This window comes from Nonomuraea sp. NPDC001684 (genome assembly GCF_053596515.1).
In genome coordinates this window covers 1-44,033 of record NZ_JBSFGJ010000031.1, presented here as the reverse complement: position 1 = coordinate 44,033, position 44,033 = coordinate 1, and the positions used below count along the sequence as shown (strand labels likewise).

The window sequence follows — 44,033 nt, the reverse complement described above, 5'->3', positions numbered from 1 at the left end:
GGTGCGCGGCCGGGCCGCGCCCAAGGGGGTGGTCAGGCCGCGGGCGTTCTGGCGGGAGCTCGGGGAGACCGTCGAGGTGCCGCCCGCCCGGTACGACTTCCGCGTCGGCGTGCCGGACGCGCGGCTGTTCCCGATGGAGACCTGGCGCAGGCTGGTGGCCAGGGAACTGCGGGTAGGGCTGGCGACGTACGAGCCTTCGTCCGGCTATAAGCCTCTACGTGAGGCTATTTCGCGTCATATCGGGATCAGTCGGTCGGTGCACGCGGGGCCCGACGACGTCCTGATCACCAACGGCGCTCAGCAGGCCCTCGATCTCATCGGCCGCGTCCTCATCGAGCCCGGCACGACCGTCGCCGTCGAGGAGCCCGGCTACCCGCCCGCCCGCCGGCTGTTCAGCTCGCTCGGCGCCCGCGTGATCGGCGTGCCCGTGGACGCCGAGGGCCTGGACGTGGCGGCCATCCCCCGCTCGGCGAGCCTGGTCTATGTCACGCCCTCACACCAGTTCCCGCTGGGCACGCCCATGTCGCTGGCCCGCCGCGCCGCCCTGCTCGCGTGGGCCGAACGCCGCGCCGCCGTGGTGATCGAGGACGACTACGACAGCGAGTTCCGCTTCGGCGAACGCCCGCTCGAACCCCTGCAGAGCCTCGACCGGTCGGGCCGGGTGATCTACGTGGGCTCGTTCTCGAAGACCCTGCTGCCCATGCTCAGGCTCGGCTTCCTCGTCGCCCCCGCCTCGCTCGGCCCGGCCCTGTGCGCCGCGCGGCAGCTGTCCGACTGGCACGGCGACATGCCCACGCAGGCCGCCCTGGCCCGTTTCATCGACGAGGGCCTGCTGGCCAGGCACATCAGGAAGGCGACCCGCGAGTACGCCGCCCGGCACGAGCTGGTCACCGCGGCGCTGGCCGGGGACGAGCGGCTGCGCCTGATCCCGTCCGCCGCGGGCCTGCACGTGTGCGCCCGCCTGGCCCCCGGCGTGTCCCTGGGCCCTGTGCCGGACCTGGCCGTCGAGCAGCTCGACGCCTACTGCGGCGAGACCCCGGCACAGCCGGGCCTGGTGCTCGGCTACGGCGCGATCGGGCCGCGCGACATCGGGCCCGGCCTGCGCCTGCTCACCGACAACCTCAGGACGGCCACGCCCGGTCAGTAGTTGCGCCGGCTCCAGAACCGCCGCGCCCGGTCCCCCGTCAGCTCCGGATCGTCCGGCGGCGAGGGCTGCTGCACGATGACGACGGTCGTCTTGGCGTGCCGGGCGCAGTACATGCTGGTGGAGGGCAGCAGGATCCTGCTCAGCAGCCGCCGCCGCCCCCGGCCGAGCACCAGCAGGTCGCCCTCGCGGGCCAGATCGACGAGGTGGTAGCCGGGGTCGCCGACCTTGCTGAGCGTCGCTACGCGCAGGTCGTCGGGCACGCCCCCGGCGACGTCCTCGAACACGCCCGCGATCACCTCCGCGCAGCGGGACTCCTCGCCCTGCCGGATCGCGTGCTGCACGGGCAGCGCCTCGGGAAAGGGATGGACGGGCGCACGACTGACGTGAACGGCCACCAGAGCCATCCGGTGCAGCCTGGCCGCGCCGATGGCCCAGGCGAGTGCCCAACGCGAGGCCGGGGACTCGTCCACCCCCACGATCAGCCTCACACCGCCAGGCAGATCCTGTTCCACGGTGCCTCCTGGAAATGAAGTACGACCATAGTGCGCCAACCGGCCAGTTACCGGGAGGTGGCACTTTGCGAACTCTGGAGTCCCCCGCGAGCCCGGGCGTAGCATGCGGGGGTGGAACGAGGGTGGGTGCAACCCCGTCCCGCCCTCGACCGGCGGCTCGACGGGGCGCTTACGCACAGGCTCACCACGCTCGTGGCCTCTACAGGCTACGGGAAGTCGATCGCGCTCGCCGGTTGGAGCCACGCCGTGGGCGGCGTCCTGCACCTGCTCGGGCCCGCCGACCGCGACCTGCCGACGCTGGCGGGCTCGGTGGCGTCGGCGCTGGCCGAGGCCGTCCCGGGGTTGCCCGCCGACCTGCTGGCCGCGGCCGGGGCGCCGCTCGGGCCCGACGCCGACGAGCTGTCCAGGGCCGCCGCGCTGGCGGGCGCGCTGGCCGAGGCGCTGGCCCGGCGGCTGACGAGGGGGCTGGCGCTGGTCTTCGACGGCGTCGACGCGATCATCGGCGCGCCCGGCTCGGTGCGTTACGTCGAGACGCTGGTCCGCGCCGCGCCCCGGCACCTGCACCTGGTCACCGCCTCGCGGGCGCCGCTGTCGTTCCCGACGGCCCGGCTGCGCCAGGACCACGAGGTGCTCGACCTCGACGCCACCGACCTCGCGCTCACCGCGTCCGAGACCGGCGCCTGGGCCAGGGAACGGCTGGGCGAGCAGGGGGCGGGCATCGCCGCCAGGTTGCACGAGGCGTGCGCGGGCTGGCCGGCCGCCGTCCAGGCCGCCCTCGACGCGCTGGCCCGCGAGGAGCCGGCGAGCTGGCCGCGTACCGCGGCGAGCCTGGCCGCCAACTCGGCCACGCTCGAACACCTGACGCTCGCCGCGTTCAAGGACCTGCCGGCGGGCATGCGGGAGCTGCTGCGCGCGGCGACCGTCCTGCCGGTGCTGACGTCCGGCCTGGCCGCCACGCTCGGCGCGCCGCCCGACACGCTCGCGGCGCTGACCAGCCGCGGCCTGTTCATCGAGGCCGACCAGGACGGCCACCGGCTGACCTCGACCAGCAGGCACGTCCTGGCCAGGCACGCCCCGCTCGACCGGCACGAGGCCCACGACGTGGCCGCCGTCGCCGCCCGCTGGTACGTCGAGCACGACCAGCCCGAGCTGGCCCTGCGCGCCGCCGTCGCGACCGCCCACCCCGACCTCGCCGCGTCGCTGCTCAACTCCCACGGCCCCCGCCTGGCCGAGCGCGGCGACGTGATCGCGGCCCTCGACCTGCTGCCCGAGCAGGCCAGAGGGTCGCCGCCGATGCTCAGGCTGGCCGGCATCGCCGAGCAGAACCGCGGCCACTGGACCCGCGCCCGCGACCTGCTGGCCCGCGTCGCCGACGGCCCCGCCTTCGACGCGTTCGTGGCCAGGCGCCTCGGCTTCATCGACCACCTGCGCGGCGACCTCGACGCCGCCATGACCATGTACGCCAAGGGCCACGCCTACGGCTCGCCGCCCGCCGACGCCGCCATGTGCGCCGCCTCCATGGCCTCGGTGCTGTGGCTGAAGGGCGACCGGGCGGGCTGCGCCGAGCTGGCCGACCGGGCGCTGGAGCAGGCCGGCGGTCTCGGCGACCCCGGCGCGCTGGCGATGGCCAACACAGTGCTGGCCATGCTCGCCGCCCTCGACGGCGACCGCCGCGCCAACGACGCCTACTACCTGCGCGCCCTGGAGTACGCCGAACGCGCCGGCGACGTCGTCCAGCTCATCAGGATCCGGGCCAACCGGGCCTCCCGTCATCTGGACGAGGGCGCCTACGCCGAGGCGCTGGCCGAGACGGAGGCCGCGAGCAGGCTGTGCGACCTGGTGTCGTTCGCGCCGTACGCCGCGCTCAACGTGGCCAACCGGGCCAAGGCGCTGGTCGGGCTCGGCCGGCTGGAGGAGTCGGCGATCGACGCCGCCGACGCGGTGGCCAGGTGGGAGGCGATGGGGTCGCGGCTGGTCAGCGTCGGGCTGGTCCGGCTGGGCGAGATCCACGCGCTGCGCGGCGACCGCGGGCAGGCGGCCGCCGTCTACCGCCGGGTGATCGCCGAGACCGAGCCGCTGGGCGAGGTGCAGACCCGCTCCAACGCGCTCAACGCGCTGGCCGAGCTGCTGGCCGAGGACGATCCCGAGGAGGCGGCCCAGGTGGCCCAGCAGGCGCTGGCGTACGCCGGCGGCATCGCCGGGGTCTCCGCGCGGGTGGCCGCGGCGCACGTGGCCCTGGCCGCCGGCCGTCGTGACGAGGCAGCCCGGCTGGTCGGCGAGACCGAGCCGATCGCCGTGGAACGCAGGGACCACGCGGCCCAGGCCGTGCTGCACGAGCTGCGCGCCCGGCTCGACGGCGATCCCGCGCAGGCCGACGAGGCGGTGCGCGGGTGGGCGGCGCTCGGCGACCCGATCGGACGGGCCAGGGCCGAGCTGGTGCGGGCGGCCCTGTCCGACCCGGTGAGCGGGGGCGAGGTGGCCGTACGGGTGCGCGAGCGGATGCACGCGATCGGCTGCCGGGCGCTGGACGACCGGATCGACGAGCTGATCGCCCGCGCGGCGCCCGCGCCGGGGGCGGCGGTGGTGATCGAGACCATGGGAACGTTCCGGGTGCTGCGCGGCGCGGCGCCGGTACCGCGTACGGCCTGGCAGTCGCGCAAGGCCCGCGACCTGCTGAAGATCCTGGTCAGCCGCCGGGGCGGCGCGATCAGCAGGGAACGGCTGGTGGAGATCCTGTGGCCCGAGCAGCGCGACGACGCGGTCGGGCTGCGGCGGCTCAACGTCATGGTCTCCACGCTGCGCGCGGTGCTCGACCCGGCCCACGAACGGCCCGCCGACGACGTCGTGGTCTCCGAGGAGGGCGCGCTGCGCCTGGATCTGGCGCACGCCGACGTCGACGTCGAGCGCTTCCTCGACCTGACCGCCGGAGCCGTACGGCTGGAGCAGGCCGGCCGCGCCGCCGAGGCGCTGGAGCGGTGGACGGCGGCCGAGAGCGCGTACGGCGGCGAGTTCTGCGAGGAGGACCCCTACGCCGACTGGGCGGTGGGCCTGCGCGAACAGGCACGGCTGGCCTACGTGCAGGCGGCCGCCCGGCTGGCCGCGGCGCGCACCCGCGAGCGGCGCTACGACGAGGCCGCCCGCTACTGGCTGCGCCTGCTGGAGCGCGACGGCTACGACGAACGCGCCCACCTGGGCCTGGTGCGCGTGCTCGACCTGGCGGGCCGGCGCGGCGACGCCCGCAGGCGCTACCACCTCTACGCCGAGCGCATGCGGGAGCTGGAGGTCGAGCCCGCGCCCTACCCCACCTGAACCAGACCTGAACCGTCCGGGGCGATGGTGATCAGATGAGGACGGTCATCGTACGGCTGGTCGAGCCCGAGCAATCCGGCGGCCAGCTCCGCGGGCTGCTCGAAGAGGTGGGGGGCGAGCCGGTGCCGTTCAGCGGCGCCGACGCCGTGATCACCCTGTTGCTGAACGCGGCCGGCCTGAACCGCGATCCCGCCTGAACCTCGCGCGAACCTCGGCTCGCCACCATCTGTGGTGAGAGGAGGCACGATGAGCGAGCAACTGGGGAGTGGATGGCCGTTCGTCGGGCGAGGGGGATCGATCGCGACCGTGCGCGCGGCGCTGCGGTCGGGAGCGGGCGCGATGATCGCCGGTGAGGCGGGCGTCGGCAAGAGCAGGCTGGCCGCGCAGGCGCTGGCCGGTCTCGACGGGTACGAGGTCGTGCGCGTGCTGGGCACGGAGACCGCGTCGATGATCCCGTTCGGGGCGTTCGCCCATGTGTTGACGGGGCCGCCGCGGGGCGGCGAGAACCTGCTGCGCTGGGCCGCGCGTCACCTGCGCAGGGGAGAGGGAGAACTGCTGGTGAGCGTGGACGACGCCCACCGGCTGGACGCGGCGTCGGCGGCGCTGGTGCACTACCTGGCCGCGGGTGGGGAGGCCAGGGTGCTGGTCACGGTGCGTACGGGCGGCCCGCTGCCCGCGCCGGTGGCCGCGCTGTGGAAGGACGAGCTGCTGACCAGGGTCGAGCTGCCGCCGCTCGGCCGCGACGAGGTCGGCCAGGTGCTGGCGGGCGCGCTCGGCGGCGAGGTGGCGGAGGGGACCGTCCGGCATCTGGCGGCCGTCACCGGCGGGAACGTGCTCTACCTGCGCGAGGTCGTCCATGCCGGGCGCACGTCCGGCTGCCTGGCCGAGAGCGGCGGCGAGTGGCGCTGGCGGGGCGAGCTGTCGATGACCACCCGGCTGCGCGAGCTGGTCGGCGCCCGGATCGGCCACCTGGACCAGGACGAGCGGGAGGTGCTGGAGCTGGTGGCGTACGGCGAGCCGGTGGGCGCGGAGCTGCTGGTCGCGCTGACCTCGCCGCGCGCGGTGGAGCGGGTCGAGGCCCGCGGCCTGGTCACGGTCGCCGGCGACGGCAGGCGCGAGCAGGTACGCCTCGGCCACCCCCTGTACGGCGAGGTGGTCCGCGGCGACTGCGGCACCCTGCGGGCCAGGCGGCGGCTGCGGACGCTGGCCGAGGCCCTGGAGGCCGGCGGCCTGCGACGGCGCGAGGACGAGCTGCGCGCGGCCGTCTGGCGGCTGGACAGCGGGTCGGCCGCCGCGCCGGAGCTGTTGTTGTCGGCCGCGGGCCTGGCCTGGGCCAGGCGTGACCCCAGGCTGGCCGCCCGGCTGGCCAGGGCCGCGATCGAGGCGGGCGCGGGCGTGGCGGCGGTCGCGCTGCTCGGCCAGGTGCTGATGGTGCTGGGCGACCAGGACGCGGCGCTGGCGGCGCTGCGGCAGGCGGCCAGGAACGCCGTCACCGAGGGCGAGCGCGCCCAGCACGCCTTCAGCCTGGGCATGAACCTCGCCTGGGCGGGCGCGGACGCCGAGGCGTGCCGGGTGCTCGACCTGGCCGCCGGGTCGCTGACCGAGCCGGCCTGGCGGCAGGAGGCGCACGTCTACCGGGGCGTCGCCGACTTCTTCGCCGGCCGGCTGGCCGGGGCCGCGGACGCCCTGGCGCGGGCGCGCGCGTGCGGGCCGGCGACCGTGCGCGGCGCGGCGCACGCGGCCGCGCTGGAGTCCTGGACCGACGCCTACTCCGGGCGTACGGAGAGCGCGCTCGCCGTGGCCGGACGGGCCCTCGCGGGCCGGGACGACTGGGACGACGACGCCCCGCACGCACTGCCGGCGCTGCTGGACGCGCGCTGCGCCGCCCAGGTGTTCTCCGGCCGCCTGGACGCGGCGGCGCGGACGGCCGCGGAGGCCATGGAACCGGCGGCGGCCGAGCTGTCGGTGTCGGGGTTCGGGGCGTACCGGGCGATGGTCGGCAGGCTGCGCGGCGACGCGGCCGGCGCGGCCCGCTGGGCCAGGCAGGACGCGGCCCGGCTGCCGCCCGGGACGCCGTACCGGGGGCGCTGCCTGGCCGAGCTGGCCCACGCGCGGGCGCTGCTGGGGGAGACGGCGGCGGCGCGGTCCGCGCTGGCCGAGGCCGAGGGGCCGGCCTCGCGGTGGGCGTTCACCCGGCAGCCGCTGTTGCAGGCCGCGGTCTGGGTGACGGCCTCGGCGGGCGACCTGGACCAGGCGGTGAGCCTGTGCCTGACGGCCGCCGGGCTGGCCGAGCGGCACGAGCAGTCCGGGTACCTGATGTTCGCGCTGCACGACCTGGTGCGGCTGGGCGCGCCCGCCCTGGCGGCCCGGCGGCTGGCCGCGCTCGCCGAACGGGTGGACGGGCCGCTGGCCGGACTGTTCGCCCGGCACGCGCGGGCCGCGGGCGACCCCGCCGAGCTGCGGGACGTCGCCGCCGAGTTCGAACGGCTCGGCCTGATCCTGTACGCCGCCGAGGCCCTCGCCCAGGAGTCGGCGGCCCACCGCCGGGACGGCCGCGGCACGCTGGCCAGAGGGGCGCAGACCAGGGCGTGGGCGCTGGCCAGGCGGTGCCCGGGGGTCTCGACGCCGGCGCTGGTCGAGCTGGCCACGCCGGAGCTCACGCCGCGCCAGCGGGAGATCGTCAAGCTGGCGGCGGCCGGGCTGACGAACCGGCAGATCGCCGACCGGCTGACGCTGTCCACCCGTACGGCGGCCAACCATCTCCAGGCGGCCTACGAGAAGCTGGGGGTCAACGACCGCACGCAGGTGGGCCGCCTGCTCGCGGCGCTCTAGACAAGGCTCAAGAGGCCCGAGTACAGGGTCTGGCGGTCGTCGTCCGTCATGGCCCGGTACGGGTCGGCGGCCCGCCGGTTCGTCTCGGCCTCGATCGCGGCCCGGACGGGACCGTCCTTCAGCGCGACGATCCCGTCTGCGGTCAGCCCGGCCGCCCGCCAGGACTCGGCGTGCGCGTCGGCCCGGTGGTAGCGCAGCGCGGCGAGCCGGTTGAACAGCAGCAGGCCGTCGGGGGCGGCGTCCGGCTCGTACGGCGGCGCCATCACCTCCAGGGCGCCGCCCGGCACGCGTACGGCCCGGTCGAGCACCCCGCCCACCGCCACGGCGAGACCGGCCACGTCGTGGCCCGCCCAGACGCGGCCGGCCGCCTCGGCGTGCGCGGCGTACAGGCCGTCCACGAACGCCCGTCCCTCGGAGGTGAGCCGCAACGCCCCGGCGGCGTCCCGTTCGAGCGCGCCCTCGCGCAGATGGACGCCGACGCCTTCGGCGACGTCGCCGTACCGGTGGACGGCGGCGAGCGCGGCCGCGGTCACCGGGCGCAGGGGGAGCACGAAGCGCAGGTCGTTGAGGAGGCCGCTGGTCAGGCCGGAGCGCTCGGTCAGGTCCAGGACGGCTCTGCGGGCGGCGGCGTGCACGTCGACGTGGGCCGCGTCGATGACGGGGGCGATCGCTGCGGCAAACTCCCCCAACCCCTGAAATTTCGGCATTGAGCGTCATTATGGCGCTCAATCCGTAGCTCATCAGCAGGAAACCGTAATCGCCTGGCTCCAGGGTGAGGTCAACCGTCCGGCGTCCGCCGGTGTTCTTCCACCGCCCGGTTCCTCCCTCCCCTGGAGTCCCTGATGTCCCTCCGTCCTCGCTGGGCGGCCCTGCCCGTGGTGCTGGTCGCGGTGTTCATGACCACGCTCGACTTCTTCGTCGCGAACGTGGCCGTGCCCTCGATCCGCGCCGACCTGGGAGCGGGCGACGCGGCGAGCCAGTTCGTGGTCGCCGGGTACGGGCTGGCGTACGCGGCGGGCCTGATCGTCTCGGGGCGGCTCGGCGACCTGTACGGGCCGCGCCGGCTCTTCGCCGCCGGGCTGGCCCTGTTCACGCTCGCCTCGGCGGCCTGCGGCGGCGCGCCGGACGCCGCCGCGCTGGTGCTCGCCCGGGTGGCGCAGGGCGTCGCGGCGGCGCTGCTCGCGCCGCAGGTCCTGACGCTGATCGGGACGCTGTTCCCGGGCGCGGGCCGGGCCAGGGCGTTCGGCTGGTACGGCACGGTGGTGGGCCTGGCCGGGATGAGCGGCCAGGTCGTGGGCGGGCTGGTGGTGGCGGCCGATCCCCTCGGGCTCGGCTGGCGGGCGTGCTTCCTGGTCAACGTGCCGATCGGACTGGCCGCGCTGGCGCTGACCGGGCGGCTGGTCCCCCGCGTCGCCGGGGCCGGGTCGCGTGCGGGGCTCGACCTGCCGGGGGCGGCGCTGGTCGCGGCGGGGCTGGCAGGCGTCGTGCTGCCGCTGGTCCAGGGCCGCGAGGAGGGCTGGCCGCAGTGGACGTGGCCGTGCCTGGGCGGCGCGGCGCTCATGCTGGCGGCGTTCGTCCGGCGGCAGCGGCGGCTGGCGGCGACCGGCCGGGAACCGCTGCTGGACCTGGCGGTGTTCGGCGAGAAGGGGTTCACGTCCGGGCTGGCGGCGGTCGCGCTGCTGTTCGGCACGTCCGCGGGCCTGTCGTTCGTGCTCGCCCTCCACCTCCAGGACGGCCTCGGCCTCGGTCCCCTGGCCGCCGGGGCGGTGTGCACGGCGCTGAACGCGGGCTTCTTCCTGGCCTCGCCGCGCGCGGCCCGGGTGCCGCGCCCGGCCGGCCCGCTGGCGCTGCTGCTCGGGCTCGGGCTGCTCCTCCAGGCGGGGGAGTCGCCGTACCTGGTGGCGGGCGCGCTGCTGGTGGTGGGCGCGGGGATGGGGCTGGTCATGTCGCCGCTGCTGTCGTCGGTCCTCGCGTCCGTACGCCGGGAGCGGGCGGGCGCGGCGGCCGGGGTGCTGGGGACCGTCCAGGAGACCGGCGGCGTGCTCGGCGGCACGATCACCGGCGCGGTCTTCTTCGGCTCCCTGGACGCCGGCTGGCCCGCGGCCACCAGGGCGGCCCTGCTCGTGCTCATCGTGGGCGCGCTGGGCGTGCTGGCCCACTCGGTACGCCGCCCGCGCCGCCCCCGCCGCCCCGAGCCGTGCCCGGCGATGTCCCTGGAGCCGAACCGCTGATCGCGGGGCCCGTCCAGGCCGTCAGCCGTACCGGCCGGCCGTGGGCGGGCGCAGGGCGGCGGCCAGGTCGCCGGCCAGGCGCGGCAGCTCGTCGGGCCGCAGCGTGGAGACCGTCAGCCGCAGCGCGGGCGGCGTGCGGACGCGGTTGCGGGCGCCGGGCGCGGCCGCCCAGCCGAGGGCCAGCAGCCGGGTGACGGCGGTGGTCTCGTCGGCGACCGGGACCCAGACGTTGAGCCCGCTGCGGCCGTGCGCCCGCAGGCCACGCGCGGCCAGCGCGTCGATCAGGCCGTCCCGCCGCCCGGCGTACGCGGCGGCCACGGCCGCGGTGTCCACAGCCTGTGCACGCCACAGGTGGGCGACCGCGCGCTGCAGCAGATGGCTGACCCAGCCGGCGGCCAGCCGCTGCCGCCCGCGCAGCCGGTCGAGCGTGACGGGATCGCCGGTGACCAGCGCCAGCCGCAGGTCGGGGCCGAACGCCTTGGCCGTCGAGCGGGTGAGCAGCCAGCGGGTGGTCACGCCGGCCAGGGGATGGAGGGGGAGGTCCACCAGGCTCGCGCCGTGGTCGTCCTCGATCAGCACCACGTCGGGACGGGTGGCGAGCAGGGCACGCAGGTCCGCGGCCCGCCGGGCGGTGACGGCCGCGCCGGTGGGGTTCTGGGCGCGGGCGGTGATCACCACCGCTCGTACGCCCGCCCGCAACGCCCGGTCGAGCTCGTCCGGCAGCGGGCCCTCGTCGTCCAGCCGCATCGGGACCGGCCGCAGGCCCAGGGCGGCGACCAGGTCGAGCAGGGCAGTCCAGCCGGGGTCCTCGACGCCGATCGCGTCGCCGGGACGAAGGTGGGCGTTCAGGACGCGTTCCACCGCGTCGAGGGTGCCGGAGGTGATCGCCAGCGGCGCGGCGGGCACGCCGTCCGCGCGCAGACGGGCGGCGGCCAGCGAGAGCAGCTCCTCGTCGTCGCCCGTGCCGTACATGGCCGGACGCTGCTCGTGCGCCCTGGCGGCGGCGGCGAGCGCCTCGTGCAGCGGCGGCAGCAGGGCCGGATCGGGGTTGCCGTGCGACAGGTCGCGCACGCCCGGCGGCACCTCGATGCGGATCTCCTCGCGGGTCGTGGTGGCCGGGCGCGGCCGGACCCGCGTGCCGCGCCGGCCCGCCGTCTCGACGATCCCGCGCTCCCGCAGCAGCCGGTACGCGGCCGCGGCGGTGTTCGGGCTGACCTCGGCCGTGGCGGCCACCTCGCGCACGGGCGGCAGGTGCGTCCCGGGAGGCAGCAGGCCCGCGGACACGGCAGCCTCGACGCCCGCCGCGATCTCGCTGGCCGTCCCACCGACGATCCTGTATGTTTCTGACACAAAGTACATTATGTACTAATACAAAGCTGGGCGGGAGGGTTTCACGTGCTCATTCATCCCTGGGACGCGGCACGGGACGACGACGAGTGGCACACCTGGCTGGCCACCCGCGACTTCGGCCAGCTGGCCGCGAACGCCCCCGACGGCGGCCCGCCCGTCGTCGTCCCCACCCACTTCCTCTTCGACGCCGCCGCCGGGGAGGTGCTGCTCCACCTGGCCAGGCCCAACCCGGTGTGGGCGGCGATCGAACGTGATCCGGCGGTCCTGCTGAGCGTGCACGACGACTACGCCTACATCCCCGGCGGGTGGCGGACAGGCGACCCCGAGACCGGCGTGCCCACCAGCTATTACGCCTCCGTCCAGCTCACCTGCCGGGCCGAGGTGGTGGACGACCCCGAGGGCAAGGCCGAGATCCTGCGCCGCCAGCTCGCCCACTTCCAGCCCGACGGCGCGCACGGCGTCGTGGCGGCCGGCGAGGGGCCCTACCACCGGCAGCTGCCCGGCCTGCGCGGGCTGCGGCTGGCGGTGGTGGAGGCGCGCGCCAAGTTCAAGTACGACGGCCGCCATCCCGTCGAGGTCCGCGAGCGCGTCGCCGGGCTGCTGGCCGAGCGCGGCCTGCCGGGCGACGCCGGGGCCAGGGAGCAGCAGCTCAGGCGGATGGCCGACCGCTGAGGCAGGTGCGCAACATGCGGATGAGGGCCCGTTTCTCCCGGTGGGTGACGGTCAGCCCGTAGTGGTGTTTCACCGTGATCCAGGCCCGCGCGTACGTGCACCAGTACGACCTGCGCGGTGGCCGCCACGTCGCCGGGCTGCCGCCGGCCTTGTCCAGGTTGACCGACTCGCTGACGGCGATGAGCTCGGGCCTGGTGAGATCGTTGGCGAACGCCTGCCGCTGCTCGTCGGTCCAGGCGTTCGCGCCGGAGACCCAGGCGTTGGCCAGCGGCACGAGGTGGTCGACGTCGATCTGCTCCTCGCTGTGCAGGGTCAGGCCGTCGTACTCGCTGAACCAGGTGCCGTGGACGGCCTCGCAGTCGAGGTCCGTCGTCACGGACACGGCGTCACGCCGCAGGACGACCTCCCGCGTGTCGCACGCACCCTCCGCCTCGGTCCAGGACGGCATGAACCGCTCGTGCGAATACCCCCTCAGCGAACGCGCCTCGGCGACGACCAGCTCCCGCAACTCGCTCCGGGCCCGGACGACCGAGGTCGGCTCGGGCAGGACCAGGGGGAGCAGCAGCAGCGGCCACATGACGACGATCATGGATCCAGCATTAGCAGCCCACCCCTCGTTGCTCCTAGTATTTGACGACTCACACAGAGCGATGTCGATGGAGAGGGTCCCACATGCAGTCGCCGGACGGTCCGGGCCGGGAGCAGGTGCTCGACTGGGTCGAGCGGGTGGCGGACTTCGTCTCCGAGGAGTGGGGGCTGGCCCCGATCACCGGCCGCGTCCTGGGCTGGCTGATGGTCTGCGACCCACCCGCGCAGACGGCCTCCGACATCGCCGACGCCATCGGCGCGAGCCGCGCGTCCCTGACGACGACCATGCAGCTGCTGACGTCGATCAGGCTCGTCCACAAGCTGCGCAGGCCGGGGGAGCGCAACGTCTACTACCGCATCGAGGACGACGCCTGGTCGAAGGTCCTGCGCCAGAAACTGGCCGCGTTCACGGCCTTCGACGCGCTGGCCGAGGAGGGCCTGCGGCTCGGCTGGACGGACGAGACCCAGACCGCCCGCATCCGCTCCGCGCACGACTCCATCGCGGCCGTCGCCACCGCTCTCGACAGCCTGTGGAAAACCGACGCGCCTGTGGATAACTAGCCGTCGGCGTCCGGATACTGGAAGACGTCGTCCAGGGGCACCCGGAACACCCGGGCGATCTGAAAGGCCACCTCAAGAGAGGGTGAATAGCGGCCCTGCTCGATGGCGATGACGGTCTGCCGCGTGACGCCGACCCGCTGGGCCAGCTCGGCCTGCGTCATCTCCCCGTGCGCGAACCGCAGGGCCCTGATGGAGTTGGTCACCTTGGTCGGTTTGCCCATGCCTACAGGCCCCTCCGGTAGGCGAGCAGCCGCAGCGGGGTGGCCACCAGAGTGGACAGGACGAGCGCGGCGTAAATGGCGTTGGCGATCCAGAAATGGTCGGCTTCCGCCATGGTCAGGCCAAGGGGGACCACCATGGAGGCGGCGAGCACGACGCCTCCGACATGTTGGCCGGAACGGTTGATTTCCCTGTCTCGCACGTCGCTCTTGTGACTCTCGCTGGGCTTCACGATCTCGACCACGATACGGCCCACGATCGACAGGACGATGCTGATCCCGATCGCCCACACCATCGGCGCGACATAGGGGACGGCGCTGACCGGGCCGTCGCCGGCCCGGCTCAGGATGACGATGACGTAGGCCACGTAGGCGCCGGCCGTCGCCACGAGATAGACCCAGGCGCCCTTTTCCTCGTACGACATCACAAGCACGGAAGGTAAAACAATCCAGACATCATGTCAATGATTTCCGACTTGTCCACTACTGTGGACAACCATCCCCAACCTGTGGATAACTTCGCGCCCTCTGCGCGGGGAAACAGCCTGCACCGGGCGGGCCCGTCCACCATGCTTGCACCTGTCCCAGGACAGGAGGCAACCGTGCGCTACTTCCTTGAGGTGCCCCTCGACGACGGCGGCACCGTGCTCGTGGAGGTCAACGAGCGGCCCGGCGACGAGCCGCTTCCCGCCGGACGGACCCGCGCGGCCGTCGAACGCATGCCGGAGGCGCTGGGCGCGGGCCTCCAGCGCGTCCAGACCTTCGCCACCGACGTCCTGCGCCGCATGCGGTCATGCCCCGAGCCGCCGGATGTGGTCGCGGTCGAGTTCGGGATGAAGCTGACCGCCAAGGCCGGCGTGGTCGTCGCCGAATCGACGGGGGAGGCCCACCTCAAGGTCACCGTGGAATGGCGGAAACCGGAAGGCGGCTGACCCGGCTTTCCGCCAAGGCGTGACCAGGTCACGCCTTGATGGCCGTGCCCTGCGCCGAGACCAGCCGCCAGCCTGCGTCGGGGCCGACGGCGTACACGTGCGTGTACCGGCTGCCGGCGCTGAACGTGCTGCCATCGGGGTTCGTGAAGTTCATCCCCGTACGCCCCACGACGATCCCGACGTCCCCGATCACCCGCACGATGGCCTCGTCGGGGAACGAGTCGATCTTCGGGAACCGCAGGCTGCCCGACGTCACCAGGTCGAGCAGGACGTCCTTGCCGGCGACCGCGCCGTCCTCGACCCCCACCAGGACGAAGTCGTCCGCCAGCAGGTCCTTCAGGCGGTCGTGGTCGTTGGCCACCAGGGCGTCGAAGAAGCTCTGGTCCAGCTCGACCAGGGTGGTGCGGTGGGTGCTCACGGGGTCGTCCGTTCTCGTCGACGTGCGGGCAACGAGGGTAGACGTTGACGCCGGTGACAAGGTCAAACCGTCAGGCCGCGAACCGCTTCAGCAGCAGCTCCAGCCTGCGTTCGTGCTGCTCGGCCGGCAGTCGCTTGCCGCGCATGAGCGTGACCAGCCCGTGCAGGGCGGCCCAGTAGGTCTCGGTGAGCAGGCCCAGGTCCTCCCCCTCGCCGGCGTGCGGGCGCAGCCCCTCGACCAGCTCGCCGAAGGCCGCGTGCAGGGCCGCCGGAGCCTCCGGCGTGGCGAACGGCAGGTCGACGTTCTGGCTGAAGATGACGTCGTAGAGCGCCGGACGCCGCTCGGCGAACGCCGTGTAGGCCGCGCCGACGGCCGCGAGGGCGCTGCCGGCGTCCGGAGCCGCGGTACGGGCCGCGCGCAGCTCGTCCGCGAGGATCACGCACCCCTCCACGGCCACGGCCGCCATGATCGCGCCCTTGCCCTTGAAGTGGCTGTAGAGCACCGGCTGGCTGTACTCGATGCGCTCGGCCAGCCGCCGCGTCGTCACCGCCTCCCAGCCCTCGGCCTCGGCCAGCTCGCAGGCGGCCGTGATGATCAGCTTCTCGCGTTCCGCACGTTCGCGCTCCCGGCGCGCCTGTATCGACATGCTTGCGATCCTAGCACCGCTAGCGCTTCTGTCATCGTTCTGCTAGCGTCGTCCTCGTTCCTAGCAACGCTAGCTCCTGGAGACGGACATGCTCACTACCCTTGCCTACGGCCTCGCCATCGCCCTCAACCTGCTGGTCGTGTTCATCGGCGCGCGCTTCCTGTTCGTCCCGGTCGCCGCGGCCGCCGGTTACGGCGTCCCCGCCAAGCAGGACGGCGACCGCGCCTACCTGACCATCAAGGGGCTGCGCGACGGCACGTACGGGCTGCTCGGCCTGGCCCTGCTGGCCTTCGTCGGCGCCCAGGCCGAAGCCTGGTTCATGCTGATCGTCGCGCTGCTGCCTCTCGGCGACACCCTGATCGTGCTCCGCAACGGCGGCACCAAGGCGGTCGCCTTCGGCGTGCACTTCGCGACCGCCGTCGCCCTCCTCGTCAACGCCGCCCTGCTCTTCGCCGTGTGACCCGGCGATCCCGGAGCTACCCCGCCGTCGCCGTACGTACGTCCCGCTCGATCTCCCACCGGGACGTGCGCAGCGGCGAGCACCACATGACCACCGGACCGGCCAGCATCCCGGCCGAGAACACGACAAGCGTGCCGCGCATGCCGATCCCGCCGGCCAGCGCCCCGGCGAGGACCGCGCCGACCGGCGTGGCGGCCCAGGTGAGCCAGCGGGACGTGGCCGCCAGCCGCCCCTGCATCTCCTTGGGCGTCAGAAGCTGCCGCAGACTGCGCTGGGTGCTCTGGAAGACGAGCGTGACGATGATCATCAACGTCCACGAGACGCCCACCACCAGCTGCCCGGCCAGTCCCGGCCCCACCAGCCCGATCGACCCGCTGCACAACGGGTACGCGAAGGCGGCCCCGAGCAGCACGCGCGGCATGCCGTACCGCTCGGTGAGCGGCCCCGCGATCGCCCCGGCCGCCAGCCCGCCGGCCATGCTCACCCCGAACACCAGGCCGGTCGCCAGGCCCGACCAGCCGAGCTCCCGTACGACGTAGTTGACCTCCAGCGCGCTCAGCCCGGCGATGCAGAAGCTGACCGTGGCCATGTAGAGCACCAGCGGCCCGATCACACGATGGCGGACGACGTACCGCAGCCCCTCCGCGATCTGCTCGCGCAGCCGAGGGGCCCGCTCCTTCCGCTCCGGCCTGGCCTCCGGCGACCAGATCAACGCCAGCGCGAGCGCGCCCACCAGATAGGACAGCGCGTCGGCGAGCACCGCCTTGGCCGGCCCGAACAGCGAGATCAACACCCCGCCGATCGGCTGCCCCGCCATCCCCGCCACCGTGACCGTGCTGGTGAGCTTGGCATTCCCTTCCATCAACCGCTCAGGCCCGAGCAACGTCAGCGGGTACGTCTGGTAGGCGGGCGTGAAGAACACCTCACACGTCGCGACCACCAGCGCCACGGCGTAGAGCTGCCCGAGCGTGAGCCCTCCGGCCGCGGCCGCCAGGGGCACCGTCCCCATCGCGCACCCGGACACCAGGAACGCGACGATCATCACCGGCCGCTTGCGCCACCGATCGCTCAGGGCCCCCGCCGGCAACGACGCGAACAGCACCGGCAACCGCCGCGCCGCCGTCAGCAGCCCGAGCTCCACCGGCGAGGCGTCCAAGACGAGCCCCGCGACCAGGGGTAATGCCAGATAGGAGATCTCGTTCCCGAGCGAACTGGTGGTCTGGCTGCCCCACAGGAGCACGAAATCCCGCTGCCGCCACAACGACCCCGCCCTCGACATCCGCGACATTCTGCCACCGCGTGCCGGTGGTGAAGGCCGGTTCCGGTACTAGCTCGCCAACCACCCGAAGTCCGGCGCCGGGACGTCGAGGACCACCCCTTCACGGACGTGCCAGCATCGCGCCCGGCCGCGCTCGTCGGTGACCACGAAGATCCCCCGCGGACGGTCTCCGTCCTCGTCCACCGGCGGCAGGGCGGCCAGTCGCTCGACCTTGGCCCGGATCTCGTGCAGCGCGCCCTCTCTGACGTCGCCCCCGTAGAACAGGTAGAGCGTCCAGTTGAAGGACTTCGTCGGCCACGCCCAGCCGCCGGAGTAGGGGTCGTCGTCCGCGATGACGCGCTCGGCGTCCGGCTTCTGGGCGAATCCCAGCTCAAGCCACCCTCTGACCGAGACGAACATCCCCATGCACCCGATCCTACGAACGCCCTGCGGACCGCCCCAGCCTCATCGACCCGAATCTGGGGCCTTTCCTCATCAGCGCGATCACTGATCACCAGCGCGGCTTGCCAACTCTGGCGGCAGCTGCCAAATGAGAATCGCCCATTGGGCACCCTCGGGCGCCTCGACCTTGACGCTCCGGACAGCCGCGTCGTCGGGGATCATGCTGACGCGCACACCGCCAGGCTCGATGGAGCACTGATGAGGGAGCTGAGTTCTGCCTACGCGGACGATTATCGTCCCGCTCGCTCCAACGCAGTCCACCTCAAGGCGAAACGATGCTCTCATCTTGAGCTTCGTGGTCCAGCGGTCAGTCCGCCCCTGCTCATCGACATGATGAAGCAACACCTTGCCTTTGGCGCTTTTCGTAAGATCCGCGAGCGCGCGATTGACAGGGGGCGGATCGATCGAGAAGCGAGGCGGCGACTCCCCTTCCTGCCCTGAAAACGAAATTGCACAACCGGCCAGGAGCGACGAGACGACGGCAATGGCCGCAACGTATCTGCTCATATCACCCTCAGTTGATCAAGTCGCGCCAATGCTACGGCAGGTCCGCTCCGTAGCCTGCTGGGCGGTAATCAGGAATCCAACGTATTGCTATCGCCGACGGTTGCAATGCGTACGCGGACGGGGTGCCGTACACCTCAATCGACGGAACGAGGGGAAGCGATCATGGCCACCTCATATGGAGCGGCCGCGGCCATCCTGAACAGCGACAGCAGATGGATCGCCTACATCGACGCGGCCAACCTCTACTACGGGATCTGCGAGAGTGCGGGCCCCGACTACTGGCGTGTGGACGTCGTCAGAATGTGCAACCAGGTACTGAAGGCGTACAACGGCAAGCTGATCAGGGTGAAGTACTTCACCACCGCGCTGAGCGGCCAGGCCGGAGTGGATCAGAAGCAGTTCGAACAGGACACCATCCGCGTCTACGGCAAGCAGTTCCAGCCGTTCATGGGGAAGACCAAGTACGACGACAAGACCGGCAGCTTCAAGGAGAAGCAGGTCGACGTGCGGCTGGCGGCGCACTTGGTCGGTGACCTGTGCACCAAGGCGTGCGAGGCGGCGCTGGTGGTGAGCTCGGACTCCGACCTGGCCGCGGCGATCGGTGAGGCCAGGTACTACGCGCCGGGCAGGACCATTGTGGCGGCTCATCCCGACGGCGTGCCTTCCGGCGCCTACACAGACGTCGTCGACGAGGCCATCCCGATCGACGCCGGCATGTACAGGAACGCCGCACGCCTGGACGTGACGCTCACGAAGTACCGCAAGTAGGAGGCGAGCCCGCGCGCTCCCGCCGTTCCGCCCGAGACGAGCAGGCCCTCAGCCGGGTCAGTGGTCGTAGGGGATCGAGTGATGGGCCCGCCGGCGGATCGTTCGACCCGCCCATCATTCGACCTCGCCCAGCGCCGCCGCGCCCCCAGCCGATGTCAATGCGAATCGATCACTGGCACCTGGAGACTGACACTCGTGGCGGCACATTGATGGCAAACACTCAAAAGGCCGTCCCCCGATCTCCGGGAAACGGCCTCTGCATTGAGAAACTGTGGGGCTACCAGGACTTGAACCTGGGACCTCTTCCTTATCAGGGAAGCGCTCTAACCGTCTGAGCTATAGCCCCGCACACCGAACGGTATCGCATTCGCCTCTTGGAGGCGAACCAGTTGTTCGGACGAGAAAAGCTTACCGTGTCCGACGGGCTGCTCGTGCCGTACCAGCCACCCCGGTACGGCACGAGCCCCCGCCCGAACCTGCTATTCGGCCTCGCTGAACGTCACCTCAACGCCCCCGACCAGGTCGGAGGCGATGTTGTAGATGACCGCGCCCAGCGTGGACAGAGCGGTGATCAGCACCACGTTCACGGCGCCGATCAGCGCGGTGTACCCGAGGATGCGCACCGGCTCGAACCACGAGGCGATGTTGATCGGGATCGAGCTCTGTCCCTGCTCACCCTTGCCGAGCTGGTTGACCAGGTCGACGAGTGAGTCGAACACCCCCAGGGCCGACAGCACGCCGTACAGGACGGCCACTGCCACGAAGAGCACCACGAAGCAGACCAGGGACACCACGAAGCTGAACTTCATGGCCGACCACGGCTCGATGCGGCGCAACACCAGGTGTGCCTTGCGGGGCAGCCTGGACCCCGCGTTGTTCGACGACTTCTTCTTGGGCATCTCGACGGGCGGAGGTGCCTCACTGGTGAGCGACGGACGGAGGCGCACCGTCTCGTTGCCCTCCGCCTGCGGCTCGTCCTTGGAGCGGGGCTGAGCGGCGGCGCCCTTCGCGGGCGTCCTGTCCTGCTCGCCGTCGACCGAATTGAAGATTTCCGGCTCAGTGGACTTCTTCGGCTGCTGTCCGTTACCCGACGCCGCCTGGGCTCTGGCGGTGCCACCCTGGGCGCTCATGATTTACTCTCCTCCCCCGTCTTCCTCATTCTCCACCGGAGTCTCCATCGACTCCGCGTTCCGGGCGAGGGCAACCACGCTGTCGCCTTCGGCGAGGTTCATCAATCGCACTCCCATGGTCTGGCGGCCGGACTGCTTGATCTCGCCGGCACTCGTCCGGATCACCCCGCCGGCGGACGTGATCGCGAAGACCTCGTCCTCTGGGTTGACCATGACGGCTCCGACCAGCTTGCCACGGGAACTCACGATTTTCGCAGTCAGCACGCCCCTACCGCCACGTCCTTGAACTGGATACTGCTCCACTGGCGTCCGTTTTGCGTACCCAGCCTTCGTGGCGATAAGCACATCTTGACCGTCGGCGATCCGATTCATGGCGAGAAGTTCGTCTCCTTCGAGGAACCTCATGCCGATGACACCGCTGGTCGCGCGGCCCATGGGCCGCAGCGCCTCGTCGGAGGCGGTGAACCTGATCGACTGCGCGCCCTTGGAGACGAGCAGCAGATCGTCGGTCTCGGAGACCAGGCGGGCGCCGATGACCTCGTCGTCCTCGCGCAGGTTGATCGCGATCAGACCGCCCGACCTGGGGGAGTCGTACTCGGACAGGCGCGTCTTCTTGACCAGGCCGCTGCGCGTGGCGAGCACCAGGTAGGGGGCGACGTCGTAGTCGCGGAGGTCGAGAACTTCCATGACTGTTTCGTCGGGCTGCATGGCCAAAAGGTTCGCGAGATGCATGCCACGGGCGTCACGCCCGGCATCAGGCAGCTCGTACGCCTTGACCCGGTACACCCGGCCCTTGTTCGTGAAGAACAGCAGCCAGTGGTGCGTCGTGGTGACGAAGAAGTGGTCGACGATGTCGTCCTGGCGCAGCTGGGCGCCGCGCACGCCCTTGCCGCCCCGCTTCTGCGCCCGGTAGAGGTCGGTACGGGTGCGCTTGGCATAACCGCCGCGGGTGATCGTGACGACGATCTCCTCCTCGGCGATGAGGTCCTCGATCGACATGTCGCCGTCGTAGGCGATGATCTCGGTCTTGCGCTCGTCGCCGTAACGGTTGACGACCTCGGTCAGCTCGTCGCCGATGATCTCGCGCTGGCGGGCCTCGCTGGCCAGGATCGAGTTGTACTCGGCGATCTGGGCCATCAGGCCGTCGTACTCGTCCTGGATGGCCTGCCGCTCCAGGGCGGCCAGCTTGCGCAGCTGCATGTCCAGGATGGCCTGCGCCTGGATCTCGTCGATCTCCAGGAGCCCCATGAGGCCCTGCTGGGCGTGCGAGGCCGACTCCGAGGCCCGGATGAGGGCGATGACGTCGTCGAGCCGCTCAAGGGCCCTCAGCAGCCCGCGCAGGATGTGCGCGCGCTCCTCGGCCTTGCGCAGCAGGTAACGCGTCCGGCGGACGATGACCTCGACCTGGTGGGCCACGTAGTGGCGGATGAACTGGTCGAGCCGCAGCGTGCGCGGCACGCCGTCGACCAGCGCCAGCATGTTGGCGCCGAAGGTGTCCTGGAGCTGGGTGTGCTTGTAAAGGTTGTTGAGCACGACCTTGGCGACCGCGTCGCGCTTGAGCACGATCACCAGGCGCTGCCCGACCCGCGAGGAGCTCTCGTCGCGTACGTCGGCGATGCCCGAGAGCTTGCCCTCGCGCACCAGCTCGGCGATCTTCAACGCCAGGTTGTCCGGGTTGACCTGGTACGGCAGCTCGGTGACGACGAGCGCCTGCCGGCCCTTGTCCTCCTCGACCTCGACGACCGCGCGCATGGTGATCGAGCCGCGCCCGGTGCGGTACGCGTCCTCGATGCCCCGGCGTCCGACGATCAGCGCCTTGGTCGGGAAGTCGGGCCCCTTGACCAGCCTGATCGAGGCTTCCAGCAGCTCCTCGTCGTCGGCCTCGGGGTTCTCCAGGTACCACCGGACGGCGGCCGAGACCTCGCGCAGGTTGTGCGGCGGGATGTTGGTGGCCATGCCGACCGCGATGCCGCCCGAGCCGTTGACCAGCAGCTGCGGGAACCGCGCCGGCAGGACGTCGGGCTCCTGCGACTTGCCGTCGTAGTTCGGGCGGAAGTCGACGGTGTCCTTGTCGATGTCGCGCAGCATCTCCATGGCGATGGGCGCGAGCTTGCACTCGGTGTACCGCATCGCGGCCGCCGGGTCGTTGCCCGGCGAGCCGAAGTTGCCCTGCCCGTCGACCAGGGGATAGCGCAGCGACCACGGCTGGGCCAGGCGGACCAGCGCGTCGTAGATCGAGGTGTCGCCGTGGGGGTGGTAGGTGCCCATCACGTCGCCGACGACGCGGGCGCACTTGAAGTAGCCGCGGTCGGGACGGTAGCCACCGTCGTACATCGCGTAGAGCACCCGCCGGTGCACCGGCTTGAGACCGTCGCGCACGTCAGGCAGCGCCCTGGACACGATGACGGACATCGCGTAGTCCATGTAACTGCGCTGCATCTCGGACTGGATGTCCACCGGTTCGATGCGGTCAGCCGGGGGAGTGGTGTTCACGTCCGTCACAGGTTTAGGTCCTTCTTAAACGTCGAGGAAGCGAACGTCGCGCGCGTTGCGGATGATGAAGTCGCGCCGCGCCTCGACGTCCTCGCCCATGAGCACGCTGAACAGGTCGTCGGCCTGGGCCGCGTCGTCGAGCGTGACCAGGCGCAGCAGTCGCGTCGCCGGGTTCATGGTGGTCTCCCAGAGCTGGCCGGCGTTCATCTCGCCGAGGCCCTTGAACCGCTGGACGTTGTCCCGCGGGCGCGGGTCTGCCTTGCCCTGCGCGATGCCGTCGTTGATGACCGCGTCGCGCTCGGCGTCGGAGTAGGCGTAGGAGGCGTCCTCGCCCTTCCGGTCCCACTTGATCTTGTAGAGCGGCGGGCACGACAGGTAGACGTGCCCGGCCTCGATCAGCGGCCGCATGAACCTGAACAGCAGCGTCAGCAGCAGGGTGTTGATGTGCTGGCCGTCGACGTCGGCGTCGGCCATCAGGATCACCTTGTGGTAACGCAGCTTGGCGATGTCGAACTCGTCGTGCACGCCGGTGCCCAGGGCGGTGATGAGCGCCTGGACCTCGTTGTTCTTCAGGACCTTGTCGATCCGCGCCTTCTCGACGTTGAGGATCTTGCCGCGGATGGGCAGGATCGCCTGGAAGCGCGAGTCGCGGCCGCCCTTGGCCGAGCCGCCGGCCGAGTCGCCCTCGACGATGAACAGCTCGCACTTCTCCGGGTCGTTCCACTGGCAGTCGGCCAGCTTGCCGGGAAGGCCGCTGCCGGACTCCAGGAGCGACTTGCGCCGGGTCAGGTCGCGGGCCTGGCGGGCCGCCAGGCGGGCGCGGCTGGCCTGCAGCGACTTGTTGATGATGTCCTTGGCCTCGCCGGGGTTGCGCTCGAACCAGTCGCGCAGGTGGTCGTTGCAGGCCTTCTGCACGAACGACTTGGCCTCGGTGTTGCCCAGCTTGGTCTTGGTCTGGCCCTCGAACTGCGGGTCGGACAGCTTGACCGAGATGATCGCGGTCAGGCCCTCGCGGACGTCCTCGCCGGAGAGGTTGTCGTCCTTGCCCTCCTTGAGGAACTTCTGCTCGCGCGCGTAGCGGTTGACGATGGTCGTCAGCGCCGCGCGGAAGCCCTCCTCGTGGGTGCCGCCCTCAGCCGTGTTGATCATGTTGGCGAACGTGTAGACCGACTCCGAGTAGGAGTTGTTCCACTGCATGGCGATGTCGACCGCGATGCCGTCGCCCTCCTCCTCGAAGGAGACGATCGACGCGTGCGCCGCCTCCTTCTTGGCGTTGAGGTGCTTGACGAAGTCGGCCAGGCCGCCCTCGTAGTGGTATTCGACCGTGTGGGGCTCGCCGTTGACGTGGTCGGGCCGCTCGTCGGTGAACGTGATCGTCAGGCCCTTGTTGAGGAAGGCCGTCTCCTGGAACCGGCGCGAGAGCGTCTCGTAGTTCCAGGTGGTGGTCTCGAAGACGTCGGGATCGGGCCAGAACGTGATCGTCGTGCCGGTCTCGTCGGTCTCCTCGCCCTGGGCCAGCGGCGCGGTGGGCTTGGAGTGCTCGTAGCGCTGCCGCCAGTAGTGGCCGTTCTGCTTGACCTCGACGTCCATGGCGGTGGACAGCGCGTTGACGACGGCCGAGCCGACGCCGTGCAGGCCGCCGGAGACCGCGTAGGACTGGCTGTCGAACTTGCCGCCCGCGTGGAGCGTGGTCAGCACGACCTCGACGGCCGAGCGCTTCTCCACAGGGTGGATGCCCGTGGGGATGCCGCGGCCGTTGTCGACGACGCGCACGCCGCCGTCGGCCAGCAGCGAGATGTCGATCCTGGTGGCGAAACCGGCCAGCGCCTCGTCCACCGCGTTGTCCACGATCTCGTAGACGAGGTGGTGCAGGCCGCGCTCACCGGTGGAGCCGATATACATACCCGGGCGTTTGCGAACCGCCTCAAGTCCTTCGAGTACGGTGATTGAGCTAGCGTCGTAGGACAACTGCGAAATCCTCCTGCCGCGGACACGCGGCGGGGGAGGCCGTCAACTTCATGCTGCCCCTACCGTGCCCGTCACCGTCGTGAGTGCCCCGATGCGCGGTCACCCGGGGGAGTCGGCTTACTGCCGGGGTGACACGCAAGCGGACGTGTCCGGAATCCTTTTTCATTCTACCGCTTCCCGGAGCCCGTGGTGGCAATACACGCGCCTGTGATGCGCCCTAGCTCGATTTGCCCCCCACTCAAGCATCCCCCCTTCGGAAAGGGGGCTTATCGCGTCTGCGGCTGTCTGATCGCCCCCGGCGCCTAACCATAGGTGTCGCCGGGCCCTCTACTTCCGGTCACCCGCAAACCCCCTGTGGGCCGGGGCGCGTTCTGCGGCCCCCTGACCTTGACCTTTGTCACGGAACCGTCACCCAGCTCCTCGTTGAGCCTGCGGATGAGGGTGCGCGCGAGCAGCCTGACCTGCGTCGCCCAGGCCGTGGAATCGGCCGCGATGAGCACCTCGCCCTCGTCGAAGGACTCCGGCCGGGTGTGGGCGGCCAGGTCGGGGCCGACGATCTCCTTCCACCGGCCGAACACCGCGCCGACGGCCGCCGAGCGCTCCCAGCCGCGGTCGGCCAGCAGGTCGGCGATGGCCCGGCCGAAGAGCTGGGGATCGCCGGCCTCCCTGCGCGGGCCGGCCTTGCGCCTGGGCTCGCGGCGCGGGAGCTGGCCGCGCTTGGCCGCGTCGGCCTTCGCCTGCGCGAGCTTCTCCCTCGCCATGGCGGCCCCCCTGGCCGCCGCGTTGTGCTGCTCATCGGACACGGGTCACGCTCCCCTCAGCGACGTCGAAACGGGCCCCCGCCAGCTCCTTCGGCACGTCGTCGGGCACGGCGGCGGTGATCAGCACCTGTTCGGCCGGCGCGACGATCTCGGCCAGCCTGCGCCGGCGCTGGCTGTCGAGCTCGGCGAACACGTCGTCGAGGATCAGCACCGGGTCGCCGCCGTCGGCCCGCAGCAGGTCGTAGGCGGCCAGCCGCAGCGCCAGCGCGAACGACCACGACTCGCCGTGGCTGGCGTAGCCGCGGGCGGGCAGGTCGCCGAGGCCCAGGATCAGGTCGTCGCGGTGTGGGCCGACCAGGGTGACGCCCCGTTCCAGCTCGGCCTGGCGGACCTCCGTGAGCCGGTCGCGGAGCTGCTGTTCAAGGGTTTTCCCCAAGTCTGTGGATAACGTCTGCGCATCGGGAGATCCCCGCTCACCGGCGACTTCGTCCTCCGCGCCGTCCCCACCTGTGGACAACGTGCTGCGGTAGGCCAGCGTCGCGGGGGCGCTCGTGGGGGCCAGCGCGGCGTAGGCCCCGGCCACCAGCGGGCGCAGCGCCTCGATGAGCTCCAGCCGCGCCCGCAACAGCTCCGCGCCGTGCCTGGCGAGGTGGGCGTCCCACACCTCCAGCGTGCTCAGGACGTCGCCGGCGCCCGCGGCGGCGAACGCGGTGTCACTCTCGGCCCGCCGGCCGCTCCTGCTGCCTCTGCGGGCCTGCGCGGCCGTGCGCAGCAGGGCGCCGCGCTGCTTCAGCACCCGGTCGTAGTCGGCCCGGACCCCGGCGAACCTCGGGGCCCTGGCCACGAGCAGGTCGTCGAGGAAACGGCGGCGCTCCGACGGGTCGCCCTTGGACAGCGCCAGGTCCTCCGGCGCGAACAGCACCGTGCGCAGCAGCCCGATGACGTCGCGCGGCCTGGACACGGGGGAGCGGTTGAGCCGCGCCCGATTGGCCTTGCCCGGGTTGATCTCCAGCTCCACCAGCGCCCGCCGGTCGTCCCTGTGGACGGCGCAGCGCACGATGGCCCGCGCGGCCCCCTGCCGCACCAGCGGCGCGTCGTTGGCCACGCGGTGGCTGGAGTGCGTCGCGACATAGCCGAGGGCCTCGACCAGGTTGGTCTTGCCCTGGCCGTTGGGCCCGACGAGAGCCGTGACGCCCGGTTCCAGACCGAGCTCCACGGACGCGTAGGACCTGAAGTCGGTCAGCGAGAGGTGGGCGACATGCACCCCACGAAGGTTAGTCCGCCGCGGGGGCCGCCCGTGTCACCGGCTTGCCGTCCTGTGGAAAACCTCGGGCTTCCACGGCCGGCCTGTGGACCACCGGCCGGCCCGACCGGCCGGACCCCGGCTGGGCTGCTCAGCCGGGTTACTCGGCTTCGCGCGGCGGGGCCACGTCGGCGCCGGGCGAGTCGGCGCCCTTGCCGGTGCTGCCCTCGGTCGAGGTGATCGCGTGGCCGCCGAACTGGTTGCGCAGCGCGGCGACGACCTTCATCGCGGGGGAGTCGTCCTGGCGCGAGGCGAACCGCGCGTACAGGGCGGCGGTGATCACCGGCAGCGGCACGGCGTGGTCGACGGCCGCCTGGACCGTCCAGCGGCCCTCGCCGGAGTCCTGGGCGTAACCGCGGAGCTGGTCGAGGTGCTCGTCGTCGTCGAGCGCCCGCACCATCAGGTCGAGCAGCCAGGAGCGGATGACGGTGCCGGTGCGCCAGCTGCTGAAGGAGCCCCTGACGTCCTTGACGACGTCGGACGCCTCCAGAAGCTCCCAGCCCTCCGCGAACGCCTGCATCATGCCGTACTCGATGCCGTTGTGGACCATCTTCGCGAAGTGGCCGGCGCCGACGTCACCGGCGTGGACGAAGCCGTCCTCGCCCTCGGGCTTGAGCGTCTCGAAGATCGGCATGAGCCGGTCGACGTCGGCCTGCTCGCCGCCGCACATGAGGGCGTAGCCGTTCTGGAGCCCCCACACGCCGCCGCTCACGCCGCAGTCGACGAAGCCGATGCCCTTCTCGCGCAGCTCGGCGGCGTGCTTCTGGTCGTCCACATAGTGTGAATTGCCGCCGTCGACGACGATGTCGCCCTCGTCGAGCAGCTCGCCGAGCTCGTCGATCGTCTGCTGGGTGGGCTTGCCCGCGGGAACCATGACCCAGACCGCGCGCGGCGCGGACAGCCGTTCGACCAGCTCCTTCAGGCTGCCCACGTCGCTGATGCCGGGGTCGCGGTCGTAACCGACCACCTCCTGGCCGCCGCGGCGCAGCCGCTCGGCCATGTTGCCGCCCATCTTGCCCAGTCCCACCATGCCGATCTGCATGACGCTCCTCTACCCCCTTGTCAGGCTTCCATCATCCCCGATGACGGGATCAGCCCGACAGGCGGATGGGCATGATCAGGTAACGGTAGTCCGTACCTGCGCCTTCGTCCACAGGCTTGCCCCCTGTGAGGATGGCCGGTTTGGTCGAGGTCGTCATCTGCAGGCGCGCCACGTCGGAGTCGATCGCGCCGAGCCCCTCCAGCAGGAACTGGTGGTTGAAGGCGATGTTCATCTCCTCGCCCTCGTAATCCACAGGCAGTGCCTCGACGGCCTGCGCCTCGTCGCCGCTGCCGGCCTCCAGCACGACCTCGCCGCTCTTGAACGCCAGGCGTACGGGGGTGTTGCGCTCGGCGACCAGGGCCACGCGCTTGACCGCCTCGACGAACGGGCCTGTGGACAGGTCGGCGCGCGCGGAGAACTCCGTGGGCAGCAGCGAGCGGTACTTGGGGAACTCGGGGTCGAGCAGCCGCGTCGTGGTGCGCCGGCCCGCGCTGGAGAAGCCGATCATGCCCTCGCCGGTGCCGCCGGCCGAGCTGAGCGCGATCTCCACCTCGGCGCCGGTGGTGCCGAGGGCCTTGGCGGTGTCGGCGAGCGTCTTGCCGGGGATCATCGCGATCGCGGCGAAGTCGGGCTGGCCCGGCTGCCACTTGAGCTCGCGCACGGCGAGCCGGTAGCGGTCGGTGGCGGCGAGGGTGACGGTGTCGCCCTCGATCTCCATGCGCACGCCCGTGAGCATCGGCAGCGTGTCGTCCCGGCCCGCCGCGACGGCGACCTGGCTGACGGCGGAGGCGAACACGTCGCTGCCCACCCGCCCGGCGGCCGGCGGCATGGCCGGGAGCGAAGGGTAGTCCTCCACAGGCATGGTCAGCAGGGTGAACCGGGCGCTGCCGCACGTGACGACGGCCTTGGCGCCTTCCACCACGAAGTCCACAGGCTGTGCGGGAAGCGCGCGCGTGATCTCGGCGAGCAGCTTGCCCGAGACCAGGACGACGCCCGCCTCACCGGTGTGGAGTTCGAGCGTGACCTCGGCGGAGACCTCGTAGTCGAACCCCGACAGCTTGAGCTGCTGGCCCTCCGTCACCTCCAGGCGCATGCCGGCGAGCACGGGCACCGACGGGCGCGCCGGGAGACTGCGTGCCGTCCATGCCACCGCCTCAGCGAGGACGTCTCGCTCGATTCGGAACATCACGGTGATCAGCCTCCTGGGTTCGTCGTTGATTCAAGTGTTCACTCTCCCGCACCGCGGTTCGGGGAGAACCCCTCTATGGGTCTTTGATTTTCTTAGTAAGAGAGATAAGAGGTCATCACACTAGGGGCTGTGGGAACTGTGGACAACTGATGTCCTCGCAGCTCAGTGCCCCTGTTTTCATCCACCGAGGGTGTGGGTGACGCCTGGGGGAAACTTCGCCGCCTGGGGATGGAGATTCGTCGCCCACAGGCCGTCCCCAGATCATGGGGTGTTCATCCACCGGTTATCCACGAGGTTTCCACAGGTTGTCCACGGGGTAAGAGGGGGCCTTCTGGAGTCCCAGATCGACTGTTCACAGGCCGTCCACACGTTATCCACGAGTCATCCCCAGGTTCTCCTCAGGATGTCCCCAGATTCGTCCCCAGCCCTTGTGGGTGGATTTTTCCCGGCATTGGCGGTCGTACCGACGCGCCGATTTTGCGTTTCCGCTGGTCCACAGTGTTTTCCACAGGCTGTGTACGAGCATCAAGATCCACGCTTGCTCTGTTTGATACGCATTGTCAGCTCGTTGACCTGGTTGTACATCGACCTGCGCTCGGCGATGAGCGACCGGATCTTGCGCTCGGCGTGCATCACGGTGGTGTGGTCGCGACCGCCGAACTGCTGGCCGATCTTCGGCAGCGACAGCTCGGTCAGCTCGCGCGCCAGGTACATGGCGATCTGCCGGGCGTTGACGAGCGCGCGGCTGCGCGAGGTGCCGCACAGGTCTTCGATGCTGATGCCGAAGTAGTTGGCGGTCTCGGTCATGATGGCCGCGATCGTGATCTCGGTGTCGGACTCCGAGGTGATCAGGTCCTTCAGCACGACCTCGGCGAGCTGCAGGTCCACACCCTGCCTGTTGAGGCTGGCGAACGCGGTCACCCTGATCAGGGCGCCCTCCAGCTCGCGGATGTTGGTGGAGATCCGGCTCGCGATGTACTCCAGCACCTCGGGCGGCGCGGCCAGGCCCTCCTGGATGGCCTTCTTCCGCAGGATCGCGATGCGGGTCTCCAGCTCGGGCGGCTGGACGTCGGTGATCAGGCCCCACTCGAACCGGTTGCGCAGCCGGTCCTCCAGCGTGATGAGCTGCTTGGGCGCGCGGTCGCTGGAGATGACGATCTGCTTGTTGGCGTTGTGCAGGGTGTTGAAGGTGTGGAAGAACTCCTCCTGCGTCTGCTCCTTGCCCTCCAGGAACTGGATGTCGTCCACGAGCAGGATGTCGATCGCGCGGTAGCGGCCGCGGAAGCCGTCGGCCTTGTGGTCGCGGATGCTGTTGATGAAGTCGTTGGTGAACTCCTCCGAGCTCACGTATCTCACCCGGGCGCCGTCGTACAGGCTCTGCGCGTAATGCCCGATCGCGTGCAGCAGGTGGGTCTTCCCCAGGCCGGAGTCGCCGTAAATGAAGAGCGGGTTGTACGCCTTCGCGGGGGATTCGGCCACCGCCACGGCCGCGGCGTGCGCGAACCGGTTGCTGGCGCCGATGACGAATGTCTCAAATGTGTACTTCTGGTTGAGTCTGGCCGGCTCGCTGGGCTTGTTGCTCTTCGCTTCCCAGCGATTCGGCGCCGGCTCCGGCGCTTTCTCCACAGGCGGTGTGTACGGCTGCACCTGTTCAAAAGAGAACGAAGGCTGTGGATATTCGGTGGACGCCGGAGGCTGCTCGGGCTGTGGAGAATAGAACTGCGGGGGCTCGGATGCCTGGTAGTGCTGGGGTTGCACCGGCTGTGTGTAACGCGGCTGGCTATCCACACTCTGGGGATAAGGCACATTCACAGGCTGTTGATGGGCGTCCGGCAAAGGCTGTTCCGGAGCCGTGGTGTCGATCATCACGGCCAGCCGCATCGTCATCCCCAGTTCCTGGGACAGCGCGTGGGCCACCAGCGGGCGCAACTTGCCCTCGATGAGGTCCTTGAGGAAGTCGTTGGGGACGCCGAGCACGATCGTGTCGTCCGCGAGAGCGATCGGACGGACCATCGACAGCCAGGTGCGCTGCTGGATGGGCACGTTCTCGTTGAGGAAGTTGCCCAGGGCCCTCGCCCATACCGTGCCGAGGTCGACACCACTCATGGTGCGGCTCCCCTCCTTCCTCTCGCGGCCCCCCGCGATCGTTTATCCACATGACCGTGGTCGCCCCGAGCGGTCGGCGACCCCTTCGTCCACAGCGTGGCGGCAGGGCTTCGTACCCAGGTCCTCCACAGGAGATCCACAGGCTGTGCACGGTGTTTCCGGTGGTCCAGAAGGGCCGACAGTATCCATGTGCACAGCTGTGTTCAAGACGTTGTCCACAGCGTAGTGGCACCTGGATGCACAAACTGTGGACGTGGGCCCGGCGGTGGAAAAGTCGCCTGTGGATCAGTGGATAACCCGTTCAGTTTGACCTGGGACGCCGTTGGCCCGTAACGTACGACGGTCGGCTTGCCACGCGACGGCTATTTCGCGTGCCCTCGCTCCCACGGCAGGCCAGTCATGTGTGTATAAGCGCCCCTGGGCGCACCTTCAAGCCTGGAGCCCACCCGTGAGCAAGCGTACTTTCCAGCCGAACAACCGTCGTCGCGCGAAGACCCACGGCTTCCGGCTGCGGATGCGCACCCGGGCCGGTCGCGCCATCCTCGCCGCCCGTCGCCGTAAGGGCCGCGAGAAGCTGTCGGCCTGATCGACCCGCGCCCGAAGTCCGGCCCGTCGGTGTACCTCGCCGACGGGCGTTAGGCGTATACGGTGCTGTCCCGTCAATCCCGCATGCGACGCGGGGACGAGTTCGAAGCGGCGGTCCGACGCGGCAAACGCGCCGGACGCCCCACTTTGGTGGTGCATCTCAACCTTTCTGGGGAAGAGACACCTCTGGTTGGTTTCGTGGTGAGCAAGGCCGTTGGTGGCGCGGTGACCCGGAACAAGGTCAAACGACGGCTCCGACACCTGATGCGCGACCGTCTCGACCGGCTGCCGCGAGGTAGCCTGCTGGTGGTACGCGCCAATCCACCGGCCGCGTCCGCGTGCGTCGAGCAACTGGCCGCCGATCTCGACGCCGCGCTGGATCGTTTGCTCAGGCGGCGCGAGTCCTCGACGGGTGGACACAGATGACGGAGCAGCCGCAAGGGATGCCGGGCCTCGCCGCCCGGGCGCTGATCATCCCCATTCGGTTCTACCGGGCGTTCATCAGCCCGATGCTCGGTCCACGCTGCCGGTTCTACCCGTCGTGCAGCGCGTATGGGCTCGAGGCGATTGCCGTACATGGGGCATTGCGCGGCACATGGCTGACTGTCCGGCGCATCGGGCGGTGCCACCCATTCCATCCCGGAGGTATAGACCCGGTGCCCCCACGCCCGGTCCGGTCCCACGAAACGCAAGGGAGCTAGCTCGGTGGAGCTGTCCTGGCTCAATTGGCTGTACACGGCCGTCGCCCAAGTCATCACCTGGATCCACCAGGTCTACAGCACTTTCCTCGACCCCAACAGCGGGTTGACCTGGGCGCTGACCATCGTCACGCTGACCGTCTGCATGCGGATCCTCATCTTCCCGCTGTTCCTCAAGCAAATGCGGTCGTCGCGGAAGATGCAGGAGCTGGCACCGAAGGTCCAGGAGCTCCGCAAGCGCTACAAGAACGACAAGCAGCGCATGAACCAGGAGGTCATGGCGCTGTACCAGGGCGCGGGCGCCAACCCCCTCGGTGGCTGCCTCCCCGTCGTGGCGCAGTTCCCGATCTTCATCTCGATGTTCACCGTGCTGCGGGCCATCGCCGCCGACCAGGCCAAGTTCGGCATGTCGCAGGAGCTGGTCGACAGCGCCAAGCACGCGCTGATCATCAACGCTCCCCTGCCCGCCACGTTCTTCGAGGCCCCTGACATCGCCCAGAAGGTCGTCATCGGCTTCTTCGTGGCGATCAGCTCGCTCACCACGTTCCTCACCGTCCGGCAGAGCGTGACCCGCTCGATGGCGCAGATGCCGGACAACCCCATGGCGCAGCAGCAGAAGATCCTGATGTACATCTCGCCGCTGTTCGCCTTCTTCAGCCTCAACTTCCCGCTGGGCCTGATCCTCTACTGGGTCACCACCAACCTGTGGACGCTGGGCCAGCAGCACTGGTTCTACAGCCGGCACCCGATGCCGCAGTTCGACGCCAAGGGCAACGCCATCCCCGTGACGCCCAAGCCCGGCCTGGTGGCAAAGATGCGCAAGACCACTCCGGAAGAGGAGGCCCCTCCCGCCCCGCCGGAGCCTAAGATCATTAGGCAGCAGCCCAGCCGCCAGTCCCGCAGCAAGCGCACCGGCAGCAAGAAGTCTTGAACACGAAGGAGAGGCCGGCCATGACCGAGGCCGAGCAGGAGAAGGCTCCTGATCTCAACGCGCTTGAGCAGGAAGGCGAGATCGCTGCCGACTACGTCGAGGGCCTTCTCGACATCGTCGACATCGACGGCGACATCGACATGGACGTCGAGGGCGACCGCGCCATGGTCTCCGTCGTGGGGCTCAAGGGCAACGAGCTGGTCGGGCCCGCCGGCGAGGTCCTGGAGGCGCTGCAGGAGCTGACCCGGCTGGCCGTCCACCGGCAGACCGGGGAGCGGTCGCGGCTCATGCTCGACGTCGCCGGCTACCGCGAGCGGCGCCGGGCCGAGCTGAGCAAGCTCGGCACCGAGGTCGCCAACCAGGTCAAGGACAAGGGTGAGCCGAAGGCGCTGCACCCGATGACGCCGTTCGAGCGGAAGATCGTCCACGACGCGGTGGCGGCCGCCGGGCTGCGCAGCGAGTCCGAGGGTGAGGAGCCGCAGCGGTACGTGGTGGTCCTTCCCGCCTGAAACGTGCATGGTGAGCCGGTTCGGCCGTCTGTCGGCGCTTGGGTGCGCTGATGGGCGGCCGTTTCCGTATCTATAGCTGTACGTACGGGGTGCGGGGCCTATGTGGGCCGCTGGCGGGTTTGCGGGCCGGCCTCCGTGCTTGTGCGGATCGATCCCTGTTTCTTGTTGTTGGGGAGTTGTCCAGCGTCTTTGTGCGCTGGCCTTGTTGTTCGTCGCTGTTAGCGGGGGAGCGCGCGGTTTTGTGCGCTGGCCTTGTTGTTCGTCCCGAAAAGTGCCTTTGAGTGTTTATTTCGGGTGATATGCGCTCTATGTCGTCTGTAGGGGATTTGGTGTCGAGGGTGGATCGGGAGGGGCGCGCGGCGGCGTGCTCGACCGTCACCCACATGCCAGCCCGCTAGTCTTCCAGTGTGATCTCACATCTAGCCTTGGGTGGACACCGCCCCTAGAACGTCGAGACACCCACCGTCGAACGCCCACCGGCATCACCGCCGAGCAGGCAACCTGAGTACGAACACCACCTGAGACCGAGAAAGGGCCAGCATCCAGTGAGCGAAGAGCTTCCGGCGCCGCCGGACATAGCGCGGGACGTCTTCGCCGGGGAGGCATGGGACCGTGCGAACGCGTTCGCCGCGCTGCTGGCGGGCCCGGGCGTCGTCCGGGGCTTGCTGGGGCCGCGTGAGGTGCCGCGTATCTGGGATCGCCACCTGCTCAACTGCGCCGTGGTCGCCGAGGCCGTGCCGCCGGAGGTGCGGCTGGTGGACATCGGCTCGGGGGCGGGGCTGCCGGGGCTGGTGCTGGCCATCGTCCGCCAGGACATCGAGGTCACGCTGCTGGAGCCGTTGCTTCGCCGTACGGTGTTCCTGGAGGAGTGCGTCGAGGCGCTCAAGCTGGACAACGTCGAGGTGCTGCGCGGGCGGGCCGAGGATCTGGCGGGGGAGCGGGAGTTCGACGTCGCCAGTGCTCGGGCGGTCGCGCCACTCGACCGGCTGCTGAAATGGGCCATGCCTCTTCTGCGTGAGGGCGGCGAGCTGATAGCCATGAAGGGGGAGCGAGCCGCCGGCGAGCTCGCCGAGGCGGAGTCCCAATTGCGGGCCTGCGGGGCCCGAACGGCCGAGCTTGTGACCGTCGGGCACGGTAAGGTCGAGCCGCCTGCAACATTGGTTCGGGTGGTAGCGGGTCGCGCGCCGGAGCGAGCCAGGCGGCGACGAAGGAGGTGACGGTTGTGCCAGTCGCGTCTTGCGGTCTTGGCTGGCCGGACAGCCGTCTGTCCGAGAGCCCAACCGGGGTTGGATGGCCCGAAATGGGCGTGTCGCAACAGCAAATTCCCGGCACCGGCACACCACTGGTTGAAAGGATGGCCAACGTGACCCAGACCCCCCTGAACCCCGGTGATTCGCCGTTGGTACGAGAGGCGCTCAGTTCAGTGGTTTCACGTGAAACACCTGCCAACACCCAACCGGCCGCCCCTCAGCCAGCCACCGAGCAGCCCGCCGCCGCCCAGAGGGGTGGCACCAGCGGCGACGGCGACAACTCCTGGCCTCGGCCGGCGAAGTGCAGAGTGATCGCGGTGGCCAATCAGAAGGGCGGCGTCGGCAAGACCACCACCTCGGTGAACATTGCCGCGGCCCTGTCGATGCACGGCCAGCGCGTCCTCGTGGTGGACCTCGACCCGCAGGGCAACGCCTCGACGGCGCTGGCCACCGAGCATCGTGGTGACGTACCGGATGTGTACCAGGTGCTCGTCGACGATCTGCCCATGGTGGAGATCGTCAAGCAGGTCCCCGAGATGCCGAACCTCTACTGCGCGCCCGCCACGATCGACCTGGCCGGCGCGGAGATCGAGCTCGTCTCGCTGGTGGCGCGGGAGGCCCGGCTCCGGCGGGCGCTGGCGGCGTACGAGGCGGAGTTCGACTACATCGTCATCGACTGTCCGCCGTCCCTCGGCCTGCTGACGGTCAACGCCTTGGTCGCGGCGGAGGAGGTCATGATCCCGATCCAGTGCGAGTACTACGCGCTGGAGGGGCTGGGGCAGCTCCTCAGGAACGTCGACCTCATCAAGGCGCACCTCAACCCGGCTCTGCGGCTCTCCACGATCGTCCTGACGATGTACGACGGGCGTACCCGGCTGGCTTCGCAGGTCGCCGACGAGGTGCGGTCGCACTTCGGGGAGACGGTGCTGAAGACAGTCATTCCGCGCAGCGTCCGGCTGTCGGAGGCGCCCAGCTATGGGCAGTCGGTCATGACGTACGATCCGGGGTCGAGCGGGGCGATGGCCTACATGGACGCGGCCCGGGAGATCGCCCACCGCGCCACCGTGGCCTGACGGCTGGTCTCTCGCGGGTCTCTCAGGCACGGCCTGAGGGGGTGGGTCGTCATGCCTGTGCTCCGGTGTGCCTGCGCCGGGTCGGCGGGGTGGACGCCGGCGCTGGACGCCGGCGGTGAGCGGTCTCGTTCGGCGCGAGTCGTGAGTTGGGCAGATTTGTAACCGTGTCGGCGTAAATCCCACGGGACTGTGTGTGGCGTGGGGGCACCCCGCTGGGCCCGCAACGGTAACCTCTCCTGGAGTGACCGGAATCGACCGGCTGGATGAGGAGACGCAGTGAGTCAGCAGCGGCGGGGATTGGGCAAGGGACTCGGGGCGCTCATCCCGACCGGACCCATCGTTGACGGCCCGGGTACGGCGCCCGCTCCCTCGAACGGCTCCACGGTCGAGGCAGGCCCAATGCCGATCGCTGGGGCGTACTTCAAAGAGGTCGCGCTGACCGCGATCGTGCCCAACCCTCGTCAGCCGCGTGAGGTGTTCGACGACGAGCGCCTCCAGGAGCTCGCCGACTCCATCCGCGAGGTCGGCCTTCTGCAGCCGATCGTGGTGCGATCCGTGGGTGGCGGCCAGTACGAGCTGATCATGGGGGAGCGGCGCTGGCGGGCGTGCCAGCAGGTCGGTCTTGACCCGGTCCCGGCGATCGTCCGGAACACCCAGGACACCGACCTCCTCCGGGACGCGCTCATCGAGAACCTCCAGCGCGAGCAGCTGAACGCTCTGGAAGAGGCGGCGGCCTACCAGCAGTTGCTGGACGACTTCCAAGCGACCCATGAGCAGCTGGCCAGCAAGGTGGGGCGCTCTCGATCCCACATCACCAACACGCTCCGGCTGCTCAACCTCCCGCCGGAGGTTCAGCTCCGCGTAGCCGCCGGCACCATCAGCGCCGGGCACGCTCGCGCACTGCTCGGCCTGAGCAGTTCGGAGGAGCAGGTTGAGTTGGCCAAGCGCATCGTGGCGGAGCTGCTGTCCGTGAGGGCGGTGGAGGAGATCGTCGCCATGGGCAGCGCGAAGGCCGCTCAGAAGGCGCCGCGTGAGCGGCAGGCGCCCAAGCCTACGGCTCCTGGGCTGACCCATCTGGCGGACCGGCTCTCCGACCACTTCGAGACGAAGGTCAAGGTCGACTTGGGGCGGCGTAAGGGGCGGATCGTGGTGGAGTTCGCGACGATCGACGACCTTGAGCGCATCATCGGGACGATGGCGCCTGAGGCGGCACGGGCGATGCGGGAGCGCGAGGACTGACCTTGCCTGTTTCACGTGAAACCACTCGCTCTTTCACGTGAAACCCCTTCCTTCGTTCTTCGCTTTCTCTTCTCTTCAGTTCTCCTCTCTCCTCTCTTCTCGCACCTGTTCACCTGTGTCGGTCCTTCTTCGTGTTGTGGGTGTGTCCGCAGGGCTGCGTCGTGGGTGCGGCATGCGGGGCGAGCACGATGGCTGGCCGGGCTGCGGCCTTGGGGTCTCTCCAGCTCGCTCCGGCTTGCGCGGCTCTCCGGCTTGCGCGGCTCCCCGACTCACGTAGTGCCTCGGCTTCTCGGTTCGCCCCGCCGGGTTGGTTCTTCGGCTCCTTGGTTTGCCCGGCTCTTGCGTAGCACGCTTAGTGCCGTGTGGTGATTGCTCGGCAGCCCCATTCGCGTCGGAGTCCCATGGCTGGGGTAGCGCCTGGCGGGTTTTGTTCAGCCTCGACCTCTTATCGGGTCGGGCCTCGGGGGGCGGCCCTTCACGTCCCACGTCCTAGGCATCCGTTCCTGGATGGGTGAGTGGACGTGTTTCACGTGAAACGCCTGCGGGACTCCGACCGGGGGAGCGTGGCGGGTGGCGGTGTTTCACGTGAAACGGTGTCAGAGAAGGGCTACGGGGTGGCTGCCTTGTGAAGGGCGGCCAGGAAATCGTCCACATGTTCTTCGGTGGTGTCGAAGGCGGTCATCCAGCGGACCGTGCCGGCGATCTCGTCCCAGTAGTGGAAGAGGTAGTTCTGCAGGAGGGATTCAGAGATCGCGTGGGGGAGGGTGGCGAAGACGGCGTTGGACTCCACGGGGTAGGCGAGGGCGACGCCGGGGACGTCCGCGAGGCCGTCCGCCAGACGGAGTGCCATCTGGTTGGCGTGGGACGCGTTGCGGTGCCAGAGGTCGTCGGTCAGGAGAGCGGAAAGCTGGGCTGAGACGAAGCGCATCTTGGAGGCCAGCTGCAGCGACTGGCGGCGAAGGTAGGGGACCGCGTCTGTCAGGGACGGGTCCAGGACGACCACCGCTTCGGCGGCCATGGCGCCGTTCTTGGTGCCGCCGAAGCTGAAGACGTCCACGCCTACGTCCGTGGTGATGGCTTTCAGGGAGCAGTCCAGGTGGGCGGCGGCGTTGGCGAGGCGGGCGCCGTCCACGTGGAGGCGTAGGCCGGAGGCGTGGGCCGTTTCGGCCAGGGCGGCGATCTCGGCGGGGGAGTAGCAGGTGCCCAGCTCGGTCACCTGGGAGATGGAGACGACCGCCGGTTGGGGTTCGTGGTGCTGGCCGATGAGGTGGAGGTGGGCCTTGATGTCGTCCGGGTGGAGCTTGCCCTGAGGGGTGGGGATGGTTCGGAGCTTCACGCCCAGGAGGCGTTCCGTGGCGCCCGTTTCGTGGGTGGCGATGTGGGCGGTGTCGGCGCAGAGGACGGCGTCGTAGCGGCCGAGCATGAGAGCCAGGCCGACCATGTTGGCGCCGGCTCCGTTGAGTACGGCGAAGCCTTCCGCTGTGGGGCCGAACGTTTCCTTGATTTTGTGCTCGAAGGTCGAGGTCCAGGTGTCGTCGCCGTAGGCGGGGGCGTCTCCCTGGTTGGCGGCGGTCATGGCGTTGAGGATGTCTGGGTGCACGCCGGCGTGGTTGTCGCTGGCGAAGCTCTTCGGGTGGGCGGGATTGATCGGCACACCGTAAGGCTATGCAAGGCGCTTGGGCGGAGGCTGTGAGGGGCGGGGCCGCCGGGGTGGTTCTCGCGGATGCCTCGTGAGTCGTTGGCGGTGATGTCTCCCGTCGGCGTCGCGCTGATGTTCATCCGGTGGCCGTTGTCGGGGGATCTGGAGCAGTGCGGGTGCGACCAGTCGTCTGTGCGGCATGGCGGCGGTTGGCACGGCTGGGAGGTCGACGGTGTCCGCCAAAGGATCCACGGCTGCTGTCCATGAGTTAGCGGCCGCAACCTGTCGAGGCATCGAAAGGAAGGCGGGGTCGCCCCGTCGGGGAGTGGGGCGGCCTGTGGGGAGGGGAGGAAAGAGCGGTGAGGCCGAGGCATGCGGCTCCGGCGCAGTAGAGCACAAGGGAAGCAGGCCTTCAAGAAGGCGCCGTCAGTTCGGCGCGCGAGATGGCAGGAGCAGCATCATGCGGAGCACGCGAGCGGTGGTCGCCTGGCGGACGAAGAGAGTTGTCGTGCGGCGAATTGCGGGAGGCGTCGCGCGGGGGACAAGAGAGCGGCAGTCGTGTGGGAGAAGCGAGCGGTAGTCGCCTGGCGGAATAGAGGGGCTGTCGTGCGGCGGGAAACGGGCGGCGCTAGCGGCGCGACAAGAGGGCAGCAGCCGCGCGGGGATGAGGGGACAGCTGTTCAGGAGACGAGGGCGGTGGTCGCCTGGTGGACGAAGAGAGCTGTTGTGCGGCGGGATTACGGGAGGCATGGCGCGGGGGACCAGGAGAGCGGCAGCCGTGTGGAGAAGTGAGCGGTGGTCACCTGGTGGACGAGGGGAGGCCGTCGTGCAAGGGGCGAGGGAGCGGCAGCCGCGCGGCGGGACGGGAGCGGTAGGTGCCTGACGGATATGGGGCTGTTGTGCGGCGGACAACGGGCGGCGCAGCACGAGGGGCGAGGGAGCAGCCGCCGTGCGAAGACGGGAGCGGTCATCGCCTGACGGACCAAGGGGGCTCTCGTGCCGCGGGCAACGGGTGGCCCCCGCGGCACGACAAGAAGGCAGCCGCCGCGCGGCGGAGGAGAACAGTTGCCGCGCGGCGGAGGAGCACAGCAGCCGCGCGGCGGAGACGAACATTTGCTGCGGCGGTGAAGGAGAACCGTTGCCGCGCGGCCGAGGAGAACAGCTGCCCTGGGAGGAGTGGGTCAGGAGAGGGGTTAGGGGTGGGGGCGGTGGGCGGCGTTTTGGAGGAGGGTGCGGCAGAGGTCGCCGAGATCGCGCCCCGCTGCCTCCGCCGCCATCGGCAGCAGCGACGTCTCCGTCATCCCCGGCGCCACGTTCACCTCAAGGAAGTGCGGGTCGTCGGACGCGTCCACGATCAGGTCGGTGCGGGAGATGTCCCGCAGCCCCAACGCCGTGTGCGCCGTCACGGCCATCCGGGCGCAGGCTTCGGCGGCGGCCGCGGAGAGGCGGGCGGGGGCGAAGAACTCGGTGTGCCCGGCGGTGTAACGGGCGGCGTAGTCGTAGACGCCGGCGTCGGGGACGATCTCCACGGCGGGCAGCGCCACCGGCCCCTCGCCGAGGTCGACGACCGAGACCGACACCTCGACGCCCTCGACGTACCGCTCGATGAGGGCGGTGTCGCCGTAGGCGAAGCAGCCGACCATGGCGGCGGGCAGCTCTTCGGCCGTGCGGACGATGGACGCGCCGAGCGCCGAGCCGCCGCGGGCGGGCTTGACGAACAGGGGAAGGCCGAGCCGGTCGATGATGCGGCCGAGCACGACGGTGGCGCCGAGGTCGTGGAAGGTCTCCCTGGGGAGGGTGACGGACTCGGGGGTGCGCAGGCCGACCGAGCGTACGACGGCCTTGGCGGTGGGCTTGTCGAAGGCCACGCGGCAGGCGTCGGGGCCGGCGCCGACGTAGGGCACGTCGAGCAGTTCGAGCACGGAACGGATCGCGCCGTCCTCGCCCGCGCCGCCGTGGAGGGTGACGAACACAGCCTCGGGCGGGTCGGCGAGGATGGCGGGCACGAGGGAGGCGTCGGTGTCGCGGGCCTCCACGTCGATGCCCGTGGCGCGCAGCACCTCGCTCACCCGGCGGCCGGAGCGCAGGGACACCTCCCGCTCATAGGAGAGGCCCCCGGCCAGCACGAGCACGTGGCCCAGATCGCTCATCACATCTCCTCCGCTGATCGTACGCGTCCAACCGTACCGGCGGCTGGCGGCGAATGGTGTAGGTGAGGCCCGCACACGAGTACGGCCGGCGTTCCCGTCCCCGGGGAGCGCCGGCCGTACCGGGGAAAGCTAGGCCAGTTCGGGCCCCGGCGTGTCAACGCCGGCCCGCTCGGGACCGGAGCCGGTGCCGAACATGTCCCGGAGCTGCATCTCCTGCTCGATCACCCCGGACAGGCGCCGGACGCCTTCGCGGATGCGGTCGGGCTCGGGGAAGCAGTAGGACAGTCGCATGTGCCGGGCGCCGCTGCCGTCGGAGAAGAACCCGGTGCCGGGCACGAACGCCACCCGCTCGGCCACGGCCCGCGGCAGGATCGCCTTGGAGTCGAGCCCTTCGGGCAGGGTCGCCCAGACGAAGAAGCCGCCGGCCGGCCGGGTCCAGGTGACCTCGGGCGGCATCAGGGCCTCCAGGGAGTCCAGCATGGAGTCGCGCCGCTCGCGGTAGAGCTCCTTGAAGGACTTGATCTGCTCCCGCCACGGCTGGGTGGCCAGGAATTGGCCCACGGCGAGCTGCGTGAACACCGAGTGCGACAGCACGGCCGACTCCATGGCCAGGATCAGCTTGTCGCGGATGGCGTGCGGCGCGAGCGCCCAGCCGACGCGGAAGCCGGGGGCGAGCGTCTTGGAGAACGACCCCAGGTAGACCACGCCGTCGGGGTTGTCGGCGCGCAGGGCGCGCATGGGCTCGCCGTCGAAGCCGAGCAGCCCGTACGGGTTGTCCTCGATGATGAGGATGCCGGCACGCTGGCAGATGTCGAGCACCTGCTGCCGCCTGGCCAGGTTGAGCGTGACGCCGGCCGGGTTCTGGAAGGTCGGGATCGTGTAGAGGAACTTGACGGGAGCTCCGGCGGTCTCCAGCGCGTAGATGGTCTGCGCCAGCGATTCGGGCACGATGCCCTGATCGTCCATGGCGATGTGGACCACTTTGGCCTGGTAGGCGGAGAACGTCCCCAGGGCCCCGACGTACGAGGGGCCTTCGGCGAGCACGACGTCGCCCGGGTCGATGAAGATCCGGGTGATCAGATCGAGCGCCTGCTGTGAACCGACGGTGACGACGACGTCGTTCGCCCCGGCCTCGATCCCCTCCAGCCGCATGACCTCGCAGATCTGCTCGCGCAGGTGCGGGTCACCCTGGCCGGAACCGTACTGCAGCGCGACCGTGCCGCGCGTGGTGACCAGGTCGGAGACCAGCTCGCCGACCATGTCGAGGGGGAGCGCCGTGACGTACGGCATGCCGCCGGCGAGCGAGACCACCTCGGGTCTCGACGCGACGGCGAAGAGAGCTCGGATCTCGGAGGCGACCATCCCGGTAGCTCGCGCGGCATACCGGTCGACGTAGGCGTCGATGCGCGACCCTTGGGTCGCGGGTGTCTGACCGTGATCCAGCTCTTCCGTCACGGCCCACCTCCTAGGTGTCATATCGGACCGAAATACCAGATTACGCCAGTCGGACATGTCCTTCGTGACCGGGCTCGACCGTCGTGGTATCCGCTGGCTGCATCTTCACTGAGCTACCATGCCACCAACGGACGCGGTTTTCGCGCGCTTTTCTGGGTCGACGATAGGGGCCGTAGTTGTCGCGCCGGCTGGTCAACATAACCCTGGACAATCTCGAAGATCTGCCACGCCGCTGCCGGCGTTGCGTGTTCTGGGAGCTCGATCCCGTCAGCGGCGAGCGTGCCATCCATTCCGGCGACTCCGGGCTGGAGAAGGAGGCCTGGATCTCCGGCACGCTGCTGGAATGGGGGAGCTGCGGGAAAATCGCCTACGTCGACGGGGTTCCGGCCGGGTTCGTCCTCTACAGCCCGCCGCTCTACAGCCCGCGGTCGCTGGCCTTCCCCACCTCGCCGGTGAGCGCCGACGCGGTGCTGCTGATGACGGCCCACATCATCCCCGAGTTCTCGGGCGGCGGGCTGGGCCGGATGCTGATCCAGGGCGTGGCGAAGGACCTGACCCGGCGCGGGGTGAAAGCCATCGAGGCGTTCGGCGACCTGAAGTGGGAAGAGCCTAGTTGTGTAGTTCCTGCTGAATACTTGCTTTCTGTGGGTTTTAAGACGGTTCGACCGCATTTGCGGTTTCCGCGCCTGCGTTTGGAGTTGAAGAGCGCCATCTCGTGGCGTGAGGACGTCGAGGTGGCCCTCGAACGCCTTCTGGGGTCCATGAGCCCGGAGCGCGCCCTTCGTCCCGTCTGACGGCTCTTGGGGGCCGAAGAAGGGCAAACGAAAGCCCCCCGCGGGCACCGCCGCAGGGGGCTCTCACATGAGGGCGACTAGATGATGCCGTCGAGCTCGCGGAGCAGCATGGCCTTCGGCTTGGCGCCGATGATCTGCTTCACGACCTCGCCCCCCTTGTAGACGTTCATCGTGGGGATCTGGAGCACGCCGTACTGGCGGGGAACCTCGGGGTTCTCGTCGATGTTCAGCTTGACGATCTCAAGCTTGTCGCCGTGCTCGTTCGCGATCTCCTGCAGGATGGGCGCGACCTGACGGCACGGGCCGCACCACTCGGCCCAGAAGTCGACCAGCACGGGCTTGTCGCTCTTGAGGACCTCGGTCTCGAACGTGGCGTCGGTAACTGCCTTCACGGGGCGCTCCTTACTTCTCGTTGTTGGCCAGCCAGCGCTCGGAGTCGAGCGAGGCGGCACAGCCGGTGCCGGCCGCGGTGATGGCCTGGCGGTAGGTGTGGTCGACGACGTCGCCGGCCGCGAACACGCCGTCGATGTTGGTGGCGGTCGACGGCGAGGCGACCTTGATGTACCCGTCGTCGTCGAGCTCGACCTGGCCCTTGACCAGGTCGGTGCGCGGGTCGTGACCGATGGCCAGGAACAGCGCGTCGGTCGCCAGCTCGCACTCCTCGCCGGTCTTGACGTTGCGCAGCTTGACCGCCTCGACCTTGGTGTCGCCGAGCACGTCGACGACCTCGGAGTCCCAGACGAACCGGATCTTCTCGTTGGCGAACGCGCGCTCCTGCATGATCTTGCTGGCGCGCAGCTCGTCACGGCGGTGGACGACCGTCACCATGCGCCCGAACCGGGTCAGG

The 44,033-nt window shown here is 70.3% G+C and carries 43 protein-coding genes and 1 tRNA gene; 19 read left to right on the top strand and 25 right to left on the bottom strand.

The window, feature by feature from the left end; genetic code table 11:
- The coding region (locus tag ACWCSD_RS09495; RefSeq protein WP_449913879.1) for an aminotransferase-like domain-containing protein at positions 1 to 1,147 on the top strand (1,147 nt) is incomplete at its 5' end.
- Here the strand turns inward: ACWCSD_RS09495 and ACWCSD_RS09490 are convergent.
- Positions 1,141 to 1,659, bottom strand: a complete 519-nt coding sequence (locus tag ACWCSD_RS09490) for a universal stress protein (protein WP_352362352.1) — start codon at positions 1,657 to 1,659, stop codon at positions 1,141 to 1,143. The two genes, ACWCSD_RS09495 and ACWCSD_RS09490, sit on opposite strands and share 7 nt — an antisense overlap.
- Before the next feature lie 111 nt (positions 1,660 to 1,770).
- Here ACWCSD_RS09490 and ACWCSD_RS09485 point away from each other — a divergent pair, with 111 nt between their 5' ends.
- Genes ACWCSD_RS09485 through ACWCSD_RS09475 form a run of 3 tightly spaced genes read left to right on the top strand, consistent with a single transcriptional unit; the run spans position 1,771 to position 7,800 of the window.
- Positions 1,771 to 4,968, top strand: coding sequence for a BTAD domain-containing putative transcriptional regulator (locus ACWCSD_RS09485; protein ID WP_449913877.1), 3,198 nt, complete (start codon positions 1,771 to 1,773; stop codon positions 4,966 to 4,968).
- 35 nt (positions 4,969 to 5,003) lie between these two features.
- Positions 5,004 to 5,165: a hypothetical protein gene (locus tag ACWCSD_RS09480; RefSeq protein ID WP_185844989.1), complete on the top strand. Its 162-nt coding sequence runs from the start codon at positions 5,004 to 5,006 to the stop codon at positions 5,163 to 5,165.
- A 49-nt stretch (positions 5,166 to 5,214) separates the two neighbouring features.
- Positions 5,215 to 7,800 carry a LuxR C-terminal-related transcriptional regulator gene (locus tag ACWCSD_RS09475; protein ID WP_449913875.1) on the top strand — a complete coding sequence of 862 codons (2,586 nt, stop codon included), beginning with the start codon at positions 5,215 to 5,217 and terminating at the stop codon, positions 7,798 to 7,800.
- On the opposite strand, the gene ACWCSD_RS09470 is transcribed toward ACWCSD_RS09475, so the two are convergent.
- On the bottom strand, positions 7,797 to 8,489 hold the full coding sequence (locus ACWCSD_RS09470) for a hypothetical protein (protein ID WP_449913874.1): 693 nt from the start codon (positions 8,487 to 8,489) through the stop codon (positions 7,797 to 7,799). The genes ACWCSD_RS09475 and ACWCSD_RS09470 overlap by 4 nt on opposite strands.
- Before the next feature lie 153 nt (positions 8,490 to 8,642).
- Between ACWCSD_RS09470 and ACWCSD_RS09465 the strand changes: the two genes are divergently transcribed.
- A complete protein-coding gene (locus ACWCSD_RS09465; protein ID WP_449913873.1) occupies positions 8,643 to 10,031 on the top strand; it encodes an MFS transporter in 1,389 nt (462 codons plus the stop codon).
- Positions 10,032 to 10,052: 21 nt separating this feature from the next.
- Here the strand turns inward: ACWCSD_RS09465 and ACWCSD_RS09460 are convergent, their stop codons facing one another.
- Positions 10,053 to 11,390, bottom strand: a complete 1,338-nt coding sequence (locus tag ACWCSD_RS09460) for an aminotransferase class I/II-fold pyridoxal phosphate-dependent enzyme (RefSeq protein ID WP_449913872.1) — start codon at positions 11,388 to 11,390, stop codon at positions 10,053 to 10,055.
- A gap of 36 nt (positions 11,391 to 11,426) precedes the next feature.
- Between ACWCSD_RS09460 and ACWCSD_RS09455 the strand changes: the two genes are divergently transcribed.
- Positions 11,427 to 12,053, top strand: a complete 627-nt coding sequence (locus ACWCSD_RS09455) for an FMN-binding negative transcriptional regulator (RefSeq protein WP_449913870.1) — start codon at positions 11,427 to 11,429, stop codon at positions 12,051 to 12,053.
- On the opposite strand, the gene ACWCSD_RS09450 is transcribed toward ACWCSD_RS09455, so the two are convergent.
- Complete coding sequence (locus ACWCSD_RS09450) at positions 12,031 to 12,642, bottom strand: HNH endonuclease family protein (protein ID WP_397155091.1); 612 nt, start codon at positions 12,640 to 12,642, stop codon at positions 12,031 to 12,033. The two genes, ACWCSD_RS09455 and ACWCSD_RS09450, sit on opposite strands and share 23 nt — an antisense overlap.
- A gap of 83 nt (positions 12,643 to 12,725) precedes the next feature.
- Between ACWCSD_RS09450 and ACWCSD_RS09445 the strand changes: the two genes are divergently transcribed.
- A complete protein-coding gene (locus tag ACWCSD_RS09445) occupies positions 12,726 to 13,202 on the top strand; it encodes a GbsR/MarR family transcriptional regulator (protein WP_358291173.1) in 477 nt (158 codons plus the stop codon).
- Here ACWCSD_RS09445 and ACWCSD_RS09440 read toward each other — a convergent pair.
- Positions 13,199 to 13,423: a helix-turn-helix transcriptional regulator gene (locus tag ACWCSD_RS09440; RefSeq protein WP_352324570.1), complete on the bottom strand. Its 225-nt coding sequence runs from the start codon at positions 13,421 to 13,423 to the stop codon at positions 13,199 to 13,201. The genes ACWCSD_RS09445 and ACWCSD_RS09440 overlap by 4 nt on opposite strands.
- 2 nt (positions 13,424 to 13,425) lie before the next feature.
- Positions 13,426 to 13,845, bottom strand: coding sequence for a hypothetical protein (locus tag ACWCSD_RS09435; RefSeq protein ID WP_397155094.1), 420 nt, complete (start codon positions 13,843 to 13,845; stop codon positions 13,426 to 13,428).
- Between the two features lie 177 nt (positions 13,846 to 14,022).
- On the opposite strand from ACWCSD_RS09435, the gene ACWCSD_RS09430 reads away from it, so the two are divergent.
- Positions 14,023 to 14,352, top strand: a complete 330-nt coding sequence (locus ACWCSD_RS09430) for a CU044_2847 family protein (protein WP_449913867.1) — start codon at positions 14,023 to 14,025, stop codon at positions 14,350 to 14,352.
- A gap of 28 nt (positions 14,353 to 14,380) precedes the next feature.
- Here ACWCSD_RS09430 and ACWCSD_RS09425 read toward each other — a convergent pair whose 3' ends face one another.
- A complete protein-coding gene (locus tag ACWCSD_RS09425) occupies positions 14,381 to 14,770 on the bottom strand; it encodes a YybH family protein (RefSeq protein ID WP_397155098.1) in 390 nt (129 codons plus the stop codon).
- 70 nt (positions 14,771 to 14,840) lie between these two features.
- The gene (locus ACWCSD_RS09420) at positions 14,841 to 15,416 is read right to left on the bottom strand and encodes a TetR/AcrR family transcriptional regulator (protein ID WP_397155100.1); all 576 of its coding nucleotides are present in this window, start codon (positions 15,414 to 15,416) and stop codon (positions 14,841 to 14,843) included.
- An 88-nt stretch (positions 15,417 to 15,504) separates the two neighbouring features.
- Here ACWCSD_RS09420 and ACWCSD_RS09415 point away from each other — a divergent pair, with 88 nt between their 5' ends.
- The gene (locus ACWCSD_RS09415; protein ID WP_387671810.1) at positions 15,505 to 15,876 is read left to right on the top strand and encodes a DUF4267 domain-containing protein; all 372 of its coding nucleotides are present in this window, start codon (positions 15,505 to 15,507) and stop codon (positions 15,874 to 15,876) included.
- Between the two features lie 16 nt (positions 15,877 to 15,892).
- Here the strand turns inward: ACWCSD_RS09415 and ACWCSD_RS09410 are convergent, their stop codons facing one another.
- The 3 genes from ACWCSD_RS09410 to ACWCSD_RS09400 form a co-directional block, all read right to left on the bottom strand.
- Positions 15,893 to 17,155 carry an MFS transporter gene (locus ACWCSD_RS09410; protein WP_449913864.1) on the bottom strand — a complete coding sequence of 421 codons (1,263 nt, stop codon included), beginning with the start codon at positions 17,153 to 17,155 and terminating at the stop codon, positions 15,893 to 15,895.
- 48 nt (positions 17,156 to 17,203) lie between these two features.
- Entirely contained in the window at positions 17,204 to 17,560 is a 357-nt protein-coding gene (locus ACWCSD_RS09405; RefSeq protein WP_397155104.1) for a hypothetical protein, read from the bottom strand.
- Positions 17,561 to 17,638: 78 nt separating this feature from the next.
- A complete protein-coding gene (locus tag ACWCSD_RS09400; protein ID WP_449913862.1) occupies positions 17,639 to 18,103 on the bottom strand; it encodes a hypothetical protein in 465 nt (154 codons plus the stop codon).
- A 162-nt stretch (positions 18,104 to 18,265) separates the two neighbouring features.
- Between ACWCSD_RS09400 and ACWCSD_RS09395 the strand changes: the two genes are divergently transcribed.
- Positions 18,266 to 18,871, top strand: coding sequence for an NYN domain-containing protein (locus ACWCSD_RS09395; protein WP_449913861.1), 606 nt, complete (start codon positions 18,266 to 18,268; stop codon positions 18,869 to 18,871).
- Between the two features lie 272 nt (positions 18,872 to 19,143).
- Here ACWCSD_RS09395 and ACWCSD_RS09390 read toward each other — a convergent pair.
- From ACWCSD_RS09390 to dnaA, 9 genes are all read right to left on the bottom strand, one after another.
- Positions 19,144 to 19,217 (bottom strand) — tRNA-Ile (locus tag ACWCSD_RS09390).
- A gap of 133 nt (positions 19,218 to 19,350) precedes the next feature.
- A complete protein-coding gene (locus ACWCSD_RS09385) occupies positions 19,351 to 20,001 on the bottom strand; it encodes a DUF3566 domain-containing protein (protein ID WP_387671803.1) in 651 nt (216 codons plus the stop codon).
- Positions 20,002 to 20,004: 3 nt separating this feature from the next.
- Positions 20,005 to 22,503 carry a DNA gyrase subunit A gene (gene gyrA, locus ACWCSD_RS09380; protein ID WP_358291198.1) on the bottom strand — a complete coding sequence of 833 codons (2,499 nt, stop codon included), beginning with the start codon at positions 22,501 to 22,503 and terminating at the stop codon, positions 20,005 to 20,007.
- Positions 22,504 to 22,518: 15 nt separating this feature from the next.
- Entirely contained in the window at positions 22,519 to 24,462 is a 1,944-nt protein-coding gene (gyrB, locus tag ACWCSD_RS09375) for a DNA topoisomerase (ATP-hydrolyzing) subunit B (RefSeq protein WP_387671800.1), read from the bottom strand.
- Between the two features lie 302 nt (positions 24,463 to 24,764).
- Positions 24,765 to 25,265, bottom strand: coding sequence for a DUF721 domain-containing protein (locus ACWCSD_RS09370; RefSeq protein WP_352324557.1), 501 nt, complete (start codon positions 25,263 to 25,265; stop codon positions 24,765 to 24,767).
- A complete protein-coding gene (gene recF / locus ACWCSD_RS09365) occupies positions 25,255 to 26,487 on the bottom strand; it encodes a DNA replication/repair protein RecF (RefSeq protein ID WP_358291201.1) in 1,233 nt (410 codons plus the stop codon). The genes ACWCSD_RS09370 and recF overlap by 11 nt, the downstream gene beginning before the upstream one ends.
- A 139-nt stretch (positions 26,488 to 26,626) precedes the next feature.
- Positions 26,627 to 27,568 carry a phosphogluconate dehydrogenase (NAD(+)-dependent, decarboxylating) gene (gnd, locus tag ACWCSD_RS09360; protein ID WP_397155112.1) on the bottom strand — a complete coding sequence of 314 codons (942 nt, stop codon included), beginning with the start codon at positions 27,566 to 27,568 and terminating at the stop codon, positions 26,627 to 26,629.
- A 49-nt stretch (positions 27,569 to 27,617) separates the two neighbouring features.
- Entirely contained in the window at positions 27,618 to 28,757 is a 1,140-nt protein-coding gene (gene dnaN, locus ACWCSD_RS09355; RefSeq protein WP_387659418.1) for a DNA polymerase III subunit beta, read from the bottom strand.
- 525 nt (positions 28,758 to 29,282) lie between these two features.
- Positions 29,283 to 30,863: a chromosomal replication initiator protein DnaA gene (gene dnaA / locus ACWCSD_RS09350; RefSeq protein WP_357974053.1), complete on the bottom strand. Its 1,581-nt coding sequence runs from the start codon at positions 30,861 to 30,863 to the stop codon at positions 29,283 to 29,285.
- Positions 30,864 to 31,311: 448 nt separating this feature from the next.
- Here dnaA and rpmH point away from each other — a divergent pair, with 448 nt between their 5' ends.
- The 8 genes from rpmH (at position 31,312) to ACWCSD_RS09310 (ending at position 37,148) form a co-directional block, all read left to right on the top strand.
- Positions 31,312 to 31,449, top strand: a complete 138-nt coding sequence (gene rpmH, locus ACWCSD_RS09345; RefSeq protein ID WP_043614899.1) for a 50S ribosomal protein L34 — start codon at positions 31,312 to 31,314, stop codon at positions 31,447 to 31,449.
- Between the two features lie 83 nt (positions 31,450 to 31,532).
- A complete protein-coding gene (gene rnpA / locus ACWCSD_RS09340; protein ID WP_387671795.1) occupies positions 31,533 to 31,874 on the top strand; it encodes a ribonuclease P protein component in 342 nt (113 codons plus the stop codon).
- A gap of 17 nt (positions 31,875 to 31,891) precedes the next feature.
- Entirely contained in the window at positions 31,892 to 32,149 is a 258-nt protein-coding gene (gene yidD / locus ACWCSD_RS09335; RefSeq protein ID WP_352322972.1) for a membrane protein insertion efficiency factor YidD, read from the top strand.
- Between the two features lie 4 nt (positions 32,150 to 32,153).
- A complete protein-coding gene (gene yidC / locus ACWCSD_RS09330; RefSeq protein WP_352362300.1) occupies positions 32,154 to 33,077 on the top strand; it encodes a membrane protein insertase YidC in 924 nt (307 codons plus the stop codon).
- Between the two features lie 20 nt (positions 33,078 to 33,097).
- Entirely contained in the window at positions 33,098 to 33,586 is a 489-nt protein-coding gene (locus tag ACWCSD_RS09325) for a Jag family protein (protein ID WP_449913855.1), read from the top strand.
- Positions 33,587 to 34,131: 545 nt separating this feature from the next.
- The gene (rsmG, locus tag ACWCSD_RS09320) at positions 34,132 to 34,803 is read left to right on the top strand and encodes a 16S rRNA (guanine(527)-N(7))-methyltransferase RsmG (RefSeq protein WP_352322967.1); all 672 of its coding nucleotides are present in this window, start codon (positions 34,132 to 34,134) and stop codon (positions 34,801 to 34,803) included.
- Positions 34,804 to 34,940: 137 nt separating this feature from the next.
- Positions 34,941 to 35,909 (top strand): ParA family protein, encoded by a 969-nt coding sequence (locus ACWCSD_RS09315; RefSeq protein ID WP_449913880.1) that lies wholly within the window; start codon positions 34,941 to 34,943, stop codon positions 35,907 to 35,909.
- 276 nt (positions 35,910 to 36,185) lie between these two features.
- On the top strand, positions 36,186 to 37,148 hold the full coding sequence (locus ACWCSD_RS09310; RefSeq protein WP_449913853.1) for a ParB/RepB/Spo0J family partition protein: 963 nt from the start codon (positions 36,186 to 36,188) through the stop codon (positions 37,146 to 37,148).
- A gap of 607 nt (positions 37,149 to 37,755) precedes the next feature.
- Here ACWCSD_RS09310 and ACWCSD_RS09305 read toward each other — a convergent pair.
- The 3 genes from ACWCSD_RS09305 to ACWCSD_RS09295 all read right to left on the bottom strand — a co-directional run bounded on the left by ACWCSD_RS09305 (position 37,756) and on the right by ACWCSD_RS09295 (position 42,413).
- Complete coding sequence (locus ACWCSD_RS09305) at positions 37,756 to 38,802, bottom strand: threonine aldolase family protein (RefSeq protein WP_449913851.1); 1,047 nt, start codon at positions 38,800 to 38,802, stop codon at positions 37,756 to 37,758.
- A gap of 1,178 nt (positions 38,803 to 39,980) precedes the next feature.
- Positions 39,981 to 40,937, bottom strand: a complete 957-nt coding sequence (locus ACWCSD_RS09300; RefSeq protein ID WP_449913849.1) for a D-alanine--D-alanine ligase family protein — start codon at positions 40,935 to 40,937, stop codon at positions 39,981 to 39,983.
- 129 nt (positions 40,938 to 41,066) lie between these two features.
- Entirely contained in the window at positions 41,067 to 42,413 is a 1,347-nt protein-coding gene (locus ACWCSD_RS09295; protein ID WP_397178812.1) for an aminotransferase-like domain-containing protein, read from the bottom strand.
- Positions 42,414 to 42,568: 155 nt separating this feature from the next.
- On the opposite strand from ACWCSD_RS09295, the gene ACWCSD_RS09290 reads away from it, so the two are divergent.
- Entirely contained in the window at positions 42,569 to 43,186 is a 618-nt protein-coding gene (locus ACWCSD_RS09290; protein WP_364333084.1) for a GNAT family N-acetyltransferase, read from the top strand.
- Positions 43,187 to 43,263: 77 nt separating this feature from the next.
- Here ACWCSD_RS09290 and trxA read toward each other — a convergent pair whose 3' ends face one another.
- Both trxA and ACWCSD_RS09280 read right to left on the bottom strand, forming a co-directional pair.
- Positions 43,264 to 43,578, bottom strand: a complete 315-nt coding sequence (gene trxA, locus ACWCSD_RS09285) for a thioredoxin (protein ID WP_352322961.1) — start codon at positions 43,576 to 43,578, stop codon at positions 43,264 to 43,266.
- Positions 43,579 to 43,588: 10 nt separating this feature from the next.
- On the bottom strand, positions 43,589 to 44,033 hold a 445-nt coding region (locus tag ACWCSD_RS09280), incomplete at its 5' end, for an NAD(P)/FAD-dependent oxidoreductase (protein WP_449913845.1).

Excerpts from the sequence above, each read along its gene's own strand:
- ACWCSD_RS09480 (WP_185844989.1), top strand. The coding sequence starts at position 5,004 with ATGAGGACGGTCATCGTACGGCTGGTCGAGCCCGAGCAATCCGGCGGC.
- ACWCSD_RS09475 (WP_449913875.1), top strand. The coding sequence starts at position 5,215 with ATGAGCGAGCAACTGGGGAGTGGATGGCCGTTCGTCGGGCGAGGGGGA.
- ACWCSD_RS09465 (WP_449913873.1), top strand. The coding sequence starts at position 8,643 with ATGTCCCTCCGTCCTCGCTGGGCGGCCCTGCCCGTGGTGCTGGTCGCG.
- ACWCSD_RS09460 (WP_449913872.1), bottom strand. The coding sequence starts at position 11,390 with ATGTACTTTGTGTCAGAAACATACAGGATCGTCGGTGGGACGGCCAGC.
- ACWCSD_RS09450 (WP_397155091.1), bottom strand. The coding sequence starts at position 12,642 with ATGATCGTCGTCATGTGGCCGCTGCTGCTGCTCCCCCTGGTCCTGCCC.
- ACWCSD_RS09445 (WP_358291173.1), top strand. The coding sequence starts at position 12,726 with ATGCAGTCGCCGGACGGTCCGGGCCGGGAGCAGGTGCTCGACTGGGTC.
- ACWCSD_RS09440 (WP_352324570.1), bottom strand. The coding sequence starts at position 13,423 with ATGGGCAAACCGACCAAGGTGACCAACTCCATCAGGGCCCTGCGGTTC.
- ACWCSD_RS09435 (WP_397155094.1), bottom strand. The coding sequence starts at position 13,845 with ATGTCGTACGAGGAAAAGGGCGCCTGGGTCTATCTCGTGGCGACGGCC.
- ACWCSD_RS09420 (WP_397155100.1), bottom strand. The coding sequence starts at position 15,416 with ATGTCGATACAGGCGCGCCGGGAGCGCGAACGTGCGGAACGCGAGAAG.
- ACWCSD_RS09415 (WP_387671810.1), top strand. The coding sequence starts at position 15,505 with ATGCTCACTACCCTTGCCTACGGCCTCGCCATCGCCCTCAACCTGCTG.
- ACWCSD_RS09410 (WP_449913864.1), bottom strand. The coding sequence starts at position 17,155 with ATGTCGAGGGCGGGGTCGTTGTGGCGGCAGCGGGATTTCGTGCTCCTG.
- ACWCSD_RS09405 (WP_397155104.1), bottom strand. The coding sequence starts at position 17,560 with ATGGGGATGTTCGTCTCGGTCAGAGGGTGGCTTGAGCTGGGATTCGCC.
- ACWCSD_RS09400 (WP_449913862.1), bottom strand. The coding sequence starts at position 18,103 with ATGAGCAGATACGTTGCGGCCATTGCCGTCGTCTCGTCGCTCCTGGCC.
- ACWCSD_RS09395 (WP_449913861.1), top strand. The coding sequence starts at position 18,266 with ATGGCCACCTCATATGGAGCGGCCGCGGCCATCCTGAACAGCGACAGC.
- ACWCSD_RS09385 (WP_387671803.1), bottom strand. The coding sequence starts at position 20,001 with ATGAGCGCCCAGGGTGGCACCGCCAGAGCCCAGGCGGCGTCGGGTAAC.
- gnd (WP_397155112.1), bottom strand. The coding sequence starts at position 27,568 with ATGCAGATCGGCATGGTGGGACTGGGCAAGATGGGCGGCAACATGGCC.
- dnaA (WP_357974053.1), bottom strand. The coding sequence starts at position 30,863 with ATGAGTGGTGTCGACCTCGGCACGGTATGGGCGAGGGCCCTGGGCAAC.
- rnpA (WP_387671795.1), top strand. The coding sequence starts at position 31,533 with ATGCGACGCGGGGACGAGTTCGAAGCGGCGGTCCGACGCGGCAAACGC.
- yidD (WP_352322972.1), top strand. The coding sequence starts at position 31,892 with ATGCCGGGCCTCGCCGCCCGGGCGCTGATCATCCCCATTCGGTTCTAC.
- ACWCSD_RS09325 (WP_449913855.1), top strand. The coding sequence starts at position 33,098 with ATGACCGAGGCCGAGCAGGAGAAGGCTCCTGATCTCAACGCGCTTGAG.
- ACWCSD_RS09315 (WP_449913880.1), top strand. The coding sequence starts at position 34,941 with ATGGCCAACGTGACCCAGACCCCCCTGAACCCCGGTGATTCGCCGTTG.
- ACWCSD_RS09300 (WP_449913849.1), bottom strand. The coding sequence starts at position 40,937 with ATGAGCGATCTGGGCCACGTGCTCGTGCTGGCCGGGGGCCTCTCCTAT.
- ACWCSD_RS09295 (WP_397178812.1), bottom strand. The coding sequence starts at position 42,413 with ATGACACCTAGGAGGTGGGCCGTGACGGAAGAGCTGGATCACGGTCAG.